The sequence below is a fragment of the Anaeromyxobacter soli genome (assembly GCF_022808855.1).
GTDB classification, from domain to species: Bacteria; Myxococcota; Myxococcia; order Myxococcales; family Anaeromyxobacteraceae; genus Anaeromyxobacter; species Anaeromyxobacter soli.
The window spans coordinates 1-55,800 of sequence record NZ_JAKZLF010000025.1 but is presented as its reverse complement, the minus strand read 5'-3'; the positions used below and the strand labels follow the sequence as shown (position 1 = coordinate 55,800).

Annotated in this window: 53 protein-coding genes (1 of these 53 only partly in view); 24 read left to right on the top strand and 29 right to left on the bottom strand. The window is 73.5% G+C overall.

Annotated elements, in window-relative coordinates; translation table 11 throughout:
- From MLV88_RS16605 to MLV88_RS24660, 4 genes are all read right to left on the bottom strand, one after another.
- On the bottom strand, positions 1-164 hold the 5' portion of the coding sequence (locus tag MLV88_RS16605) for an ExbD/TolR family protein (RefSeq protein ID WP_242338327.1). Its footprint begins 292 nt before the window's first position; 164 of the gene's 456 nt are visible here — the first part of the coding sequence; it begins with the start codon at positions 162-164; its stop codon lies off the left edge, out of view.
- A gap of 2 nt (positions 165-166) precedes the next feature.
- Positions 167-583, bottom strand: a complete 417-nt coding sequence (locus MLV88_RS16600; protein ID WP_242338329.1) for an ExbD/TolR family protein — start codon at positions 581-583, stop codon at positions 167-169.
- 43 nt (positions 584-626) lie between these two features.
- Positions 627-1,385 carry a MotA/TolQ/ExbB proton channel family protein gene (locus tag MLV88_RS16595; RefSeq protein WP_242338331.1) on the bottom strand — a complete coding sequence of 253 codons (759 nt, stop codon included), beginning with the start codon at positions 1,383-1,385 and terminating at the stop codon, positions 627-629.
- 65 nt (positions 1,386-1,450) lie between these two features.
- A complete protein-coding gene (locus tag MLV88_RS24660) occupies positions 1,451-2,194 on the bottom strand; it encodes an energy transducer TonB (RefSeq protein ID WP_242338333.1) in 744 nt (247 codons plus the stop codon).
- Between the two features lie 488 nt (positions 2,195-2,682).
- On the opposite strand from MLV88_RS24660, the gene MLV88_RS16585 reads away from it, so the two are divergent.
- Positions 2,683-6,099 carry a TonB-dependent receptor gene (locus tag MLV88_RS16585; protein ID WP_242338335.1) on the top strand — a complete coding sequence of 1,139 codons (3,417 nt, stop codon included), beginning with the start codon at positions 2,683-2,685 and terminating at the stop codon, positions 6,097-6,099.
- 22 nt (positions 6,100-6,121) lie between these two features.
- On the top strand, positions 6,122-6,676 hold the full coding sequence (locus tag MLV88_RS16580) for a hypothetical protein (RefSeq protein ID WP_242338337.1): 555 nt from the start codon (positions 6,122-6,124) through the stop codon (positions 6,674-6,676).
- A 279-nt stretch (positions 6,677-6,955) separates the two neighbouring features.
- On the opposite strand, the gene tsf is transcribed toward MLV88_RS16580, so the two are convergent.
- The 3 genes from tsf to MLV88_RS16565 form a co-directional block, all read right to left on the bottom strand.
- On the bottom strand, positions 6,956-7,615 hold the full coding sequence (gene tsf / locus MLV88_RS16575) for a translation elongation factor Ts (protein WP_242338339.1): 660 nt from the start codon (positions 7,613-7,615) through the stop codon (positions 6,956-6,958).
- An 83-nt stretch (positions 7,616-7,698) separates the two neighbouring features.
- Complete coding sequence (gene rpsB, locus MLV88_RS16570; RefSeq protein ID WP_242338411.1) at positions 7,699-8,652, bottom strand: 30S ribosomal protein S2; 954 nt, start codon at positions 8,650-8,652, stop codon at positions 7,699-7,701.
- 421 nt (positions 8,653-9,073) lie between these two features.
- Positions 9,074-10,093, bottom strand: a complete 1,020-nt coding sequence (locus MLV88_RS16565; protein WP_242338341.1) for a competence protein CoiA family protein — start codon at positions 10,091-10,093, stop codon at positions 9,074-9,076.
- 122 nt (positions 10,094-10,215) lie between these two features.
- On the opposite strand from MLV88_RS16565, the gene bcp reads away from it, so the two are divergent.
- From bcp to mutM, 3 genes are read left to right on the top strand one after another with little or no spacing between them, the layout of a single operon-like run.
- A complete protein-coding gene (gene bcp, locus MLV88_RS16560; RefSeq protein WP_242338343.1) occupies positions 10,216-10,671 on the top strand; it encodes a thioredoxin-dependent thiol peroxidase in 456 nt (151 codons plus the stop codon).
- A 44-nt stretch (positions 10,672-10,715) separates the two neighbouring features.
- A complete protein-coding gene (locus tag MLV88_RS16555) occupies positions 10,716-12,029 on the top strand; it encodes an RsmB/NOP family class I SAM-dependent RNA methyltransferase (protein WP_242338345.1) in 1,314 nt (437 codons plus the stop codon).
- Positions 12,030-12,082: 53 nt separating this feature from the next.
- Complete coding sequence (mutM, locus tag MLV88_RS16550) at positions 12,083-12,910, top strand: bifunctional DNA-formamidopyrimidine glycosylase/DNA-(apurinic or apyrimidinic site) lyase (protein WP_242338347.1); 828 nt, start codon at positions 12,083-12,085, stop codon at positions 12,908-12,910.
- 203 nt (positions 12,911-13,113) lie between these two features.
- Here mutM and MLV88_RS16545 read toward each other — a convergent pair whose 3' ends face one another.
- Positions 13,114-13,500 carry a GFA family protein gene (locus MLV88_RS16545; protein ID WP_255821299.1) on the bottom strand — a complete coding sequence of 129 codons (387 nt, stop codon included), beginning with the start codon at positions 13,498-13,500 and terminating at the stop codon, positions 13,114-13,116.
- Positions 13,501-13,665: 165 nt separating this feature from the next.
- Here MLV88_RS16545 and MLV88_RS16540 point away from each other — a divergent pair, with 165 nt between their 5' ends.
- From MLV88_RS16540 to MLV88_RS16495, 10 genes are all read left to right on the top strand, one after another.
- On the top strand, positions 13,666-14,103 hold the full coding sequence (locus MLV88_RS16540; RefSeq protein WP_242338351.1) for a VOC family protein: 438 nt from the start codon (positions 13,666-13,668) through the stop codon (positions 14,101-14,103).
- A 62-nt stretch (positions 14,104-14,165) separates the two neighbouring features.
- Positions 14,166-14,702: a dihydrofolate reductase family protein gene (locus tag MLV88_RS16535; RefSeq protein ID WP_243338014.1), complete on the top strand. Its 537-nt coding sequence runs from the start codon at positions 14,166-14,168 to the stop codon at positions 14,700-14,702.
- A complete protein-coding gene (locus MLV88_RS16530; protein WP_243338012.1) occupies positions 14,699-15,022 on the top strand; it encodes a cupin domain-containing protein in 324 nt (107 codons plus the stop codon). Before MLV88_RS16535 ends, MLV88_RS16530 begins: the two co-directional genes overlap by 4 nt.
- Before the next feature lie 121 nt (positions 15,023-15,143).
- Positions 15,144-15,353: a hypothetical protein gene (locus tag MLV88_RS16525; protein ID WP_242338357.1), complete on the top strand. Its 210-nt coding sequence runs from the start codon at positions 15,144-15,146 to the stop codon at positions 15,351-15,353.
- 215 nt (positions 15,354-15,568) lie between these two features.
- Entirely contained in the window at positions 15,569-15,772 is a 204-nt protein-coding gene (locus MLV88_RS16520) for a hypothetical protein (protein ID WP_242338359.1), read from the top strand.
- Positions 15,773-16,174: 402 nt separating this feature from the next.
- Positions 16,175-17,140 carry a ribonuclease HII gene (locus MLV88_RS16515; RefSeq protein WP_242338361.1) on the top strand — a complete coding sequence of 322 codons (966 nt, stop codon included), beginning with the start codon at positions 16,175-16,177 and terminating at the stop codon, positions 17,138-17,140.
- Between the two features lie 116 nt (positions 17,141-17,256).
- Positions 17,257-18,870 (top strand): CCA tRNA nucleotidyltransferase, encoded by a 1,614-nt coding sequence (locus MLV88_RS16510; RefSeq protein WP_242338364.1) that lies wholly within the window; start codon positions 17,257-17,259, stop codon positions 18,868-18,870.
- A gap of 90 nt (positions 18,871-18,960) precedes the next feature.
- Entirely contained in the window at positions 18,961-19,710 is a 750-nt protein-coding gene (gene pyrH / locus MLV88_RS16505; RefSeq protein ID WP_242338365.1) for a UMP kinase, read from the top strand.
- 18 nt (positions 19,711-19,728) lie between these two features.
- A complete protein-coding gene (frr, locus tag MLV88_RS16500) occupies positions 19,729-20,292 on the top strand; it encodes a ribosome recycling factor (protein ID WP_242338367.1) in 564 nt (187 codons plus the stop codon).
- Positions 20,289-20,498: a hypothetical protein gene (locus MLV88_RS16495; protein ID WP_242338368.1), complete on the top strand. Its 210-nt coding sequence runs from the start codon at positions 20,289-20,291 to the stop codon at positions 20,496-20,498. The genes frr and MLV88_RS16495 overlap by 4 nt, the downstream gene beginning before the upstream one ends.
- Positions 20,499-20,639: 141 nt before the next feature.
- Here MLV88_RS16495 and MLV88_RS16490 read toward each other — a convergent pair whose 3' ends face one another.
- The 3 genes from MLV88_RS16490 to MLV88_RS16480 form a co-directional block, all read right to left on the bottom strand.
- Positions 20,640-21,077 (bottom strand): hypothetical protein, encoded by a 438-nt coding sequence (locus MLV88_RS16490; RefSeq protein ID WP_242338370.1) that lies wholly within the window; start codon positions 21,075-21,077, stop codon positions 20,640-20,642.
- Between the two features lie 147 nt (positions 21,078-21,224).
- Positions 21,225-21,560, bottom strand: coding sequence for a hypothetical protein (locus MLV88_RS16485; protein WP_242338372.1), 336 nt, complete (start codon positions 21,558-21,560; stop codon positions 21,225-21,227).
- 92 nt (positions 21,561-21,652) lie between these two features.
- Positions 21,653-23,359, bottom strand: coding sequence for an NAD+ synthase (locus MLV88_RS16480; RefSeq protein ID WP_242338374.1), 1,707 nt, complete (start codon positions 23,357-23,359; stop codon positions 21,653-21,655).
- A gap of 69 nt (positions 23,360-23,428) precedes the next feature.
- Between MLV88_RS16480 and MLV88_RS16475 the strand changes: the two genes are divergently transcribed.
- The 3 genes from MLV88_RS16475 (at position 23,429) to MLV88_RS16465 (ending at position 26,562) form a co-directional block, all read left to right on the top strand.
- Positions 23,429-24,406: an ABC transporter substrate-binding protein gene (locus tag MLV88_RS16475; protein WP_242338376.1), complete on the top strand. Its 978-nt coding sequence runs from the start codon at positions 23,429-23,431 to the stop codon at positions 24,404-24,406.
- Between the two features lie 193 nt (positions 24,407-24,599).
- The gene (locus MLV88_RS16470) at positions 24,600-25,961 is read left to right on the top strand and encodes a S1 family peptidase (RefSeq protein ID WP_242338378.1); all 1,362 of its coding nucleotides are present in this window, start codon (positions 24,600-24,602) and stop codon (positions 25,959-25,961) included.
- Between the two features lie 259 nt (positions 25,962-26,220).
- Positions 26,221-26,562 carry a LuxR C-terminal-related transcriptional regulator gene (locus MLV88_RS16465; RefSeq protein WP_242338380.1) on the top strand — a complete coding sequence of 114 codons (342 nt, stop codon included), beginning with the start codon at positions 26,221-26,223 and terminating at the stop codon, positions 26,560-26,562.
- A gap of 169 nt (positions 26,563-26,731) precedes the next feature.
- Here MLV88_RS16465 and tkt read toward each other — a convergent pair whose 3' ends face one another.
- The 4 genes from tkt to MLV88_RS16445 all read right to left on the bottom strand — a co-directional run bounded on the left by tkt (position 26,732) and on the right by MLV88_RS16445 (position 33,990).
- On the bottom strand, positions 26,732-28,732 hold the full coding sequence (gene tkt, locus MLV88_RS16460) for a transketolase (protein ID WP_242338382.1): 2,001 nt from the start codon (positions 28,730-28,732) through the stop codon (positions 26,732-26,734).
- 112 nt (positions 28,733-28,844) lie between these two features.
- Positions 28,845-29,291 carry a SixA phosphatase family protein gene (locus tag MLV88_RS16455; RefSeq protein WP_242338384.1) on the bottom strand — a complete coding sequence of 149 codons (447 nt, stop codon included), beginning with the start codon at positions 29,289-29,291 and terminating at the stop codon, positions 28,845-28,847.
- A 3-nt stretch (positions 29,292-29,294) separates the two neighbouring features.
- The gene (locus MLV88_RS16450) at positions 29,295-32,351 is read right to left on the bottom strand and encodes a malto-oligosyltrehalose synthase (RefSeq protein WP_243338010.1); all 3,057 of its coding nucleotides are present in this window, start codon (positions 32,349-32,351) and stop codon (positions 29,295-29,297) included.
- Positions 32,335-33,990 carry a 4-alpha-glucanotransferase gene (locus MLV88_RS16445; RefSeq protein WP_255821296.1) on the bottom strand — a complete coding sequence of 552 codons (1,656 nt, stop codon included), beginning with the start codon at positions 33,988-33,990 and terminating at the stop codon, positions 32,335-32,337. Before MLV88_RS16445 ends, MLV88_RS16450 begins: the two co-directional genes overlap by 17 nt.
- Positions 33,991-34,097: 107 nt before the next feature.
- Between MLV88_RS16445 and gluQRS the strand changes: the two genes are divergently transcribed.
- Complete coding sequence (gene gluQRS / locus MLV88_RS16440; RefSeq protein ID WP_242338392.1) at positions 34,098-35,057, top strand: tRNA glutamyl-Q(34) synthetase GluQRS; 960 nt, start codon at positions 34,098-34,100, stop codon at positions 35,055-35,057.
- An 84-nt stretch (positions 35,058-35,141) separates the two neighbouring features.
- Here the strand turns inward: gluQRS and MLV88_RS16435 are convergent, their stop codons facing one another.
- Complete coding sequence (locus MLV88_RS16435; protein WP_242338393.1) at positions 35,142-35,672, bottom strand: hypothetical protein; 531 nt, start codon at positions 35,670-35,672, stop codon at positions 35,142-35,144.
- A gap of 123 nt (positions 35,673-35,795) precedes the next feature.
- Between MLV88_RS16435 and miaE the strand changes: the two genes are divergently transcribed.
- Together miaE and MLV88_RS16425 are read left to right on the top strand one after the other, a co-directional pair.
- Entirely contained in the window at positions 35,796-36,362 is a 567-nt protein-coding gene (miaE, locus tag MLV88_RS16430) for a tRNA-(ms[2]io[6]A)-hydroxylase (protein WP_242338395.1), read from the top strand.
- A gap of 277 nt (positions 36,363-36,639) precedes the next feature.
- Positions 36,640-37,680: a zinc-dependent alcohol dehydrogenase family protein gene (locus MLV88_RS16425; protein WP_242338397.1), complete on the top strand. Its 1,041-nt coding sequence runs from the start codon at positions 36,640-36,642 to the stop codon at positions 37,678-37,680.
- 65 nt (positions 37,681-37,745) lie between these two features.
- Here the strand turns inward: MLV88_RS16425 and MLV88_RS16420 are convergent, their stop codons facing one another.
- Positions 37,746-38,834: a pyridoxal phosphate-dependent aminotransferase gene (locus MLV88_RS16420; RefSeq protein ID WP_242355265.1), complete on the bottom strand. Its 1,089-nt coding sequence runs from the start codon at positions 38,832-38,834 to the stop codon at positions 37,746-37,748.
- Positions 38,835-38,972: 138 nt separating this feature from the next.
- Between MLV88_RS16420 and MLV88_RS16415 the strand changes: the two genes are divergently transcribed.
- Positions 38,973-39,287, top strand: a complete 315-nt coding sequence (locus MLV88_RS16415; protein WP_242338401.1) for a hypothetical protein — start codon at positions 38,973-38,975, stop codon at positions 39,285-39,287.
- 131 nt (positions 39,288-39,418) lie between these two features.
- Here the strand turns inward: MLV88_RS16415 and MLV88_RS16410 are convergent, their stop codons facing one another.
- From MLV88_RS16410 to queF, 5 genes are all read right to left on the bottom strand, one after another.
- Positions 39,419-40,525 (bottom strand): arginase family protein, encoded by a 1,107-nt coding sequence (locus MLV88_RS16410; RefSeq protein ID WP_242355263.1) that lies wholly within the window; start codon positions 40,523-40,525, stop codon positions 39,419-39,421.
- Between the two features lie 65 nt (positions 40,526-40,590).
- Positions 40,591-42,171: a leucyl aminopeptidase gene (locus MLV88_RS16405; RefSeq protein WP_242338406.1), complete on the bottom strand. Its 1,581-nt coding sequence runs from the start codon at positions 42,169-42,171 to the stop codon at positions 40,591-40,593.
- 122 nt (positions 42,172-42,293) lie between these two features.
- Complete coding sequence (locus tag MLV88_RS16400) at positions 42,294-44,141, bottom strand: serine/threonine-protein kinase (RefSeq protein ID WP_243338008.1); 1,848 nt, start codon at positions 44,139-44,141, stop codon at positions 42,294-42,296.
- Between the two features lie 152 nt (positions 44,142-44,293).
- Positions 44,294-45,460 carry a glycosyltransferase family 4 protein gene (locus MLV88_RS16395; protein WP_242340997.1) on the bottom strand — a complete coding sequence of 389 codons (1,167 nt, stop codon included), beginning with the start codon at positions 45,458-45,460 and terminating at the stop codon, positions 44,294-44,296.
- Positions 45,461-45,547: 87 nt separating this feature from the next.
- On the bottom strand, positions 45,548-45,916 hold the full coding sequence (queF, locus tag MLV88_RS16390; RefSeq protein WP_242340996.1) for a preQ(1) synthase: 369 nt from the start codon (positions 45,914-45,916) through the stop codon (positions 45,548-45,550).
- A 210-nt stretch (positions 45,917-46,126) separates the two neighbouring features.
- Here queF and MLV88_RS16385 point away from each other — a divergent pair, with 210 nt between their 5' ends.
- Positions 46,127-46,324, top strand: coding sequence for a hypothetical protein (locus MLV88_RS16385; protein ID WP_242340995.1), 198 nt, complete (start codon positions 46,127-46,129; stop codon positions 46,322-46,324).
- A 135-nt stretch (positions 46,325-46,459) separates the two neighbouring features.
- On the opposite strand, the gene MLV88_RS16380 is transcribed toward MLV88_RS16385, so the two are convergent.
- The 7 genes from MLV88_RS16380 to MLV88_RS16350 form a co-directional block, all read right to left on the bottom strand.
- Positions 46,460-48,214: an OPT/YSL family transporter gene (locus MLV88_RS16380; RefSeq protein WP_242340994.1), complete on the bottom strand. Its 1,755-nt coding sequence runs from the start codon at positions 48,212-48,214 to the stop codon at positions 46,460-46,462.
- A gap of 57 nt (positions 48,215-48,271) precedes the next feature.
- Complete coding sequence (locus MLV88_RS16375; protein WP_242340993.1) at positions 48,272-49,909, bottom strand: glycosyltransferase 87 family protein; 1,638 nt, start codon at positions 49,907-49,909, stop codon at positions 48,272-48,274.
- Between the two features lie 4 nt (positions 49,910-49,913).
- Entirely contained in the window at positions 49,914-51,389 is a 1,476-nt protein-coding gene (locus MLV88_RS16370) for a lipopolysaccharide biosynthesis protein (protein ID WP_243338005.1), read from the bottom strand.
- 381 nt (positions 51,390-51,770) lie between these two features.
- A complete protein-coding gene (locus MLV88_RS16365; protein ID WP_243338003.1) occupies positions 51,771-52,844 on the bottom strand; it encodes a pectinacetylesterase family protein in 1,074 nt (357 codons plus the stop codon).
- 139 nt (positions 52,845-52,983) lie between these two features.
- Entirely contained in the window at positions 52,984-53,970 is a 987-nt protein-coding gene (locus tag MLV88_RS16360; protein ID WP_243338001.1) for an NAD(P)H-quinone oxidoreductase, read from the bottom strand.
- The gene (locus MLV88_RS16355) at positions 53,967-54,398 is read right to left on the bottom strand and encodes a hypothetical protein (protein ID WP_242340989.1); all 432 of its coding nucleotides are present in this window, start codon (positions 54,396-54,398) and stop codon (positions 53,967-53,969) included. Before MLV88_RS16355 ends, MLV88_RS16360 begins: the two co-directional genes overlap by 4 nt.
- Positions 54,399-54,523: 125 nt before the next feature.
- Positions 54,524-55,345: an ATP-binding protein gene (locus tag MLV88_RS16350; RefSeq protein WP_242340988.1), complete on the bottom strand. Its 822-nt coding sequence runs from the start codon at positions 55,343-55,345 to the stop codon at positions 54,524-54,526.
- A gap of 169 nt (positions 55,346-55,514) precedes the next feature.
- Between MLV88_RS16350 and MLV88_RS16345 the strand changes: the two genes are divergently transcribed.
- On the top strand, positions 55,515-55,800 hold a 286-nt coding region (locus MLV88_RS16345), incomplete at its 3' end, for a J domain-containing protein (protein WP_243337999.1).

Sequence of the window (55,800 nt, the reverse complement as noted above, 5' to 3'; positions counted from 1 at the left end):
ACCGGCTGCATCTCCGGCTGGTAGTCGGGGACGCGGATGAACTTCTGCTTCTCGGCGAGCGGCGTCAGCACCATGAAGATGATGAGCAGCACCAGCACCACGTCGATGAGCGGCGTGACGTTGATGTCCGAGGCGGGCTTCTTCGTCCCGAGCGCCATCCCCATGGCTATCTCTTCTCCTTGATCTCGCTCGCGGCGAGGCTCACGCCGAGCAGGTGCGTCTTCGAGACCTCCAGGATGATCTCGCGGACGCGCTTGTAGTCGACGGCCTTGTCGCCCTTGATCATCACGGGCGAGCCGGGCGCCATCTGCATCGCCACGTTGAGCTCGGTGGAGAGCTCTTCGAGGGGCACCTCCGCCTTGTCGATCCAGGCCTTCCCATCGGCGGTGATGGAGAGGAGGACCGGGTCGCCGCCGCCCTTCAGGGCGGAGACGTGCTTCGCGTCGGGGAGCTGCACCGGCTTCCCGCGCTGGAGCATCGGGGTGATGACCATGAAGATGATGAGGAGCACCAGCACGACGTCGACGAGCGGCGTCACGTTGATGTCGCTCTTCACCGACTTGCTGCCGACATCCATCGACATCGCGTTCGGCTCCTGAGAGGCGTCCCGGAGGTGCGCGCGGCGGCTACTTCGCCTCGCGGCCTTCCTTCATGAAGAAGTCGACGAGCTCCGTGGCGGAGTCGGTGATGTCGACCTGCATGTCCTCGACGCGGTTCGTGAGGTAGTTGAACATCATGACGGCGGGGATCGCGACGAGGAGGCCGAAGGCGGTGTTGATGAGCGCCTCGGCGATCGCGCCGGACACCGTGCCGAGACCGCCGGAGCCGGTGGCCGCCATGTTCTGGAAGGCCTTGATGATGCCCCACACCGTGCCGAGGAGGCCGACGAACGGGGCCGTCGAGCCGATCGTCGCGAGCGAGCCGAGGCCGCGGCGGAGGTCGTTGACGGTGCGGAGCGAGCTGCGCTCGACCGCGCGGTTCACGGCCGCGATCACGTCGAAGTCGCCCACGTCGTGGGGACCCTTGGTGCGGACCGCGTCGACGCCGCGGCTGTACTCCTCGATCGCGAGGCCGAGCACCTTGGGCAGGTGGCCGCGCTTCAGCTTCTTGGAGAGCTCCACCGCGTCGCCGAACTTCCCGCCGGGGAGGAGGTCGCGCAGGCTCGCGGCGTACTGGCGGGAGGCCTTGTTGGCGCGGGAGTAGGTCACGAGCCGCTCGGCCATCACGCCGAGCGAGTAGATGCTCATGATGCCGAGGATCGCGGCGACCACGATGCCGAAGCCCTCGATCGACTTCACCATGTTGACGAGATCGAAGGTGCCCGGGGCGGCGCCGGCGGCCTGGGCCATGACGAGGTTGTTCAAGGAAGCGAGCGGCTGGAACATCGACATCTCCTGTGGGCTGAAACTACTTCTTCGAAAGGTGAACGCCTCGACGCGGGAACGAGCGCCTAGCCTGCGGTGAAGCGGATGGGGAGGATCACCCAGATGGACACCGGGCGGCCCTGGGCATCCGCGCCCGGCACCCAGCGGCACCCCTGGACCGCCTGCCAGATCGCGGTCGAGATGCGCTGGTCGGGGACGTTGGTCATCACCTCGAAGCGCGACGGCGAGCCGTCCGGCCGGATCGCGAACTTCACGGTGATCGGGCCGGAGATGTAGCCGGCGAGCTGCTGCGGGATGCGGACCGAGCGCTGGACGCAGCCCGGCTCGGCCATCTGCGGCTTGCGGTAGCCCGCAGTGGCGAACGCGGGTGCGTCCTCGATCTCGTTCGTGGGCCGGGCGCCGACGACACCGCCGACCACGCCCTCGCCCTCGGCCGCGTCGCCGTAGTCGTACTCCGGCTCGGGCGCCTCGTTGGGATCCGGCGCCTTCATCTCAGGCTGGATCTCCTGAGGCTGGATCAGCGCCTGGGGCGGCGGCGGCTTGGGCAGATCCGTCCGCGGCTTCGCGTCGGGCGGCCGCTTGCGGGCCGCGGGGGGCGGCGCAGGCGGCGGGGGAGGGGGCGGCGGCGGCGCGGTCTTGACGAACTTCACGTCCACGACCGGCTCGTCGATCACCTTCGCCTTGATGGCTGCGGAGGCGGTGATGATCGCCGCGATGAGAATGCCCTGGAAAAGCGTGGAACCGAAGACGTAGCCCGCGCGACGCGCAGCGGCCTTACCGCCTTCCTTCTTGGTGACTTCGTCGAACACGCGCCGGCGGCCTCGCTGCTGCTGCGGTTGACGGCAGAATCAGCCGGAAAAATTGAAGACGCTTCCTAGTCTCCGCGCCTGCACGTTGTCAACAGCGCTGGCGAAAATAGTGCGCATGGCGCGGAGGCGAAGGCAAACCGTTGCGCGTGCTCGATGTGCGCTGACCACGGCCGGCCGACCTTCCAGCCGCTCGGGATCCCCCGAGGGCGTGCGAGCAGCGTCCCTTCTGCGGTGCCCTCCACGCCCTAAGCGGAACGTCGCGACTTGCCGGGGCTTTCGGAAAAAGCACGTAAACTCGGAGTGTTACGTCCCGGGCGGGGTGTAAGAGACAAGCTCGGCTAACAGTCGGCGTCGTCTTGACATTCCTCATAACGACTGCCTACAAGGGCGCACTGACCCGTCGGTCGATCGCTATGTGTGCCGTGATGTGCCCACACGAGCGATCGCCCGCCTGGCTGCGGCTGAGTGCTCTCTCCCTGGAGGAAGTCATGAGGAAGAAGTTGCTTCGCCTCGCGCGCCTCGCGCCGCTCGCGTTGCTGTTCGCGAGTGTCGCCTCCGCGCAAACCACCGGCACCATTCTCGGTGTGGTAACCGATGCTTCGACCGGAAAGCCGGTCGCCGGCGCCGTCATCGTCGCCACGAGCCCTGCGCTTCAGGGTGAGCAGACGGCCGTCACGGACAACAACGGCAACTTCCGCTTCACCCTTCTCCCCTCCGGCGCTTACCGCCTCGCGGTGCAGCTCGAGGGCTACAAGTCCACCGAGCGCTCCGACGTCACGCTGCGCCCCGACAAGACCATCCGCGCGAACCTCGCCGTCGTCCCCGAGGCGGTGCAGATGGAGGAGCAGGTCGTCCGGACGGGGGCCGCACCCGCGGTGAACGTCGGCTCCGCCGAGGCGGGCGCCGTCGTCTCCAAGGAGTTCATGTCGAGCATCCCGGTCGGCCGCGGGTTCGACGCCATCGCCGTCGTCGCCCCGACCGCCAAGCTGGACGCCACGGGCGTCGGGTTCGCCGGCGCGCAGGGCGCCGAGAACCAGTACATCGTCGACGGCTTCAACACGACCGACCCCGCGTACGGTACGCGCGGCGGCAACGGCGGCTTCAACGCCCCGCCCTCGCTTCGCTCGAACTTCCTCCAGGAGATCGACGTCAAGACGAGCGGGTTCAACGCCGAGTACGGCCGCGCCACCGGCGGCATCATGAACGTCATCCTGAAGTCGGGCTCGAACGAGTTCCACGGGTCCGTCTTCTCCACCTTCACGCCCAGCATGCTCGTCGAGCCGACGGGCAAGACGACGGGCGGCCTCGGCGAGGCGCTCGCCTACCGCGCCAAGCCGGACGAGGGGTCCTACGGCCTCGACTTCGGCTTCGAGGTCGGCGGCCCGATCATGAAGGACAAGCTCTGGTTCTACGCCGGGTTCTCGCCCGTCACGAGCCGGACCATGTACCAGCGGTTCGCCCGCCAGAACGCCACCGAGCTCAACTCGGGCGGCACCTGCCCCGCCGGGACGACGCCGGACGGCGGTCACGGTGAGTGCGTGGACGCGCTCCTCAACCCGATCCAGACCACGATCCCCGGGACGGAGCGGAACCTCCGGACGAGCCGCACCACCTACCAGTGGGTCGGCAAGCTCACCTACCTGCTCGACGAGAACAACAACTTCACCGTCACGGGCTGGGGTGCGCCGTCCTCGCGCACGTCGCTCAACGCCGGCGGTCCGTTCTACGGCGCCTCGCCGGCCGCGGCGGCCCGGAGCCGCGAGCTCCTCCCGCTCGACGAGAACCAGCTGTCGGTGCTCGGTCGCTACGGCGGCAAGTTCCTGGACAAGAAGCTCATCACCGAGGTCTCGGGCGGCGTCTACCACTCGAAGACCTCTCCCCAGGACAAGACCGTCGGCGGCGTCGACCAGTTCAAGACCGCCGAGGTGGAGTGGGGCGGCACGGAGCTGAACCTGACCGACTTCGAGGCCCTTCCGGCCGGCGCCGTGGCGCAGGGCTTCTGCAGCAACCCCGCCGACACGGCGGCGTGCCCGCTCGACGCGTACACGACGGGTGGCCGTGGCACGGTCTTCGACAGCACGAGTGACCGCTTCAACGGCAGGGCGTCCGCGGCGTACCTCGCCGAGCTCGCCGGCCAGCACACCCTCAAGGGCGGCGTCGACCTCGAGCGCGTCCAGTACAAGGTCGACGGATATCACTCCGGCGGCGCGATCTGGTACTTCGCGCCAGCGACTTCTACCCTGCCGGATCGCTTCTACGCGTACCGGTCGTTCGGCACGATCGTGAACCCGGGCGGCGGTCCGCTTCCGACCAACGCCAGCACGGGTTTCCCCGGCCTGGAGCTGTCTGCTATCCAGGCCGCGGCCGCGGCTGGTACGCCGGTCGTCACGCGCACCACCCAGACCAACAAGTCCGAGACCGACAGCTTCGCGTACTTCCTCCAGGACTCGTGGCAGCCCGGGTTCTTCCCGAACCTGACCCTCAACGCGGGCCTCCGCCTCGAGACCCAGTCGATGAAGAACCTGTCCGTGAAGAACGGCAGCTCGTTCGACATCACCGACAACTGGGCGCCGCGCGTCCAGGCGATCTGGGACTTCACGGGGAACGGCCGCGGCAAGCTCGCCGGTGCGTGGGGCCGCTACTACTACGCGATGCCGCTCGACATGGGTAACCGGTCGTTCGGCGCCGAGGTCCAGCTCCAGTACTTCCTGAACGCGTCGAGCTGCGGCTTCGCCGGGAACTTCGGCTCGTTCGACCCGAAGAGCCTCGACTTCCCGTCGGCGCTCGGCAACGGGTTCAACTCGACCTCCTGCGCGATCCAGCCCCGCTCCGGTGGCAACAACGACGTGCGCCTGTACGGTGGTGCGACCCCGATCGACCCGAAGCTCAAGGGCTCGTACAACGACCAGTTCGGCGCTCAGGCCGAGTACGAGATCCTCCCCGATCTCGCCGTGGGCGTCGATTACCAGGGCCGCCGCCAGGGCGCCGTCATCGAGGACATGTCCTCCAACGACGGCGGTACGTTCTTCATCTCCAACCCCGGCGAGCGGAGCGGTGACATCACCGTGAACGGGGTGGTCGTCGGCAACGCGACGAACGTGCAGACCTACGATCCGATGACGAACAAGACGGTCACGACGAAGTTCCCGAAGCCGGAGCGTTCGTACGACGGCGTCACCTTCAAGGCGACGAAGCAGTTCTCGAACAGCTGGCTCGCCCAGGCGAGCTACACGTACTCGTCGCTGCGCGGCAACTACTCCGGCCCGTACTACCCTGAGTACGGCCAGCTCGACCCGGGCATCACCGCCGCGTACGACCTCGCGTCGCTCATGGCGAACACGACGGGCTACCTCCCGGGCGACACCACCCACCAGGTCAAGCTCTTCGGCGCGTACACCTACAGCTTCAGCCCCCGCCTGAGCGCGACCGCCTCGGGCGCCTACAACGGCATCTCCGGCACGCCGGTCAGCGCGATGGGCGCCCACCCGGAGTACGGCTCGAGCTCCGCGTTCATCATCCCGCGCGGCCAGGCCGGCCGCACGCCGTTCGTGAACACGATCGACGTCGGCGCCGGCATCGGCTACACGGTGAAGCCGCCGTACGCGCTCAACTTCCGCGTCGACGTGTTCAACGTGTTCAACGCGCAGGAGACCCTGGAGTACGACCAGGACTACACGTTCGACACGGTCACTCCGATGAACGGGCTGAACTGCGACTCGAAGAACTCGATCGGAAAGTCTGACCCGATCGGCGCGATCCAGAAGGACTGCCCGGGGCTCGCCTACCTCAAGAGCGTCGACGGCCGTCCCGTCACCGTCAACCCCAACTTCGGCCGTCCGAGCCGCGCCACCACCGCGTACCAGCTGCCGATCTCGCTGCGGCTGGGCGTGGCGCTCTCGTTCTAGCCCGGTCCAGGGAGGAAACGACATGAAGAACACCAAGTGGTTGTCCCTGGTGGCGGTGGCGGCGCTCGCCGTCGCCTGTGATCCGTACTCGGACGCGAAGAAGGGCTCGCCCCAGATCGTCGCCGTGACCGCGGCGAACCTGGCGGGCGGTGCAGACGCCGTCTCCGCAGACCGGACCGGCGAGGCGTGGAGCTCCGCGGGCACCTGCGGCGGGATCCTCGACAAGGATAAAGCTGTCGTGAATCCTGGCCAGTTCGACGCGACGACCATCTTCGTCACGTTCGATCGACAGGTCGACGGCGGCCTCGTGCAGACGTCGCTGACCGACTGCACGCCCGCGGCCGGCTGGCTCACCGTGACGCCCGCCGCTCCGGCGGGATCGGCCTGGTACTCGTGCTACTCGCCGTCGTCGCCCAGCGCGGCGGAGGGCGGGTCGGTCGTCGTGTACCTCGGCCCCGCCGCCGGCTCGGACGGCTGGGGGGACGCGGAGTTCATCGACGGCTCCGCTCCGGTCCACATCACCGGCACCGTCGCTGGCAGGGCCATCGACGTGACGCTGGGTGCCTGCGCGCCGTAAGCGTCGCGAGCACCACGTAAGACATGAGAGGGCCGGCCTCCGGGCCGGCCCTCTTCTATTTGCGGGTGACGCCAACAAGCCCGCCCCAGCCCCCCGCGCGACGCGACCGACCCGCGACCCCCGCGACCCGACCGAGAGTTCTCGCGTTCGTCCGGTGAGTCCGTCCCGCGGACGGTCGCGCTGCGGCGCCCGCTCCGTGGAAACCCGTGCCACGACAAAGCCCCGGCCCGCTTGCGCGGACCGGGGCTTCGGATGCTGCGAGGCTTCTGGAACCGCTGCCTACTTCTGCAGGCCGGCCGCCTTGGCGACCTCTTCGGCCAGGTTCTCCTGCTTCTTCTCGAGCCCCTCGCCGAGCACGAAGCGGGCGAACCGGCGGACCTGGATGTTCTCGCCGATCTTGGCGACCGCGTCCGTGAGGACCTCGGACATCTTCTTCTTGTCCTCCTTCACGAACGGCTGGTCGAGCAGGCAGAACTGCTCGTAGAACTTCTCGAGCTTGCCCTGGGCGATCTTCTCGAGGATCGCCTCGGGCTTCTTCTGATCGCGCATCTGCGCCTTCGCGATCTCGAGCTCCTTCGCGACGATCTCGGCGGGGACCTCCTCGCGGCGGACCCAGGTGGGCGACGCGGCGGCGATCTGCATCGCGATGTCCTTCACGAGCGCCTGGAAGCCGTCGGTGCGAGCCACGAAGTCGGTCTCGCAGTTCACCTCCACGAGGACGCCGATCTTGCCGCCCATGTGGATGTAGCTCGCGACCTGGCCCTCGGTGGCGGCGCGGGAGGACTTCTTGGCCGCGGCGGCGAGGCCCTTCTTGCGGAGCACCTCCTCCGCCTTCGCGAAGTCGCCGCCGGCCTCGGCGAGCGCCTTCTTGCAGTCCATCATCCCGGCCCCGGTCTTCTCCCGGAGCTCCTTCACCATGTTCGCGTTCACTTCGGCCACGGGTGTTCTCCTTCGTGCGTTGAAAAAGGATCGGGGGCGGACCCGCCGGGCCCGCCCCCGGAAAGCTCCGGGATGCGCCGGGTCTACCGGTTCGCGTCGCCGCCGGGCGCAGGCTGCGCCGGCGCCGCCGTCACGTCGCCCTTGCGGACGACCTCGACGTTCGCGCTCGCGGCGGCGCGGTCCTCGCGCGGCTCGCGGCGCTCGCGGTCACGGCCACCTCCGCGGCGGTCGCGGCGGTCGCGGCGATCCTTCTGCCCGCGCTCGCTCGACGCGTCGCGATCCTCCTCGCCCGGGCGCCGCTCCTCGCCGTGCTGCGCGGCCCAGGCGGAGTAGCGGGCGCGGCCCTCGATGCAGGCCTCGGCGACCTTGCCGGTGAAGAGGCGGATCGAGCGGATGGCGTCGTCGTTGCCCGGGATGACGTACTCGATGCCCTCGGGATCGCAGTTCGTGTCGACGACCGCGACGACCGGGATGCCGAGCCGGTTCGCCTCGTGCACCGCGATGTGCTCCTTCTTCGTGTCGATCACGAAGATCGCGGCGGGCAGGCGGCTCATCTCCTTGATGCCGCCGAGGTTCTTCTCGAGCTTCTCGCGCTCGCGCTCGAGCTGGGCGACCTCCTTCTTGGGGAGCCGCTCGTAGGTGCCGTCCGCCGCCATCTTCTCGATGGTCTTCAGCCGGTCGATGCCCTGCTTCACGGTCTTGAAGTTCGTGAGCGTGCCGCCGAGCCAGCGGTTCGTGACGTGGTACTGGCCGGAGCGGGAGGCCTCCTCGCGGATGGCGTCCTGCGCCTGCTTCTTCGTGCCGACGAAGAGGACCATGCCGCCCTTCGCGGTGGCGTCCGAGACGAAGCGGAGCGCGCCGCGGGCGAGGCCGACGGTCTTCTGGAGGTCGATGATGTAGATGCCGTTGCGGGCGCCGAAGATGTACGGCTTCATCTTCGGGTTCCAGCGCTTCGTCTGGTGGCCGAAGTGGACGCCCGCCTCGAGGAGCTGCTTCATCGTGATGGCGGTGCCCGTCGTCGTGAGGGCGCTCGCCATCGTGGGCTCCGCGGCCTGGGCGGCGGGGGCCGCCTCCGGCGCCTCGGGCGTCGGCGTGGGGGGAGCGATCGGGTCCTGCTGCTGCGGCTGCTGCTGGTTTTCCATGTGATCTCCGGTTTGTGTCCGCCACCTCGCCGGGACTGAAGACGCGCCTTTTGACCCACGGGACGGGCGAGAAGCCGCCGTCGCCGGGAGCACCGGAGCGCGCCGATGCGGGAGGTGTGTGAATTTGCTGCGCCACGCGTCCCAGGCTGCGGGTCGCGCCACCGCGAGCCACGAGGGCGCACGGGGGACCGTCCTCTAACACAACGGACTCCCCGTCGCAAGGCGACCCGACGTGGACGGCGAGTGGCGGAGGATGTCGAAAACCTCCGTGGTTGCCGCGGCTTGCGGGGGACTTTCCTGCGCCCTCCGTGAAGGGTCAGCGCCGCCACCAGGACAGCGCCACGACCGTGCCGTCGTAGCCCCGCCAGGCGACCGGCCGCGCGGTGCGATCGGGGCAGGCGTGGCGGGCGATGCGCGCTCCGAAGCCGAGCTCCCCGCCGCCGCACTCCGGGCAGCGGAAGCGCTCGGCGAGGTCCGCCCGATCAGCGTCGGAGAGCGGTGCGTCCCCCTTGGCCGCCGCGGGGGTGGCGGAGGCCAGCGCCGGCCGGGCGCCGAAGAAGCCGCGCGCCCGGTACGCCTCGAGCTCGGCGATCTCCGCGTGCTCGCCGCCGAGCGCCCGATCCGCATCCGCCCGCGCCTCCGCCGCGCAGGCGGGGCAGGGGCGAAACCCCAGGCTCCGGAGGCATGCGACGGAGATCCCCTCCGCGTCCTCTCCCTCCCACTCCTCTCGAGCGTCGATCTCGACCGCCGGGACGCCCGCCGCCGAGAGCGCCGCCTCCTTCTCCGCGTCCACCGCGTGCGTCACGACCACCTCGATCGCGAGCGCGGGACGCTCCCCGGCGAGGACGAGCACGTCCGCGCGGAGCGCGCCGACGGCGCCCTCGGTCAGGGCCCGATCGCCCTCGCGGGCGAGGTCCCGGGGCGCGGCGCGCCGGCACGAGGGGCAGCGCGCGAGGAGCGTCACGCGGCGGCGGCCGGCGAACGCGTCCTCGCAGAGCGCGAGCAGCCGCTCCTTCGCGTCGAGGTGGAGGGCGGTCTCGGGCGCGGTGAGCGGGCAGGCCGAGCCGGCCCGGTGGGCGAAGTGGCGCCTGCGCACCTTGCCGAGGTGCGGCACGAGCTCGTCGCCGCAGCCGAGGCAGGTGAACGGCGCGCGGCGGCGGCGGTCCGCGGGGTCGAGGCGGAGCGCGTGGACCTTCCTGCCGTCGCGGTCGCGCGCCCAGGCGAGGAGCACGTCGTCCGCGGCCCCCGGCGCGGTCGGACGGGCGCGGGGAGCCGCGGGCGAGGCTCCGGGCGGCGCGAGGGTAGGGCCGTGCCTGGGCTTCGAGCGGCGGCGCATCGGTCGGAGTGTAGCGCCGTCCCCGCCCGGGATCCTGCGCCCGCGCTCCGCGCCGGGTACGGGTACGCGGTCGCTTCCGACAGCCGGTCGTGACCGCGCCGGCGGGAGCCCGAGGAGGATCCATGGCGCTCGAGGTGGGCCAGAAGGCCCCGCAGTTCGCGCTGCCGGACGAGGAGGGGAACGAGGTGAAGCTCTCCGACTTCGCCGGGAAGCGCGTCGTCGTGTTCTTCTACCCGAAGGCCGACACCCCCGGTTGAACGCGGGAGGCCTGCGACTTCCGTGACGAAGTCGACGCGTTCAAGAGGAAGAAGGTCGCGGTGGTGGGGATCTCGAAGGACACCCCCGCCGCGCAGAAGAAGTTCAAGGAGAAGTACGACCTGCCGTTCCCGCTCCTCTCCGACCCGGGCGCCGAGGTGATGCAGGCCTGGGGCGTCTGGAAGGAGAAGAACATGTACGGGAAGAAGACGATGGGGACCGAGCGGACGACCGTGCTCGTCGGCCCGGACGGCAAGGTCGAGCACGTCTTCCCGAAGGTGAAGGTGGAGGGGCACGTGGCGGAGGTGCTCGAGAGCCTGTAAGGTCCGCGCGCCCGCCGGCCCCCGCCGGCGGGCCCCCGACTGCCATGCCGCGCAAACCGCTCCGACCCCGCCCGAACCGCCTCGACCTCGTGGACCCGCTCGTCCTGGAGGTCTACGGCCTCGTGCGCGACCAGGGCTGGCTCGCGGATCGCGCCCTGGAGCGCGCGCTCCGCCGCGACCCGAAGCTCTGGGCCTCCGAGCGGCGAGCGGTCGCCGAGTCGGTCTACGGGCTCATCCGCTGGCAGGCGCAGCTCGACTACCTGCTCGGCGGCGCGCCGGATCTCGCGACGCGCTACGCCGCTTGGCTCGTCCGCTTCGAGCACCTCGCCCCGGCGGACGCGGCGCGGCGGCTCGCGGTCTCCCCGGCGGCGCTCGCCCGGCTCGAGGGCGCCGAGGCGCGGATCGCCGCGATCGCGGACCCGATCGAGCGGCTCGCGCTCGAGGCCTCCTTGCCCCGCTGGATCGCCGAGCGCTTCGCGGGCGAGCTCGGCCTCGACGAGGCGCGCGTGCTCGCGGCCGCCATGAACGCGCGTGCGCCGCTCACGGTCCGCACGAACCTCCTCAAGGGCGACCGCGAGGAGCTGCGCGGCAAGCTCGGCTCGGAGGGCGTCGCCGCGGAGCCGACCCGCCACTCTCCATGGGGGCTCGTCCTCGACGGCCACCAGAACGCCTTCGCGCTCGGCTCGTTCCGCGAGGGCCGCTTCGAGATCCAGGACGAGGGCAGCCAGCTCATCGCGCTCGCGTGCGGCGCGCGGCCCGGCAAGATCGTGGTGGACGCCTGCGCGGGCGCGGGCGGCAAGTCGCTCGCGCTCGCGATGGAGATGCACAACAAGGGCTCGCTCCACGCCCTCGACACGGACGCGGACCGGCTCGAGGACGCGAAGAAGCGCGCCCGCCGCGCCGGCGTGCACAACCTCCGCGCCCGCGTCATCGCCGCAGGGCCCGAGGCCGAGGGGCAGCTCCAGGACCTCGCCGGTCAGGCCGACCTCGTGCTCGTGGACGCGCCGTGCAGCGGCCTCGGCACGCTGCGCCGCAAGCCCGACGCGCGCTGGCGCCTCACGCCCGAGGACCCGGTCCGCTTCGCCGGGATCCAGCGCACCCTCGTGCGGCGCTTCGCGGCGCTGCTCAAGCCGGGCGGGCGGCTCGTCTACGCGACCTGCTCGATCGGCCGGACCGAGAACGGTGAGGTGGCGGACTTCGCCGAGCGCGAGGTCGGGCTCGTGCCGGTCCCGCTCGCGCCCTTCCTCGGCGAGGAGCGGGCGAAGGTGCTCGGGGTGGACGGCGCGCGGCTCGAGCTCTTCCCGCACCGGCACGGGACGGACGGGTTCTTCGTGGCGGCGTTCGAGAAGCGGAAGTAGGGCGACGGCGGTCGCGGTGGGGATCGAGAGCGGGCTCGAAGCCGAGGTCACGCGTGCCTGAGCTTCCCGAGGTCGAGATCGCCGCGCGTAATCTCCGCCGCTGGACGAAGGGCCGGCGCATCGAGCGGATCGAGCCTGACCCGAAGGCGCGCTACGTCTTCCGGCCCGCGAGGCCGGCCGCGTTCGCGCGCGGCCTCGAGGGCGCGCGCTTCGGTTCGATCCGCCGGATCGGCAAGCAGCTCCTCGTCACGCTCGAGAAGGACGGCGCGCCGGTCGGCCTCCTCGCCCACCTCGGCATGACGGGCAAGTGGCTCCGCCGCGACGGCGACGGCGTCCCGACCCGCTTCTCCCGCGCGCGTTTCCACCTCGACGACGGCGCCGTGCTGCACTTCGACGACATGCGGCTCTTCGGCCGGCTGCGGGTCGTGCCGGGCGCGCGCTTCGAGGAGGTGCCCGAGATCGCCGAGCTCGGGCCCGATCCGCTGGAGCAGGGCATCGATCTCGAGCGGCTCGCGAACTCGCTCGGCCGCTCGAAGCTCCCCGTGAAGGTCCGCATCCTGGACCAGGCGCTCCTCCCCGGCGTCGGCAACATCCTCGCGAGCGAGTCGCTCTTCCGCGCGAAGATCGATCCACGCCGGCAGGCCCGCTCGCTCACGCGCGCCGAGGTTCGACGGCTCGCCGACGGGATCCTCGCGACAGTGAAGGAGACCATCGCGCGCGAGGAGGGCCCTGAGATCACCTACGTGGAGGAGGGGGCGGAGAACCCGTTCCTCGTCTACGCGCGCGAGGGCGAGCGCTGCCCGCGCTGCCGGCGGGCGGAGATCGTCCGCATCGTGCAGGCACAGCGCTCGACGTTCTACTGTCCGCGCTGCCAGCGGTGAGGGTCACGGCCGGCTTCGGGACGAGGAACCGCACCCGCGCGCCAGATTGCGATTTCGAATCGTTCTCCCGCGGACCTCGACCCGAATTCTCCGCCTCGCGACGTGAGCGCCACCGAGACGTGGGCGCTTGGCTCGCTACGGCGAGCCGGAAGGAGCGGGGCGATCAGCTCCCACGTGCCATCAGGAATGTTCCGGCCGTCGCTCTAGAGCGCCTTCCCGTTGATGACCTGGACTTCTAGGGAGAGAACATCGAGGTCATGAACGCAGCCGAGGTTGACCCGATAGTCCCCCAGCCTTGCGGGTCCTTGGTAGTCGGGTGGTACGGACGCCACCGTGCTGAACGGAGATATGCCGCAGGTGCGGCAGAAGAAGTGGTTCATGGCCTTGTCCCCGAACTGGTAGAGGGCCAAGTGCTCTTTACCTTCCACGTCGACATCCGATGGGCGGAAATAGTTCGAGGACATGACCGCCCCCTTGCGGATGCAGATGGAGCAGTTGCACCTTCGGCCGCTCGTGATCTCCTCGCACGTGAACGTGAAACGGACGGCACCACAATGGCAACTGGCGCTGTAGGTTCTCGGTGTTGTCATGTCATGCCTGATTAGCCGCTTAGCGCCGGCCACGAATTCGCGACATCCGAGCCACTCCGGCTCGCTACGCTGACCCGCGCGAGACCGTGCATCACGAGGCGTGACCTCCTAAGTCAACGGATGGCGAGCACGAGGCGGATACAGGTACTGGAAGGCATAGCGTCGATGACGGTCAAGCGCATGGACAACGTCGGGATCGTGGTGGAGTCGCTCGATACCGCGATCTCGTTCTTTGGTGAGCTGGGCCTGAAGCTCGAAGGACGAGCCACGATCGAAGGAGAGTGGGCGGGGCGCGTTACCGGGTTGCGCGACCAGCGCGTCGAGATCGCCATGATGCGCACGCCGGACGGCCACGGCCGGCTCGAGCTGTCTCGATTTCTCACGCCCCGTGTGGTCGCCGATCACCGGAACGCCCCAGTGAACGCTTTCGGTTACCTACGTGTCATGTTCGCCGTCGAGGACCTCGACGATACGATCACCCGGCTCCGCAAGCGCGGCGCAGAGCTCGTCGGCGACGTGGTCCAGTACGAAGACACGTATCGGCTCGCCTACATACGCGGGCCCGAAGGACTTCTCATCGGGCTCGCCGAAGAACTCGGCTGAGCGCTCGAGAGTGTATGCGATGCACGGACCCCGTGTGGCGGCCAGGTGATCCCCACAACGACATGAACATCGCCATCTACATCGCCACCTCGGCGAACGGCTTCATCTCAAATGCCCGCAACGTCCCCGACTGGCTGTCTCCAGAGTACGGTCGGGGGTTCTACGAGACCTGCCGGACGAAAGCCGTCATCATGGGCAGGAAGACGTACGACATCCTCGCGCCGGACCATCTTCCGCTGAGCGAGGGGAGCCTCGTGGTGGTGCTCACGAGCCACGCGGGCGCGGCCACCCCGAACCCGAGCGTCGTGTTCACGAGCGCCCGTCCCCACGAGATCGTCTCGATGCTCGAGGGGAAGGGGTTCTCGGAGGCGGTGATCGTCGGGGGCACGGTCACAATGAGCCAGTTCATCGATGCTGGGCTGGTGAACGACATCATCCTGGTGGTGGAGCCGGTGCTCTTTGGTGGCGAGGCCCTACCGCTGCTGAGAGGGGTCGCGCACGACCACAAGCTCCACCTGATCGACAGCGCAAAGCTGAATGACGACACGATTCGGCTGCACTATCGGGTCGCCGCGCGAAGCCGTAGCCACTCCACGTGAACGACGTGGCAGACCCGATCGACGACATCGTCAAGATCTCCCCGGAGATCCACGAGGTCATCTTCGAAAACGACCGGATCCGTGTGCTCAAGGTAACGGTCAAACCCGGCGACCGGGTGGCCATGCATAGGAACCCGGAGAACATCAACTACATCCTCAAGCCGGGTACGCTGCGCCTTACCAGCCTCGACGGCTCGGTCGTCGACGTGGCGCTCACCGACGGGCAGGTGATCCCTGCTCCCGTGGGCTCACACGCGGTCGAGAACGTCGGCGGCACGGTAGTGCAGACCATCTGCATCGAGCTCAAGAGCGGGGGATGACCGCGCCGTTCCCGCTGCTTGCCGTCTCGGATCCTCACCATCCAGATGTGGGTGCGCAGCAGCACGTTCCGGCGGTCGTCAGCCCGGGATCGTATTCTGGGTTCGAAGCTATGAAGCGATCGTGGCCATCTGGCTGAGAATCTCCACCGAGCGCCAGAAGATCGACTCGCAGAGGAATGCCGCCGAGCGTTACATAAGGGTTCCCGCTGCCGTCGAGCGAGCCTCCGAAAACCTCGAGCGGCTTGGAAAGACGGAGGCCGCGGCTGCGTTGGTAGCGATCGAGAAGGAGCAGGTGGAGAGGGATCGAGCCGAGCGAGAGGTGATCCGATGATGATAGGTCGATCCGGGAAGAAGCTGGCCTGGGCGCTCGCGCGTATGAAATGGACTGCAGTGGCCGCTGCTGTTCCGTTGTGGTGTGGGTGCTTCGGGCCGTGCGATGTGAAGGTGATTTCAGAGATGGTCGCACCATCGGGTCAACGTCGTGCGGTCGTGTTTCGGAGAAGTTGCGCGACTGTTAGCGATTCCGTGCAGGTATCCGTCCTGAGTGTGGGCGAGCGTCTGGGGGACAAGCCGGGGAACGCGTTCATCGCGGACGCCGGGGATACGGGCGCACGTTTGACGGTCGGAGTGCGCTGGGACTCCGACGACACCTTAAGGGTCAACTACGATTCGCGCCTGCGCCTGTTCCGGAACGAGGCGAAGGTCCGCCGCGTGGACGTGAAGTACGTTCCAGTCACGGGTACGCCGTGACGTCGTCGTGTGGCGCTGTTCTACGCATTTCCGATCCGGTCTTCCGGTGAGCTAGGTAACGCGCCATGACGGAGTGGCTGCAATCGGTGCCCGGCCTGGTCATTGGCATATTGTTGATACTGTTTCGCAGGCGCTTCGCCGACCACGTTGTCGACTCCCAAAATTGGGTGCTCGGGATTCGTTTAGGCGAAAGAGATCGGCAGGGGATTGTGCTTGTTAGTTGCAGCCGGGGGCTGCTTGATGATCGGCATGTCCATCTTTGGTCTCGCGGGGTGGTTACCCTGAGCAGGTAATGTCGCTGATCGGTCGAGCTCGTCGAGGTGAACGCCTTCGGCCCGTCGCTGCGGACCGCGGCGTGGTTCGCCCTTCGCGCCGCGACGAGGTGGCGCTAGACTCGCCCCGATGCGCCCCGAAGACCTCGCGCGGATGTCCGTGGCCGAGCTGCGCGAGCGGTTCCTCGACCGGAACCGCGCCCTCTCGCCCGAGTGCGAGGCGGCCCTCACGGTGGACCCGCGGGCGGGCGCGCGCGAGGTGCTCCGCCAGATCCTGAAGCGTCGGCACGCCAACCGCGCGGAAGGACAGCGCCTTCGGCATCTGCTGCGCTACGAGGGGGAACTCTGGGACAGGGGCGTCACGCTGGTCGCGGGCGTGGACGAGGCCGGCATGGCGCCGCTCGCGGGGCCGGTGGTGGCGGGCGCGTGCATCCTCCCGCGCGACTACCGGCCGCGCGGCATCGACGACTCGAAGCAGCTCGACCGGCGGGAGCGCGAGCGGCTCGCGGAGGACATCCGCGCGAACGCCATCTGCTGGGCCGTGGCGCGCGCCGAGGTCGAGGAGATCGACCGGCTCAACATCTACCGCGCCGGCTTGCTCGCCCTCACGCGCGCCGTGCAGGGGCTCGCGACCCTCCCCGGGCACGTGCTCATCGACGCCCGCAAGCTCCCCGAGCTCCCGCTCCCGCAGACGCCCATCATCCACGGCGACGCGCTCTCGCTCACCATCGCCGCGGCGAGCATCCTCGCGAAGACCGCGCGCGACGCGCTCATGACCGAGCTCGACGCCGTCCACCCGGGCTACGGGTTCTGCCGCCACAAGGGCTACCCGACCGCCGAGCACTTCGAGGCACTCAGGCGGCTCGGCGCCTGCCCGGTCCACCGGCGCTCCTTCCAGCCCGTGCGTGAGGCGCTCGGCCTCGAGCCGCTGCAGGGCGAGCTGTTCGCGCCGCCCGTGAGCGACGAGGACCTGCCTCCTGGCGAAGAAACACCGTGCGGCGTCGCCGAAATGGTTCCGGAGCAGGGGGACCCGGACGCGACCGCGGCCCTGGACGCGCGTGAGCCGCGCACCCCCGCGATCGCACGACGGGTTTGACCAAAGCCGCGCCGCTCGCTACAACGCCCCCAAGGACGAGCCCGACGGTGCAGGCGCGTTCCCGCGAGCCGGGGAGTTCACCTCGGCGCGGGACCGCCCCCCGATCCGGCGACTGCATGCACGACCGATCTCCGACCGATCCGTTTCCCGCAACGCCCGAAGAAGAAGTCGAAGAGAGCCGCCCGCACCGCCCGCCACCCGGCCTCGCGCTCGATCCTCCCGAGGAGCCGCCGCCGGAGCACCCGCCCGAGATCCCGCTCGATCGGCTCGACTCCGACGCGGTGAAGGTCATCGCGCGGCTCAGGCACATGCGCCACCGCGCGTACTTCGTCGGTGGCTGCGTGCGGGATCTGCTCCTCGGCGCCAAGCCCAAGGACTTCGACGTCGCGACCGACGCCCACCCGGGCGAGGTCCGCGCCATCTTCCGCAACTGCCGCCTCATCGGCCGGCGCTTCCGGCTCGCGCACGTCTACTTCCGCGGCGGGAAGGTGATCGAGGTCGCGACCTTCCGGAAGAACCCGGTGGACGTGGGCGAGGACGTCCCCGACGACAGCGACCTGCTCATCACCCGCGACAACGTCTTCGGCACCGCCGAGGAGGACTCCGTCCGCCGCGACTTCACGGTGAACGGCCTCTTCTACGACGTCTCGACCGGCGAGGTGATCGACTACGTCGGCGGGCGCGAGGACCTCGAGGCGCACCGGATCGCGACCATCGGCGACCCCGAGATCCGCATGCGCGAGGACCCGGTGCGGCTGCTCCGCGCCGTCCGCTTCGCGGCGCGCCTCGGCTTCACCATCTCGCCCGACACCTTCGAGGCCATGCGCCGCCACGCGGGCGAGCTCGCGCGCTGCGCGCCCGCCCGCGTGCTCGAGGAGATCTTCAAGATCCTCCGCTGCGGCGGGTCGGCGCGCGCGTTCGAGCTGCTCCGCGCGAGCGGCGCCTTGCCGGTCATCCTGCCGTCGCTCGCCGCGGCCCTCGAGGGCTGGGAAGAGCGCGGGCGACGCGCCTTCTTCGCGCACCTCTCCGCGCTCGACCGGCTCGTCCGCTCGGGCGAGGAGGTCTCCGACGCGGTCCTGCTCGGCGCGATCGTGATGCACCTCGGCGGCCCCGCGATCGCGGCGCCCGACTCGGACGCGACGGGCGACCACGCCGGCCCGGAGCGCGGCCACGACACGGCGGACGCGCTGCTCGCATCGCTCGTCCAGACCTCCCGCCTGCCGCGCAAGATCGCCGAGCGCACCCGCCTCGCGCTCCACGCCCTGCGGACGTTCCGCGAGCCGTCGAAGAAGCGGCGCCGCCGCGGGCGCGGGCTCGCGGGCCAGAGCTACTTCCAGGACGCCGTGCAGCTCCTCGAGATCTCCGTCGCCGCGACCGGCGAGGGGCAGGAGCTGCTCGAGCGCTGGCGCGCCTCCGCGGGCGGCCCGCCGCCTCGCGAGGAGCACGAGGAGCGCCGCCCGCGGCCGGAGCGCGGGCCGGAGCGCCGCCGCGGTCCTGCGGCCGCTCCCGCTCACGTCGAGGGGAGCACACGGGAGGTTGTCGCCGAGGCCGGACCGGGTGGCGCGACGGAGACCCCGTCGGTCGAGGTTACGGCCGGGGGCGAGAGCCCCCGTACGGGCGCCGAGGGCACTCCCGAGGCCGCCGAGGGCTCGCGCCGCCGCCGTCGGCACCGCGGCGGGAAGCGCCGTCGGCGTCGCGGCGCGGGGGCCCCGGCCCCGGCCGGATCATGATCCCGGCGCGCCGCCCGCGCGTCGGGTAGAATTCCGCACGAACCGCGCCGCCTTGACCGACTCGGCGGCCTTCTGTAGAACGCGCCGACCATGCCGAGCGACCGAGCCGCGACGCCCAAGCCCAGCTACAAGCGCATCCTCCTCAAGCTTTCGGGCGAGGCGCTCATGGGCGACGGCAAGTACGGCATCTCGCCGAAGACCCTCTCCGCCATCGCACAGGACGTGAAGGACTGCGTCGAGCTCGGCGTCGAGGTCGCGCTCACCATCGGCGGCGGCAACATCTTCCGCGGCGTGTCCGGCGCGACGGAGGGCATGGACCGCTCCTCCGCCGACTACATGGGCATGCTCGCGACGGTCATCAACGCGATGGCCCTCCAGGACGCGCTCGAGAAGATCGGCGTGAACACCCGCGTGCAGTCGGCGATCGAGATGCACCAGGTCGCCGAGCCCTACATCCGCCGCCGCGCGATCCGCCACCTCGAGAAGGGCCGCGTCGTCATCTTCGCGGCCGGCACCGGCAACCCCTACTTCACGACGGACACCGCCGCCTCGCTCCGCGCCATGGAGATCCACGCGGACGTGCTGCTCAAGGCGACCAAGGTCGACGGCGTCTACACCGACGACCCGAAGAAGAACCCGACCGCCACCAAGTTCAAGCAGCTCAGCTACATCGACGTCCTGAAGAAGAACCTGAAGGTGATGGACTCGACGGCGATCAGCCTCTGCATGGACAACGACCTGCCGATCATCGTGTTCGACTCGACGCTGCGCGGGAACGTGCGCAAGGTCGTGCTCGGCGAGGCGATCGGGACCACCGTCGGACGGCTCGACGAGAAGTAGGACGCGAGGAGAGGGGCCATGAGCGTCGCGGACGACATCCTGAACGACCTGCACGGCGGCATCGCGAAGACGCTGGACGACCTGCGGCGCGAGCTCTCCGCGGTGCGGACCGGGCGCGCGAGCCTGCACCTCCTCGACGGCGTCAAGGTCGACTACTACGGCACGCCCACGCCGCTCAACCAGGTGGCCACGCTCTCCGTCCCCGAGGCGCGGCTCATCATGGTGAAGCCGTGGGAGAAGAACATGATCCCGCCGATCGAGAAGGCGATCCGTGACGCCAACCTCGGCGTGAACCCCCAGTCCGACAAGGACCTCGTCCGCGTCCCGATCCCGCCGCTCACCGAGGAGCGCCGCAAGGAGATCGTGAAGCAGGTGAAGCACAAGGGCGAGGACCACAAGGTCGCCATCCGCAACCAGCGCCGCGACGCGAAGGAGCTCATCGAGGTCGCGGAGAAGGACGGCGACATCTCGGCGGACGACGCGAAGAAGGCCCTCGAGAAGATGCAGAAGGAGACCGACGAGGGCGTGAAGAAGGTCGACGAGATCACCGCCGCGAAGGAGAAGGAAGTGATGCAGGTGTGAGCCTCCCCCGCTCGCTCCCGTCGCTCCTCGTCGTCTTCGGTCCCCTGTTCCTGCTCGGCTTCGGCGCAGGCGCGCTGCGCGCGCTCGCGTCCCGCCCCGGCACCAACCACCGCCGGCGCCGCGCGCTCCAGGCCGCGTGGGTGCTGCTCCTGCTCGGCGGCACGCCGCTCTGGCTGTTCCTCGCGGCGGCGCTCGGGTTGTTCTGAGGTCCTGTCCGCGCCGCGGGCGCGACGGTCCGTGACCTCCCGTGGCTCGACGGGCGCACCGGGAGCAGACCGGCGTCGACGGTTCCCCAGGTGAAGGCCGCTCCCCCGAGCCTGTCGCAGGGCGAGCGGTCGCGTCACCGATCAGATGGGGAACACCATCGTCGCGAGCGCGATGAGCCAGAGCGTGTGGGCCATCCCGGACCACATCGCCATCCGCTTCACGGCAGGATCCGCGGGCGGGACGTCCTGGCCGCCCCCGAGCCGGGCGGCGATCGCGCGCCACGCCGGCCTGAGCCCGACGAGCACCACGACGATCCGGATCAGCGTGAGCGTGAAGCCGATCATGATGCCGGTGCGCGGGTGGACGCCCTGGAAGGCGAGCACGAGGAGCCCGGTGAGCACGGTCGCGACGCCCATGACGACGTCCAGCGTGATCGCGGGTGCGACGCGCGCCGCGAGGCCCGCCGGGTAGGGCCGCCCGAGCGCCAGCGTGCGCCGCACGTCGCCGGCGACCCAGAGCGTCGCGCCGAGCCAGGCCGAGGCGGAGAGGATGTGGAGGAACCGGAGCAGGTCGTTCAAGGTGTGTTCCCTCCGAGGAGTCGGGCGCCGCAGCGCCCGGGCGGAGCTTAACGGAGGCTCGCTGGCCGGCTCGTCACGCAGAGGTGCTGCGCAAGGTCGCACGCGTTCGCCATAGGTGCACGGCGGCCTCGCGCGGCCGGACGTTCGTCACCCACGCCGCAGCACCTCGTCGAGCCGGCCGGTGAGCTGGCCGCGGGTGAGCACCTCGTCGACCCCGGCCTCCTCGGCTGCCTCGATGAGGTCCGCCTGCAGGTGGCCGAGAAACCCGACCACGCGCGCGCCGGTGTCGCGCTTCAGCGCCGCGAGCTCACTCACGATGCCGGGCTGGTTGAGATCCGCGAGCACGCTCGCGCCCGGCGCTTCGCGGACGACGTCCGCGAGCGGCCGGTCGCGCGGCACGAGCACGATGGGCACCGCGAGCCGCTCGGCGGCGGAGGTGATCTTGGAGCGGAAGAGCAGATCCCGGACGGCGACGACGATCATGGGGTGGGCTTAATGGCGGCGGCGCGTGAAGGCGAGCCGCACCGCCGGAGAAGAGTCGGCGACCGTCCGGGGTGCGGCCGCGGCGCCTCTCCTCAGTACCGGTACCCGTGCGCGATCGGGAACCGCCGCCCCTCGCCGAACGCCTTCTCGCTCACCTTGAGCACCGGCGCCGCCTGGCGGCGCTTGTACTCGCTCGCGACGACCATGCGCAGCACGCGCCGCACGACCGGCTCCGCGTGGCCGCGCGCGACGATGGCGTCGAGCGGGAGCCGCTCCTCGACGTAGGCCTCGAGGATGTCGTCGAGGATCTCGTAGGGCGGCAGCGAGTCCTGGTCCACCTGGCCGGGCTTCAGCTCCGCGGAGGGCGGCTTCGTGAAGGTGCGCTCGGGGATGAGCGTGCGGCCCGCGCGCGCGTTCGCGGCGCGTGACACGCGGTAGACGAGCGTCTTCGGCACGTCGCCGATGACGGCGAGGCCGCCGGCCATGTCGCCGTAGAGCGTGCAGTAGCCGACCGCGAGCTCGCTCTTGTTGCCGGTCGAGAGCACGAGCCCGCCCGTGTCGTTCGAGATCGCCATCAGGATCTGCCCGCGGATGCGGGCCTGGACGTTCTGCTCGGCGAGGTCGCCGAGGGGCTTCCCCTCGGCGCGCTCGAGCTGCGCCATGAACGCGGCGTGCATCGGCTCGATCGAGATCTCCTTGAAAGGGAGACCCAGGTTCTCCGCGAGCGCGGCGGCGTCCTCCCGCGAGTGGCTCGAGCTGTAGCGGGACGGCATCGCCACGCCGAGGACGTTCTCCGGCCCGAGCGCGTCGGCGGCGAGGCAGGCGGTGAGCGCGGAGTCGATCCCGCCGGAGAGCCCGACGACCGCGCTCCTGAAGCCGCACTTGCGCACGTAGTCGCGGACGCCGAGCACGAGCGCGCAGTGGACCTCGTCCGCCTCGGGATCGGCGGCGCCCGCGGCGACGGCGACCTTCTCGCCGTCGAGCCGGATGGTCGCAGAGGCGCCCGTCGCGAGGTCGGCGACGAGGAGCACCTCCTCGAAGAGCGGGGCGCGCGCGAGGATCGCGCCGTCCCGGCCCACGAGCATCGACCCTCCGTCGAAGATGAGCGCGTCGTTGCCGCCCACCTGGTTCACGTAGGCGATGGGTGCGTGGTGGCCGGCCGCGCTCGCCGCGAGCATCCGCTCGCGCAGGGCGGGCTTGCCCATGGCGTAGGGCGAGGCGGAGATGTTCACGACGAGCCCCGCGCCGCCCGCCTTCACGAGCTCCGCGATGGGGTCGCGCGCGTAGCGCGGGTGCACCCAGAAGCGCTTGTCGTTCCAGACGTCCTCGCAGACGGACAGGCCGAGGCGGAGCCCCACGCCCCCCGCGTCGGCCGCCGTGGACGCCTCGGACGGCAGGAAGTAGCGCGTCTCGTCGAACACGTCGTAGGTGGGCAGGAGCGACTTGCGCCCGACCGCGACGACGCGGCCCTCCGAGATGAGCGCCGCGGAGTTGTAGACGCCCGGCGGCGGCGCGCCGGGGACGCCCTCCGGGAAGCCGACGACGACCGCGATGCCGCGGGACCACTCGGCCGGCGCGGCGAGCTCGGCGAGCGTGCGCGCCGCGCGCTCGAGGAACTCGGGGAGATCGAGGAAGTCGCGCGGCGGGTAGCCGCAGAGGGCGAGCTCGGGGAAGACCACGAGCGCCGCGCCGTCGGCGCGCGCGCGCTCCGTGACGGCGCGGATCTTCGCGGCGTTGCCGGCGAAGTCCCCGACCGTGGTGTTCACCTGCGCGAGGGCGATGCGTCCTTGGGGGGCCACGCGAGGATGTTACATTGCCGGGCGCGCGCCGCGCCCGCACTTCCGCGAGGCGCCTCGCCCGAGGCCGCCATGACCGCCATCGCGCGCCGCCGCGTCCTCGCCGTGCTCCCGCTCGCGCTCGCGCTCGCCTGCTCGCGCCCGGCGCGGACGCTCCCCGAGGTGAAGGTCTTCGTCGCGGCGGAGCTGCCCGCGGACGTCCTCGTCGAGGTCGCCGCCCACCGCGGGATCGCGCGCGTCGTCCGCGTCGCCCGCGCCGACGAGGCGGAGCTCGTCTGGGCCGGCGATCCGGCCCAGGCGCTCGCGCTCCGCGAGCGGCTCGACCCCGGCAGCGCCCCGGCCGCCGAGGACGTCCCGGCGCGCTGGCGGGACGCGCGGCGCCGCTTCGCGCCGCTCGGCGCCCGCGCGCGCGTGCTGCTCGTGTCGCCCCGCGCCCGGCTCCCGTTCGCGCCCTCGAACCTGCGCGACCTCGCCGACCGCCGCGCCCGCGGCAAGCTCGCGCTCGTCCCGCTCGGACAGGGCGCCGGTCCGGTGACGGTCGCCGCGCTCACCCTCGCGTACGGCGAGAAGAGCGCGGGCCGGTTCCTCGCGCTCGTCGCCGAGAACGCGCCGCAGCTCGCCGCCTCGGACGGCGAGGTCCGCGCGCGCGTCGCCTCGGGCGGGGCGGCGTTCGGGCTCGCCGGCTCGCTCGAGGGCGCGGCTGCCGCCGCCAGCGCGGCGCCGCTCGAGGTCGTCTACCCGGATCAGGTCGGCGCCGGCGCCGTCGCGCTCCCCACGGCGGTCGCGCTCCTCCGCGGCGCCTCCCACGGCGCGCGCGCCCTCGCGGGCTGGCTCGCCGGCCCCGAGGCGGAGCGGATCCTGGTCGCCCGCATCCCCGGGCTCCTGCCGCTGCGCCCCGAGGTGCCGGTCCCGGTCGGAGTCGAGCCGGCAGGGAACCTCGTGACGCTCTCGTTCGACTGGGACGCGCTCGCCGCAGAGACGGCGCGGCAGACGGCGCGGCTCGCGCGCTGGCCGGAGGGGTTCACGAAGGGGACGCCCGGCGCGAGGTGATGGGGAGGCGGCGAGCCGCCGCCTCTCGCGCCATCGAGGCGTAGAGCCCGGAGCCGGGGACCCGCAGCGCGCGCCAAAGGCACCTCCGCCGGGAGCCGCGCCGGAGCGGCGCCTGGCAGTGCGCCGGGGGACCGGCCGGGAGGACCCTTCGTCGCAGGCGCCGTCCGCTCGGCGGGCACCTAGCTTCCTCTCGATGCACGTCCGCGCCGCCCGTGCGCTCCTGCCCCTGGCCCTCGGCGTCGCCGCCGCGGCCCCCGCACCGGCCGCCGAGCGCGGCGCGCCGCGGGTGGAGTGCGCCGGGCGGTACGCGGACACCCTCTCGGCGATGAAGCCCGGCGCGCGCGCTCGCGAGGCGCGGCCCGCGGCGGACTACGTGTACTGCCTGCGCGCGACCGCGGTGTACGAGCAGCTCTCGTACGGCCGCGGGGGAAAGCTCCGCCGGCAGTACTACACGAAGGTCCGCCACGGCACCGGCTTCGCCTACCGGCTGCGCGGGGAGGAGGCGCTCCTCGCCACGAACCACCACGTGGTGGACTTCCCCGAGGTGACCGGCGACGGGGTCGAGCTCGAGGGCGTGCCGCCCGGCTCGCGGCGCGTGCGCGAGGAGATCCGGATCGTCGCGAACGAGGCGGAGCAGGACGCGCCGGCCCAGCTCGCGCTCACCCCGGTGGTGTCCGACCCGGCGCTCGACGTGGCGGTGCTCTCGGCCCCGGCGAAGCTCCGGACGATGCCGTACCGCACCGGCAGCGCGGAGGAGCTCCGCGTGGGCGACGCCGTCCTCGTGCGCGGCTTCCCGCTCGGCGCGTTCCCCGCGGCCAACGCGGGGCGCGTCATCGCGGTCGGCCAGCGCGACCTCGACCGGGGTTGGGACCACGAGGACTTCGCGGTGGACGCGCTCCTCAACCTCGGCAGCTCGGGGAGCCCGGTGCTCGCGGTCTCCTGCGCCACCGGCGAGCCCGAGCTCGTCGGCATCTACCACGCGGGCTACCGCGGGGCGCAGGGGCTGAACGTCGTCATCGGCATCGACCAGCTCCGCGGACTCCTCACGGAGCTGCGCCCCTCGCCGCGAGAGCTCGCCGGGCGCGAGCCCGGCGCCGATCCGGCCGCCGCGCGCGCGGCGCTCGCGAGAGGGCCCATCGTGATGCCCTTCGGCGGGCGCGCGGTGCGCGTCGAGGCGACGGGCGGCGGCGTGCGGTTCTCCCTGCTCGACGCGAGCTACCCGCTGTCGACGCGCGTCGAGCTCGCCGTCCTCGGCGGGGCGGGGGCGGGCTCGGGCGAGAGCGAGCTGCGCGACGCCCTCTGGGAGCAGCTCGCCCTCGTGCTTCGCTACCGGCGGGCCGAGGACGGCGGCGACGGCTCGGGCTCCGAGCTCGTGCGGGCGCGCGTGGCCGAGCGGATCCGCGAGCGCGAGGAGGAGCAGGCGGACCTCGTCGCGGCGACCCAGGCGGGCGCGGACGGGCTCGCGGTGATCCGGCCGCCGGGGCGGGAGCCGGCGAACGGCGGCACCGTCCGCGACGGCAGCGGGGCTCCGCTACCGAGAAACCGGGTCCCGTGAAGCGGGGATACAGCTGGGGGAGCAGACGGGCATCCGCCTCAGCCCCTGCCGGGACCACGAGCCATAATTGGGCCGTCGAAACGGGGGGTTAGAAAATAGTTGTGCCCGGGGGGTGGCAACCGTGTGGGGCGTTATTATCGTCCCCATCGCCGACGACGGGCGACCGAGCAGGGGTGCGGTGGGGCAGCAGTTGCTCGGCTGAGTCTCGATTTGGTCGGCGAAACGGCCCTACATTCAGGGCCCTTCCGGGGAAGAAACGATGGCTCAGATCGATATCGAGATCCTCACGCCGTTCGCCGCCAAGTTCATGGAGGGCACGACGCTCACGCCTGCGGAGCGCGCCGAGGTCCTCCGGATCGCCCAGGGCTTCGCCTGCAAGGACTCCGCGGCTGCGGCCGGCGTCTCGCCGGAGACCATCCGCGCGCGCCGCAAGCGCATCTACCGCAAGCTCGACGTCCCCGGCTCCGGCGAGCTCCTCGCGAGCCTCCTCGCCCTCTCGCTCAAGATGCTCGCGAAGGGTGAGCGGATCGAGCCGCGCCCCGTCGTCCCGGCGCAGCCGCAGCCTGCCGCGACGGCCTCCTCCGCCGTCGTAGCTCGCTAGCAGCACGCAGGTCGTCGCCCCACCGCCGAAGCGGCCGGGCGCAGTCACTCGATCGCGTATCGACGCCGCGCGCTTGCCGCGCGCCCCGTGGAGGGGTGCGGGGCGGGCGCGCGATGCGTTTTGAAGGTGCCGTGGCGCAGCGCCGCGAGGGAGCGGCGCGCGCCGAGGGTCACCGCGCCGCGAGCCAGGACTCGACGCGCGCCGCGACCTTCGCGGGCGTGAAGCCGAACTCCTCGGCGAGCGCCTTCTCCGGGGCGCTCGCCCCGAAGCGGTCGATCCCGAGGACGAGCCCGTCCTTGCCCACGAGCTTCCACCACTCGATCCCGCGCGCCGCCTCGAGCGCCACGGCCGGAAGCGCGGGCGGGAGCACCTCGTCCCGCCAGCCCTTCGGCTGCGCCTCGAAGCACGCGAGGCACGGCACCGAGACGAGCCGCCCGCGGAGCCCCTTCTGCGCGAGGAGCTCGAGGGCGGCCTGCGCGAGCGCCACCTCCGCGCCGGTCGCGAGGATCGCGAAGCGCGCGCCCTCCGGACCCGCGACGACGTAGGCGCCGCGGAGCGCCGCCTCTGCGTCGAACTCGGCGTCGCGCTTCACGGGCGCGATCTTCTGGCGCGAGAGGATGAGCGCGGTCGGGCCGTCGCGCCGGGTGAGCGCGTGCGCCCACGCGACCGCCACCTCGTCGCCGTCGCAGGGCCGGCAGACGTGGAGGTTCGGGATCGCGCGCAGCGCGGTGAGGTGCTCGATGGGCTGATGGGTCGGGCCGTCCTCGCCGAGGAAGATCGAGTCGTGCGTCCAGACGAAGATGTTCTGGAGGCCGGAGAGCGCGGCGAGGCGCACCGGCGGGCGCATGTAGTCGGCGAACTGCAGGAACGTGCCGGTGAACGGAACGTGGAGCCCGTCGTAGGCGAGGCCGTTCGCGATGGCGCCCATGGCGTGCTCGCGGATGCCGTAGTGGACGTTCCGGCCGGCCGGGTTCGCGGGCGAGAACGAGCCGCCGCCCTTGATGTCGGTGAGGTTCGACTCCGCGAGATCGGCGGAGCCGCCGACGAGGCACGGCACGAGCGCCGCGATCTTCTGGATCGTCGCGGCGGAGAGCTTGCGGGTCGCCTCCGCGCCGGCGGCGCCGTCGAGGACGCGCTCGAGGATCCGCTCCGGCACCCAGCGCTCGACGTGCACGTCGAGGAGCGCCGCCTTCTCGCCGTGGGCCTGCCGCCAGCCGCGCTCCTTCGCGCGCCAGGCCTCGACCTCGCGCGCCTTCTCGGCCTGCACCTCGCGCCAGAAGGCGCGGACCTCGTCCGGCACGAGGAAGCGCGGCTCCTCCGGCCAGCCGAGGTTCTTCTTGGTGGCGGCGAGCTCGGCCTCGCCGAGCGGCGCGCCGTGCGCGGACGACTTGCCTGCCTTGGCCGGCGAGCCGAAGCCGATGGTGGTGCGGACGCGGATGAGCGACGGCTTCCCCGTCTCCGCCTTGGCCGCCACGATGGCGCGGTCGATCGCCTCGTGATCGCGGCCCTCGACCTCCTGGACGTGCCAGCCGTAGCCCTCGAAGCGCTTCGTCACGTCCTCGCCGGTGAAGGCGATGGAGGTGTGGCCGTCGATGGTGATCTCGTTGTCGTCGTAGAGGTAGACGAGGCGGCCGAGCGCGTTGTGGCCGGCGAAGCTCGCCGCCTCGGCGGCGACGCCCTCCATGAGGTCGCCGTCGGAGACGATCGCGTAGACGAAGTGGTCCTCGAGCGGATTCCCCGGGCCGAGCTTCGCCGAGAGCATCGCCTGGCCGAGCGCGAAGCCGACGCCGTTCGCGAAGCCCTGGCCGAGCGGGCCGCTCGTGATCTCGACGCCCGGCAGGTAGCCGAACTCCGGGTGGCCGGGGGTGCGGGAGTGGATCTGCCGGAACTTCTTGAGATCCTCGATGGTGCAGTCGAAGCCGGCGAGGTGGAGGAGCGAGTAGAGCAGCATCGACCCGTGCCCGGCGGAGAGCACGAACCGGTCGCGGCCGAGCCAGCGGGGCTCCTTCGGGTCGAAGCGCAGGTGGCGCGTCCACAGGACGAAGGCCATGTCGGCCGCGCCCATGGGCATGCCGGGGTGGCCGCTGTTCGCCTGCTGCACGGCGTCCGCCGCCAGCATGCGGATCGTGTTGACCGCCTTCTCGACGAGATCTCTGCTCGCGCTCGGCACGGGGTTCCTCCGTAAATTCGCGGGCGCAACATCGCGCAGCGGGGGAGGGAGATCAAGGGGGACCGCCGCCGGGCGGCTGCCTGGCCGATCGCGCGGTGCCCCCGCGGCGCCCTCAGGCGCTCGGAGCCCGGAGCCAGGCGAGCGCGATCGCGCCGTCGGGCGCGAGCTCCAGCGCCGCCACCGCGCCGGGCGGCACGGCCAGCTCGCGGCCTGCGGCGAGCGCGACCGCCTCGGCGATCTCCGGGTTGTGGCCGACGAGCGCGGTCCCCGGGGACACCCGCCGGGCGAGGGCGAGGAGGGCGCGCCCGGTCGAGGCGCCGGAGGCGAGCGCAGGCTCCTCGTCGACCGGCGCGGCGGTCGCGGCGGCGAGCAGCGCGGCGGTCTCGCGGGCGCGCTCGAGGGGCGAGGTGAGCACGGCCGCGAGCCCGAGCGACGGCGCGAGCGCGCGCGCGTGCGCCTCGAAGCGCGTCCGGCCCGCGGGCGTGAGGGGCCGGGCCGCGTCGGTGGTCGTCCGCGGGGCGGCGTCCGCGTGACGGACGAGGTAGACGCGGCCGGCCACGGCTCACTCCGAGACGAGCAGCGCGACCGGGAAGTCGGAGAAGAGCGCCTCGAGGGGGAGCGCGTCGCCCTCGCGCACCGCGCCGGTCACGACGTCGCGCCAGCGGCGCGGCAGGCCGTGCGGCACGGGGATCGCCCCCTCCCAGCGGATCCGCCCGCCGCCCGCCTCGATGAGGCCGAGCACGAGGCGCGGCACCACGCAGAGCGCGGCGCGGCCGCCGTTCCCGGCGTGCGCCCGCGCGAACGCGAACACGCTCCGCGCGTGCGGCCCCTCGGCGAGCGCCGGCCGGTAGTCGCCGGCGAGGAAGAGCTCGCGGTGCTCCCGGCGTGCGTGCAGCGCCGCGTGGAGGAGGAGGAGCTTGGCGCGGCCGTCGGCGAGCGCCTCCGGCGCGGACACCTGCCGCGCGAGCGCGCGCCGCGCGTGGGGGCCGCGCGCGACCTCCGCGTAGAGCGCCTCGAGCGTGCGCGCGCGCAGCCCGTAATCCACGGGGCGCCGGTTGTCGGGATCGACGAGCGAGAGGTCCCAGAGCTCGCAGCCCTGGTACACGTCCGGCACGCCCGGCGCGGCGCACTTCACCGCCACCTGCGCGAGCGAGGACAGCCGCCCCGCCGCCGCCGTACGCCCCGCGAAGGCGGTGAGGTCGGCGAGGAAGGGGGTCGCGGAGAGGCACCGCTCGACGAAGGTCCGGACGCCGGACTCGTAGTCCTCGTTCGGGCTCGTCCAGCTCGTGTGCACCTTGGCCTCGCGGATGGCCTTCTCCATGTTGCCCGGGATGCGGCCCCGGACGTCGGCGGGGTGGGGGGGGCCCGGCTCGCCGCCGCCGTCCGGGAGCGCGCCGACGAGCGTCTGGTAGAGGAGGAGCTCGTCGGCGCGATCGGGGGCGCTGCCGTTCTCGCCCCCCACGTGCGGCCGGTTCATGCGGTGCCAGCGCAGGACCGCGCTCCGGAACTCGGCCGGGATCTCCGAGAGCGCGTCGATGCGGGTGCGCACGTCCTCGCTGCGCTTCGTGTCGTGCGTCGAGGTGGCCGAGAGCGAGCCGGGGAAGCGCGCCTGCCGCTCGGAGAGGAGCGCGTGGACCTCCTCCGGCGTCGAGCCGAAGTGGCGCGGCTCGCCCCCGACCTCGTTCAGGGACGCGAGCCGGACGTAGCTGTAGAAGGCGGTGTCCTCGACGGCCTTCGCCGTCACCGGCCCGGTGACCTGCTGCAGCTTCAGCGTGAACTCGAGCCACTCGTGCCGCTCGTCCTCGGTGAGCCCCTCCGGATAGCGCTGCAGCACGACGTCGCGCAGGAAGTCGTAGATGGACGGGTCCACCACCGGGCTCCGCCGCCGCGCCCGCGCGATGGTGCGCTCGACGAGCGCCCGGTCGCGATCGTCCACCTCGCCGCGGCGGGTCACGTAGGTGCGGTAGACCGGGAACAGCGCGACGAACTCCACGAGCGCGCGGGTGAGCTCGTTGAGGGTGAAGTCGCGCGTGCGCCGGTTCATCTCGCTGATGCGGTTCAGGCGGTGCGCGAGGGTGTTCACCTCGCCGGCCATCGAGGAGGACATCACGAGCCGCTTCTTGTCCACCACCACGTCGGCGAACTGCTCGCGGCGGCCGGAGAGGCGCGTCCACATCCCGTCGAAGGCGCGCTCCGCCTCCGGCTCCACGAAGAGCCCGTTCACGGCGGCGAGGAACTCGTAGCCCGTGGTGCCGTCCACGTCCCAGCCCTCCGGCATGCGCTCCGGCGCGACCAGGATCTTCTCGACCACCACGTAGAGCGGCCTCGCGGGGAGCCGGCCCGCCTCGAGCGCCTCGAAGATGCGCTCGAGCACGAGCGCCTCGGTGTCCGCGTCGAGCGGCGTGCCGCGCCGGGCCGCGAGCGCGCGCGTCCGCTCGACGAGGTAGGACGCCTGGAGCCGGCGGAAGTAGGCGGGCGGCGCGTACAGGCCGTCGGGGTGGTCGATGCGCAGGCCCGTGATGTGCCCGTCGCGCAGCAGCCCCAGCACGAGCCGGTGCGCCTCCCGGAAGACGCGCGGCTCCTCCATGCGGATCGCCGCGAGCGCGTTCACGTCGAAGAAGCGGCGGTAGTTGATCTCCTCGCCGGCGACCCGCCAGAAGGCGAGCCGGTAGGCCTGACCCTCGAGGAGCCGCTCGAGCAGATCGAAGCTGCTCCGGTCGCCCTTCCTGCCGTTGAAGACGCGGATGTTCTCGTCGACGAAGGCGCGCACGCGCGGGCTCGCGTCGCAGAGGGCCGCGAGCCGCCGCTTCGCCACCTCCTTCTCGCGCGCGCGGTCGGCCACGGCCTGGGGCGAGGTGTCGGTGCGCGGCGCCAGCTTCTCGAGCGAGACGCAGATGGACTCGAGCTCCTGGAAGTGGACGTCGCCTTCGCCGAGCTCGGCGCGCAGCTCGGGCAGGCGGTGGCGGAGGAGCTGCGGGACGGAGCGCGGCGCCACCGGGAACACGTGGTCCCAGTAGCGGACCTCGAGCGCGCCGCCCTCGCGCGCGAGCTTCAGCTCGCCGGCCTCGAGCACCTTGCCGAACTGATCGCCGAGCAGCGGGACGAGCACCTTGTGGCCGAGCTCGGTCTTGAGCGGGCGCCACTCGACGTCGAAGGCGGGGGCGTGGACCGACGACGGGCCGTTCTCGAGGACGTCCGTCCACCACGGGTTCCTCGCCCCGATGCCCATGTGGTTCGGGACGAAGTCGACGAGGATCCCCATGCCCCGCTCGGCGCACGCCGCGGCGAGCCCGAGGAAGGCCTCCTCGCCGCCCAGCTCCGGGTTGAGCCGCCCGTGGTTCACGACGTCGTAGCCGTGGCGCGAGCCGGGCGCGGCCTCGAGGATGGGCGAGAGGTAGAGGTCCGTGACGCCGAGCGCGTGGAGGTAGGGGACGACGCGCGCGGCGTCCTCGAAGTCGAAGTCGCCGTGGAGCTGAAGGCGGTAGGTCGAGGCGGGGCGGCGCGTCACGCCGGTGCCGTGCGAGAGCTCCTGCCCGAGCGCGAGGATGAGCTCCTCGGCGAGCGCCGCCCGCGCGATCTCCGCCGCCGGCTCGGTCCCCGTCTCAGTCGCGTCCGCCACCCGAGGTCCTCGCGATTCGCCCGCTCCGCTCGGAGAGCGCGCGCAGCCGGTCGCGCGCGGACAGGTCGGCGGCGAGCGCGCCGAGGTCGCGCGGCATCCGGTACGTCCAGTTCTCGTCGTTCACGGTCCCCGGCACGTTCACCCGCTCGCGCAGCCCGAACGCGTCCTGGAAGGGCAGGAGGAGGAGGTCCGACCCGGCGCCGTAGACGAGGGCGAGCAGCGCGTCGCGCACGCCGTCGTCGAAGGGGACCTGGCCGCGCGCCCGCAGCGGGGCGAGCTCGGGGAGGGCGAGGAAGGCGGCGCGCTCGTCGCCGGGCATGCCGTCCCACCAGTCCGCGAGCGCGTCCGTGTCGTGCGTTCCGGTGGTGGCCACGGACAGGGCGGGCCACGCGCGCGGGTCGCGGAACGGCTGGCCGGGCGCGTTCCACTCCCGCTCCCAGCGCAGCACGCGGTAGCCCGGCACGGCGATCCGCTGCAGCGAGGCGCGCACGAAGTCCGGGACCGTCCCGAGGTCCTCCGCGATGACGCGCGCGCCGGAGGAGAACAGCCCGAGCACGCGCTCGCCGTTCTGGATCTGCGCCGCCTCGCCCTCGGGGATGAAGGCCGGCGGGCTGCCGTCGTTCGGGAAGAAGTAGGTCCGGTAGAGGCCGACCACGTGATCGACGCGGTAGAGGCCGTAGAGGTCCGCCATGCGGCGGGCGCGCTCGGAGAGCCAGGGGTACCCCTCGCGCTCCATCACGTCCCAGCGGTAGACGGGCAGCCCCCAGTCCTGCCCGGTCGCGCTGAACGCGTCGGGCGGCACGCCGACGCGGGCGTCGAGCCGGAAGTCGTCGCGCCGCGCCCAGACGTCGGCGGAGTCGGTCGCGACCATGAACGGCAGGTCGCCGGCGAGCTCGACGCCGGCGCCGTTCGCGGCGTGCCGGGCGGCGCGCCACTGCTCCTCGAGCTGCCACTGGAGCCACGCGTAGAACAGGATCGCGCGGGAGTGGCGGGCGCGCGCGTCGGCGAGCGCCTCCGGGGCGCGGTCGCGCAGCGGCTCGGGCCACTCCATCCAGGCGCGGCCGCCGAGCGCGTCGTCGTGGATGGCGACGAAGAGCGCGTAGTCCTCGAGCCACGCGGCCTCCTCGCGCCGGAACGCCTCGAGCGCCCGGGCGCGCGCCGTGCCGCGGGACCACTCGTCCCGCTCGAAGCGCGCGAAGGCGAGCTCGAGCGCGCGCCGCTTGAGGGCGCGCACCTCTTCCCAGCGCACCGCCGGCGCCGCCCGCACGCGCGCGAGCCGCTCGCGATCCTCGGCGGAGAGCGCGCCCTCGCCCCCCGCCGCCTCGAAGTCCTCGAGCCCGCCGAGGGCCAGGTAGACCGGGTCCACCGCGAACGCGCTGAGGGCGGCGTAGGGGCTGCTCTGCCCGCGCGAGGCCTCGTTCACCGGCAGCACCTGCACGATGGAGAAGCCCGCGCCCGCGCACCAGCGGGCGAACGGGACGAGGTCCGGGATCTCCCCGACGCCCCAGTCACGGGCGGAGCGCATGGAGAAGAGCGGGAGGAGGACGCCGGCCTGTCGGGGCATGGAGGAGCGGGCTCGTGAGCGGGCCCTTCGGCCGCGCTCGAAAGGTTTGGGCTTGTGGCGATCGGGGGCAGGCATTATCAGGAGGCGCGCCCATCCGGCACCTGAAAAGCGGGGCGATACGCCACCGGCGCGCGGCCGAATCCCCGCATCCAGGCCGCGCGCGCGGCCACGCAAGGCACGCCTTGATCCGCGGCCGCTTCGCACCGTCCCCCACCGGTCCGCTCCACCTCGGCAACGCCCGGACGGCGCTCCTCTCCTGGCTCGCCGCGCGGGCGCCCGGCGGCCTCTACGCCCTGCGCGTCGAGGACCTCGACGGCCCGCGCGTCCGCCCCGGCCTGGAGGCGCGCATCCTCGACGAGCTCGCCTGGCTCGGGCTCGACTGGGACGAGGGGCCCGACGTGGGGGGGCCCTCCGGACCTTACCGCCAGTCCGAGCGGCTCCCGCGCTACGCCGCCGCGCTCGAGCGGCTGCGCGCGGACGACCGCGTCTACCCCTGCTTCTGCTCGCGCGCCGAGGTCGCCGCCGCGGCGCAGGCGCCCCACGGGCCGTCCGACGAGGGCCCGCGCTACCCGGGCACCTGCCGCGGACTCTCCAGGGCCGAGCGCGCCCTCCGCGCGCGCACCCGCGCGCCGGCGTGGCGGCTCCGCAGCGAGCCGGGCCTCGTCGCGTTCGAGGACGGGGTGCACGGGCCGCAGGCCTTCGACGTGGAGGGCTCGGTGGGGGACTTCGTCGTGGCGCGCGCGGACGGCCTCCCGGCCTACCAGCTCGCGGTCGTCGTCGACGACGCGGCGATGGAGGTGACGGACGTCGTGCGCGGCGACGACCTCCTCCCCTCGACCGCGCGCCAGCTCCAGCTCTACCGCGCGCTCGGCCTCGCGGCGCCGCGGTTCGCCCACGTCCCGCTCGTCGTGGGCGAGGACGGAGAGCGGCTCGCGAAGCGGCACGGCGCGCTCTCGCTCGCCGAGCTGCGCGAGCGCGGCGTGGCGCCCGGGGCGGTGGTGGGGCTCCTCGCCGAGCTGTCCGGGCTCGCCTTGCCGGGCGCGCGCTGCCGTCCCGCGGAGCTCGTCGGAGGCTTCACGCTCGGGCGGATCCCGCGCCGGCCGGTGACGCTCGGCGCGGCGCGGGTGGCGGCGCTCGGCTGAGGTGATCGCGGAGCCCGTGCGCCGGGCGCGGGCGGCCTCGCCGGCCGCGCGGTGGTGCCCCGGGGGCGCCCGCCGCCGGTCGCTCTAGAAATCCACCCCGACGCGCCCCAGCATCCCGAGGGCCGGCTCGTGAGAGTCCATGCCGGGCAGCCCCCAGCGCGCGAGCCCCCACACGCCGAGCCGGAGCGGGAACACCGGGAGCTTCAGCGAGACGCCCGGGCGCACGCCGTAGAACGTGGACCAGTTGCCCGCGACGGCCTCGCCGAGGTCCGAGCGCGTGCGAAGGTTCGCGGCACCGACCTCGCCGAGGAGCTCGATCCGCAGGAGGGGCAGGACGTCGAAGGAGAGCCCCGCGAGGCCGCTCGCGTCGTACCGCTCGAGCTGCGAGCGGTGGAAGTAGCCGCCGGCCGCGGCGCCCAGCGCGAGCGTGCCGACGCGCAGGAGCACCGTGCCGCCCAGCTGTCCCATGGGCAGGAGCGCCTCGTTGGAGAGCGGCGCGCGCTCCACCCCGAGCTTCTCCGCGCCGATGGTCGCCTCGACGCCCAGCGACACGCCGGCCCGCGCGACCCCAGCGCCTGCGAGCAACGCCACCGCCACCACCGTCCGAACGCGCATGCGCTCTCCCCCCCGCTCGAGTTCCAGCCTTCACTCGAAAGTGCGCACGCGCGCATCCCCGTCCGAGCCCATCCCGGGGGGGCGGACGAGCGGGGGAGGGGCACGGCAGCTACAACCCCGGCCGTGTCGCTCCTCCGCTCTCGCACCGATCCCCGCTGGCTCGAGGTCGCGCTCGCCGACCTGCCGTCGATCCTCGCCGACCACGCGCACTGCGAGAAGAAGGCGGCCGCGAGCGCGGTGAAGCTCGTCGCCGAGCACCCCGACCGCCCGGAGCTCGTGCGGGCGGTGGCGCGGCTCGCGCAGGAGGAGCTGCAGCACTTCCTCGCGGTGCTCGCCGAGATGGGCCGCCTCGGCGTCGCGCTCACGCCCGACGGGGGCGATCCATACGCGCAGGCGCTCCTGCGGCGCGTGCGCGGCGGCGAAGGTCGGCTCGTGGACCGCCTGCTCGCGGCGGCGCTCATCGAGGCGCGGAGCTGCGAGCGCCTCGCGCTCCTCGCCGGCGCGCTCGAGGAGCCGCGGCTGCGCGAGCTGTACGCCCGGCTCGCGCAGTCCGAGGCGGGGCACGAGCGGCTCTTCGTCGAGCTCGCCCGGCGGCACGGGGCGGGGGACGTGGACGCACGCCTCGCCGAGCTCGCGGCGGAGGAGGCGCGGATCGTCGCGGGCCTGCCGCTCCTGCCCAGGATTCACTGACAGCGCGGTGAACACCTGCGCGCGCCCAGCGCGGGAGCCCGCGGCGGGACGCGGACGAGCGCTCGAGGCCGGCGGCCGGGCGCGGGCGGAGATCGCGCCCGCCGCGCCGGCCTCGGTGCGCGGGCTCGGCCGCTCCACTTCGGAGGGACCCCGGGGCTCCGGAAAAGCGGCGGGGCTCCGTCGTGGTCCTGCCATTTCGGCCGTGGTCTGGGAGGCTGCGGGAGGTGCGGCGCGTTCGCTCCGCGCTCCAGGCGCTCCACGAAAGGAGGAGGTTGCGATGAAGGCGCTCGTCTATCACGGCCCCGGGAAGAAGGCGTGGGAGGAGAAGCCGAAGCCGACGATCAAGGAACCGACCGACGCGATCGTGAAGGTGGTGAAGACCACGATCTGCGGCACCGACCTCCACATCCTGAAGGGCGACGTCCCGGCGGTCACCGACGGCCGGATCCTCGGGCACGAGGGGGTCGGCGTCGTCGAGGAGGCGGGCGCGGGCGTCACGACCTTCAAGAAGGGCGACCGGGTCCTCATCTCCTGCATCACCGCCGACGGCAAGTGCGAGGCGTGCAAGAAGGGGATGTACTCGCACTGCGCGAACGGGGGCTGGATCCTGGGTCACCTCATCGACGGGACGCAGGCCGAGTACGTCCGGATCCCGTACGCCGACACGAGCCTCTACGCGGTGCCCCCGGGCGTGGACGAGGGCGCGCTCGTCATGCTGAGCGACATCCTCCCCACCGGCTTCGAGGTCGGCGTCCGCAACGGCGCCGTGAAGCCGGGCGACACGGTGGCCATCGTCGGCGGCGGGCCGGTGGGCCTCGCCGCGCTCCTGACCGCGCAGTTCTACTCTCCGGCCGAGCTCATCATGGTGGACCTCGACGACAACCGCCTCCAGGTCGCGAAGAGCCTCGGCGCGACCCAGACCGTCAACAGCGGAGACGGGAAGGCGGTCGAGAAGGTCATGGCGCTCACCGGCGGCAAGGGCGTGGACGTGGCCATCGAGGCGGTGGGGATCCCGGCCACCTTCGACGTCTGCCAGGAGATCGTCGCGGCGGGCGGGCACGTCGCGAACGTCGGCGTGCACGGCAAGAGCGTCTCCCTGAAGCTCGAGAAGCTCTGGATCCGCAACGTCACGATCACGACGGGGCTCGTGGACACGAACACGACCCCGATGCTCCTCAAGAACGTCGTCGCGGGGCGGCTCGCGCCGCGCAAGCTCATCACCCACGAGTTCGCGCTCCACGACGTCGTGAAGGCCTACGACACGTTCGCCAACGCCGCGAAGGAGCGGGCGCTGAAGGTCATCCTGCGAGCGGAGTGACGGCCCGGCGGGCGCGAACCCGCCTCGCGTGCCCGCGAGGCCGGTTCGCGCGCCGTACGCGTCACCTAGAGCTTGGCCGCCGCCGCGAGCAGCGCGTCGTTCTCCTCGGGCGTCCCCACCGAGATGCGGATGCACCCCTCGAGCCCGGCGTAGTGATCCTGCCGGCGCACGAGGATCCCCTTCGCGACGAGCGCGTCGAACGCCGCCTTCGCGTCCGGCGTGCGCACGAGCACGTAGTTCGCGGCGCTCGGGTAGGGCTTCCAGGTCGGGTGCGCGGCGAGGCCGGCGAGGAGCCTCGCGCGCTCCGCGCGGATCCGGGCATGGATCGGCGCGAAGGCGCCCGGCGCCTCGAGCGCGGTCAGCAGGATCGCGCCGGTGTGCGCGGGGATGCAGAACGGCGGCACGAGCGCCCGCACGATCGAGGCGACGCGCGGCGCGGCGAGCAGGTAGCCCGCGCGGATGCCGCCGAGGCACCACGCCTTCGAGAAGGTGCGCAGGATCGCGACGTTCGCGTTCGCGCGCGCGAGCGGGCGCGAGTCGGTGCCCGCGAAGGCGTGGTACGCCTCGTCCACGACGAGGAGCCAGTCGCGCTCGCGCGCCCGCGCCGCGAGCCGCTCCACCTCCGCCGTCTCGAACAGCCGCCCGGTGGGCGCGTGCGGGTTCGGCAGGAACAGGACGCCGGGAGGGCCCTCCATGGCGGCGAGGAGCGCGTCCACGGGGAGCGCGAAGCCTTCGCCGAGGGGGATGGAGCGGTACGGGGTGCCGGCCGCCGTCGCGCCCCCCTTGTAGTAAGGGAAGGCCGGGGCGGTATCGAGCACGGAGCGCGCACCCTGCGCGAGGGCGAGGACGAGCAGGTTCGAGCCCGGGGCGACGACGATCCCCTCCTCGGGCCACTCCTCGTGGCGCGACAGCGCCGCGCGGACGTCCTCGGCGTGCAGCTCCGGGTAACGGTTCCAGGGCAGCGCCTCGAGGCGCGCCAGGGCGCGGGCCTTGAGCTCCGGCGGGAAGTCCTCGGGGCTCTCGTTCTGGTCGAGCTTCACGCGCGCGTCGACCTTCGCGTACGGATAATCGGCGACTGCGACAAGGTGCGGCTTGAAGGCGTTCACGGGGTGAGGGTAGCACCACCCGGGCGGCACCGCGCTGTCGGGCGGCATGGCGGGCGCGTCGGGAATCCCCGACACGGCCGCGTGGAAGCCCGCGGAACGAGACGCGAACGAGCTGGCAGGCGAGATGCACATTGGCGAGGGTGGGTGGCCGGACGGACGGCCCCGGGACGAAAAGGAGAAACGGTCATGACGAAGAACTCGAAGGTTCCTGCTCTCGTTGGCGCCGGCGTCGGTCTCGCCCTCTTCCTCGCGGTCGCGCTCCTGCCCGCGCTCCTCTACGGCGGCTACGCGGGCGTGATGCTCGCCGGGGGCATCTTCGGCACGCCGGTCACCGCCTCCTTCGCTGCCCGGGCGCTCATCGTCTTCGGCATGGTCCTCGGCGTCACCGCCATCGGCTCGCTCTTCGCCGTCGGCGGCGCGGCCGCGGGCGCGGCCATCGGCGCCATCATCGGGCTCACGCCCGCGACGCCCAAGAAGGCCGCCGAGAAGGCGAAGGCGTAACGACCCGACGAGCGACCCGCTCGATCCCGTCCGAACACCCGAGGCCCCGGATCCGACGGATCCGGGGCTCTTCTTTTGCGCGGCCGCGCCTTTTCCCGGCCGCGCGCCGGACCCCGCCGGGCGGCGCGCCCCTAGCTCCCGAGCCCCGCGTCGATCGTCTCGCGCAGGTACCGCGCCGCGAGCGCGACGGTGCGCGGCCCGCCCCCGGCGCTGCGGGCGACGTTTGGAGCGACCTCCATCACGTCGCCGCCCGCGAGCCCGACCTCCCGCCCGAGCCGCGCGACGAGCGCGGACACGAAGTCCGGCGCGAGCCCGTCCGGCTCGGGCGTGCCCGTCGCGTCCGCGAAGGCCGCGTCGGTGCCGTCGATGTCGTTCGAGAAGTAGACCTCCCGCACGCCGGACGCCCTGACGTGGGCTAGGATCGCGTCGAGCGCCGCCGCGGGATCGCGGCGCACCTCCGCGGCCCAGAACTGCCGGACCCCGAGCGTCGACTCCCAGTGCTTCCGATCGCGCCCGGACGCCCGCGTGCCGACCTGGACGAGCCGGCCGCGGCGGCCGAGGAGCTCGTTCGCGTGGAACGACCAGGTCGCGAAGCAGTAGCGGACGCCGAGCCGCTCGGCGAGGAGGTCGGTGTGCGCGTCGATCTGGACGATGCCGAGGCCGGGGCGGGCCGCGGCGAGCGCCTTGACGACGGGCCAGGCGGTGGAGTGATCGCCCCCGAGGGCGAAGACCCGCGCGCGCGGGTTGGCGGCGAGGACGAGCCCGAGGGCGCGCTCGGCGATCGACAGGGGCGAGACCGGCCAGGTCCGGCGCTCGGCGTCGGCGAGGTCGGGGTAGAGCGCGCGGGCGCTCGCCTCGCGCTGCGCCTCCGAGAGCATGGCGTCCTCGAGGAGCTGCGGGACGACGAACACGTCGCCGAGATCGACGAGCCCGGCCTCGCGGGCCCGCTCGGCCCACCGGGAGTCGTCCTCCAGCAGCTGCGCGCGGATCGCGCCCGGCCCGAGGTTCGCGCCGCGCTGCACGCCGCCGCCGGAGTCCGACGGGATCCCGAGGAGCACCGCGCGCGCCCCCGCGGCGCGGCCGAGCGCCTCGCGCCAGCGGGCGCGGACCGCGTCCTGGTCCGCCGCGCCGTAGAGCCGGCGCTGCAGCTCGAGCTGCTCCGCCCTGCCGGTCGAGACGAGGTGGACCCCGCCGCCGGCGGGCCGCAGCATCCGGACGAGCGCGTCGATCGCGTTCACGGGAGAAGGTTACCCCGGCGGCGGGGGCGCCGCAGCGCCCCTCGCGCGGCCCGGGGCGGGCGCGCTCACCGGCCGAAGCCGCGCACGAACTCGACGAGCGTCCGCACCGCGAACCCGGTGCCGCCCTTCGCGACGTAGCCGCGCTCCTTCGGCGCGTGCGACGGGCCGGCGATGTCGAGGTGCGCCCAGGGCACGTCCTTCGCGAAGGCGTGGAGGAAGTGCGCCGCGCTGATGGCGCCGCCCCAGCGCTCGCCGGTGTTCTTGAGATCCGCGCGGTCGCTCTCGAGCTGCTCCTTCAGCGACTCCGTCATGGGGAGCCGCCAGATCTCCTCGCCCGACGCGCGCGCCGCGGCGAGCACCCCGTCCACCGTCGCGCCGTCCGGGCCGAACAGGCCGGCGGTGGTGTGGCCGAGCGCCACCACGCAGGCGCCGGTGAGGGTCGCGACGTCGATCATCGCCGCGGGCCTCAGCGTCTCGGCCGCCCAGGCGAGCACGTCGCCGAGGACGAGCCGCCCCTCCGCGTCGGTGTTGGTGATCTCGACGCTCTTGCCCGCGTACGAGACGAGCACGTCCGAGGGCTTGTAGGCCTTGCCGCCCGGCATGTTCTCGCAGGCGCCCAGCACCGCGTGGACCGGGAACGGCGGCGCGAGGTGGGCGACGACGCGCATCGCGCCGAGCACGGCCGCCGAGCCCGCCATGTCGGTGTTCATCGTCACCATGCTCTCGGTGGGCTTGAGCGACAGGCCGCCCGAGTCGAAGGTGATCGCCTTCCCGACGAGCACGACCGGGGGCTTCTTCGCCGCCGCGCCCTTCGGCACGTAGCTCACCGTCACGAGCCGCGGCGGCTCGGACGAGCCGCGCGTCACGCCGAGGAACATGCCCATCTTCAGGGCCGCGATCTCCCTCGGGCCGCGCACCTCGACGGCGAGCCTCGCCTCGCGCGCGAGCGCCTCCGCCTGCTCGGCGAGGAGCGCCGGCGTGCAGTCCGCCGGGCCGAGGTTCACGAGGTCGCGCGCCCAGGCGACCGCGAGGGCCACCTCGCGCGCGAGCTCGAGCGCGGCCTTCACCTCGGGGAGCTTCTCCGCGCCCGCCGGGACCGCGACGGTGAGCTCGGCGAGCGGCGCGCGCTTCGGCGCCTCGCTCTTGTAGCGCCGGAACCCGTAGCCGCCGAGGAGCGCGCCCTCCGCCAGCGCGCGCGCCGCGGCGGCGACGTCGCCCAACCCGTCCTCGGGCGGCGCGATCGCGAGGGAGCGCGCGCCGGCCTTGCCGGCCGCGCGGGCGGCCTTGCCGGCGGCGACGCGCAGCGGCTCGAAGCCCGCGGCGGCGAAGGCGCTCGCCTTCGCGCGCGGTCCCACGCCGACGAGCAGCACGCGGCCCGCGGGCGCGCGACCGAGGGTCGGGAGCGCCAGCTCCTGACCGGGCTTTCCCTCGAACCGCTCGGCCTTCGCGGCCGCCGCGAGGCCGCCGCCGAGCATCGCGTCGAGCCCCTTCAGGCGCCCGCGCAGTCCGCCCTTGACGTCCTCCTCGTACACCGGCAGCGCGAGCGCGTCCGCCGCGAGCTCCGCGGCCGGGGTGCCCGACGCCTTCACCGCGGCGGGCTTCGCCCCCGCCGCCGCCTTCGCTGCCGTCGCCTTCGTCCGCGCCATCCGGTCTCCTCGCGAGCCCGTCCGCCCCGCCGGAGCGGAGGGAGGGGAATGGAGTGCGGGCGTCGTTTAGCACGGCCGCGGGCGTCGCGCAGGGCTCCGCGCGGCGCTGGCCTGTTGGGCGCTCAGGGCGCGCGGACCGCCGCCTCGACACGCCGGGCGGCCGCCGCGGCCTCGGCCGCGCCGCAGGCCGGGGCCTGGCGCGAGATGCCGAAGATCCCCTTCGTCTCGACCCGGGCGGCCGCGGCCCGCCGGAGCGCGGGGAGCGCGGCGGGATCGCCGACCTCGCCCAGGCGCTCCGCGGCGGCGCGGCGGACGTCGCAGTCGGGCGCGTCGAGGAGCGCGCCGTACGCGGCGGGCCGATCGAGCCGCTCCTCCACGCCCATGTCGCGCGCGAGCTCGAGCGCGCGGAGCCGCTGGGCGGGCGCCCCCTCCCGCGCGCCGCGGAGCACGAAGGGGACCGCCGCCTCCCCCTCGTCGAGGAGCAGCCGGTGGGCGCGGTCCGCGACGGGCCGCTCCGCGGCGAGCGCCTCGACGAGGTCCGCCCGGGCGGCGTCGTCGAGCGGCGCCCGGGTGCGCGCCGTGGCGAAGGCGGTGACCGCCGGACCCGCGGCGCCGAGGCGGTGCAGCGCCCGCGCCCGGAGCAGGAGGAGCTCCGAGTCCTCGGGGCGCGACGAGAGCGCGCGATCGAGGAGCGCGAGCGCCGGGCCGGGCCGCTGCGCCGCGAGGAGGGCGCGCGCATCGGCGGCCGCCTTGCCCCGGCTCGATCCCACGACGGCGGCGACCACGAGCGCGGCGACGAGCGCGAGCGCGCAGGCGACGGCGACCGGCGGGTGGGCGCGCAGCCAGGCCAGGCCCGTGCGCGCACGCCGGGCGCCGCGCTCGGCGGTGGCCCGCGCGCGTGCGGCGAGGCGGGCGGCGGCGGGCGGGAGCCGCCACCCGGGCGCGGGCGCGGGGACGACGGGGGCGAGCGCAGGCCGCGTCTCGACGCCGCCCGCCGGCTCCGCCGGCGATGCCGAGAGCTGCGCGCCGGAGAGCGACAGCGCGGGCGAGGGCGTCGCGTTCGGCGGCAGGACGAACGCCGGTCCGAGCGCCCCCGCGAGGTCCGCGCGCAGCGCGCTCGCGCAGGGGTGGCGCGCGTCGGCCTCCTTCGCGCACGCGCGCGCGATCGCCGCGACGAGCCCGGGGTAGGCGCCGAGGTCCGGGCGCGGGTCGGTGAGCGGCGGCACCGGGCGCGTCGCCTGCATCATGAGGAGGGCGCGCGGCTCGTCGGCCTTGAACGGGTGGCGGCCGGCGAGCATCCGCCAGGCGATGAGGCCGACCGCGTAGAGGTCGGCGCGCGCGTCCACCTCGCCCCCGAGCGCCTGCTCCGGCGCGAGGTACTCGGGCGTGCCGACCACGACGCCGGCCTGCGTGGCGCTGCCGCTCGCGGGATCGGCGATCTTCGCGATGCCGAAGTCGAGGAGCTTCGTGACCTCGCGCCCGCTCGCGGTCCTGGCGAGGAACACGTTCTCCGGCTTGAGGTCGCGGTGCACGACGCCGAGCGCGTGCGCCGCCTCGAGCCCGGCGCACACCTGCCAGAGCACGGGGACGGCCTCCTCGGGCGACAGGAACCCCTCGCGCCGGAGCCGGTCGAAGAGGCTCTCGCCGGAGAGGAGCTCCATGACGAGGAAGAGCCAGCCGTCCGGGCAACGGCCGAAGTCGGTGACGCGCACGATGTTGTCGTGCTCGAGCGCGCTCGCGATCTCGGCCTCGCGCCGGAACCGCTCGACGAGGTCGGCCGACGCGGAGAGATCCGGGCGGAGGACCTTCACCGCCACGTCCTTGCGCAGGTGGACGTGGCGGGCCCGGAACACCGCGCCCATGCCGCCCGTGGCGAGGTGCGCGACGAGCTCGTACCGTCCGTCGAGGACGGAGCCGAGGAGCGACGCGGGCTCGAACCGGGCCACCTGCGGCTGTGCGGGATCGGACACCTGGGGCGGAATTCTACCCCACCGCTCCTTTTCCCGGCTCCGCGGCCGTGTCGGGTATCCGAGGGGCGAGGGCGTTGGGGGCGCCGCGCGCCACCTACACCGGCGTCCGGCGCGCTCGCCCGGCGCCGCGGCGCGCCGCGTCGCGGACGGCGTCAGGCGGCCTTCCCGCGGGGCGAGACCGCGGAGAGGAGGGCGCGCTCCAGGCGGGCCGCGACGTGGCTCCAGAGGAAGCGGGCCGCGACGCGGGCGCGGCCGCGCGCGCCCATGGCGCGGGCGCGCACGGGATCCGCGAGGAGGCGCTCGAGGGCGTGCGCGAGCGCGCCGGCGTCGCCCGGCGGGACGAGGAGCCCGGTCTCGCCCTCGCTCACGATCTCGGGCACCGCCTCGTGGTCGGGGCCGACGCAGGGCACGGCGCAGGCCATCGCGTCGAGGAACGCGAGGCCGAACGGCTCGCGCAGCGAGGGCATGGCGAAGACGGTCGCCTGCGCGAAGAGGGCGGGCAGCTCGTCGAGCTCCACGGGGCCGAGCCAGTGTCCCCCCTCGGGCAGCTTCGGCGGCGTGGGCGGGCCGGCCACGAGCAGCCGCGCGCGCGGCTCGAGCCGCCGCAGCCGCGCGAACGCCTCCGCGAGCACCGGGCCGCCCTTGCGGGCGAAGTCGCGCCCGACGAACAGGATCGTCCGGCCGTCGTCCTGGCGGGGCGCGTTTCCCGGGAAGGTGTTCGCGCCGGCGCCCACCACGCGGACGCGCGCCGGATCGACGCCGTAGTCGTCGGCGAGGGAGCGCGCGACGTTCTCGCTGAAGGTCGCGACGAGGCGGGCTCGACGGTAGAGCGCCGTCTCTCGCGCGCGCCAGGCCTCGCCGTAGTCCACCGGCGCGGCGAGCCCGGCCACCGGCCAGGCTGGGCTCCTCATCGCGAGCGCCCGCGTGTGATCGAGGAGGAGCGCGTACGGGTACGGGGCCGGGAGGCCCGGGGCGAAGAGCGCGCCGTTCTGCAGCACGACCTGGGGCGGCGGGTCGAGCGCCCGCAGCGCCTCGCCGGCGCGGAGCGCGTGGTGGTCGAACGCGTACGGCGTGTTCCAGCGGTGGTCGAGCGCGCTGCGCCCGAGGCCGAAGCGGGCGGCCGCGACGGCGAGGTTCAGGGCGAACGCGGGCGCGGGTCGGAGCCTTCGGCTCACCGGGTCGCGCGGCTCGAGATCCCCCGTCGCCTCGACGAGCCGGACGTCGTGCCCGCGCGCCTCGAGCGCGCGCGCCACCTGGTCGGTGACGCCGCTCTGCGCGCCGTAGTGGACGTACGCGATGGACAGCCGGCCCGTGCGCAACGCGCTCCCCCCGGGGGGAAAGCTGGGCCGCGAGGGAGGGGAGGGGAACCCGGCGCGGCCGGGGCGCGCCGGGGCCTTTCCGGGCGACTACACGCCGGCCGGGCGCTCGCCCTGGCGCGCCGTAACCACCGTGTGGATGCCGCCCCGGACGGCGAAGTCGCCCACGACCTCGATCCAGCGGGGCTGGATCGCCCGGACGATGTCGTCGCAGATCCGGTTCGTCACGGCCTCGTGGAACGTCCCCTCGTCGCGAAAGCTCCACAGGTAGAGCTTCAGGCTCTTCAGCTCCACGCAACGCTCCGCCGGGACGTAGCGAAGCCGGATGGTGGCGAAGTCGGGCTGCCCGGTCATCGGGCACACGCAGGTGAATTCCGGGCACTCCATCGAGATCTCGAACGGGCGCTCGGGCTTCGGGTTGGGGAAGGTGTCCAGCTCTCGGGAGGGCTTCGTCGGCATGGCGGCGTGGTTCTTTCGGGCGATGGAAGCCCGGATACGTCCTTCGTGTGGACTGTCGGGATTTCGAGGTAGGCACTGGAAAGTCTACCGGTGCCGGGGCCCCTGGATCGAGCCAAGCCCCTGTAACCCCGACCGTCGGGGCGAGGCAAGCGGATTGCTAGTGAGGAGAGGACGAGCACGCCACGCCGAATCGCCCCCACCGGAGGGACCATGAAGGCCAACCGCCGCCGTCGTTCCGAGAAGAGCACCGCTACCCGCCGGCTCGTCACTACCCTCGGTGAGCTGATCTCCGCCGCGTACGAGTCCGTTCCGGGGATGGGCGATCAGCGCCTGGAGCGCGCGCTCGAGCTTCTGACGCGCTCACCCCTCGCCCGTCACATGAACCCTCACGTGGAGTTCGTCCGCTAGCCGTCCACCCCCTGCGCGGCGCCACGCTCCGCCTGCGACCGGAGCCCTGCGCCGCGGACGGCCGCCGGCGAGACTTCACACCGACCGGGCCTGGCGCCACGCGCCGGGCCCGGCGCCTTTTCGGGATCCCTCGAGCTAGAACGCCGCGGCGAACGCGAGGACGAGCAGCACGAGCGCCTCGCCGGTGATGAAGCCCGACGCGAGCGGCGTCGCGTAGACCTCCTCCGTGCGCGGGCTGAGGCGCCGCCACAGATCCTGGCCGATCCCGCCGATCACCATCGGCACGACCGCGAAGCCCGGGATGAGCGCGCCGAGGCCGATGGCGGTCGGCGAGGGCACGTAGCGCCCGAAGCGCGGGTTCGACTCGAGGACCGTGAGCACCACCCCGACGACGAGGGCGATGACGAGCGCCACGAGCGCGCTCGTGGGGAGCGCGCCGAAGCCCTTCGAGAGGAGCTCGGCGAAGCCGGCCCACTTCACGGAGATGGGGGAGGTGAGCCCGCCCTCCCCGCCGATGCCGTACTTGGCCCGCACCGCCGGATAGGCGAACGCCACCGCCGCGGCGCCGACCGGGACGCCGATGAGCTGCAGGTAGGTGAGGTGGCGGTTCGTGGAGCCGACGATCCGGCCGGCCCGGTAGTCCTGCATGAGGTGCTCGCCGTTGGCGGCGACCGCGCCGCTCATCCCGGAGCCGATCATGTTGATCGGCACGTGCCCGGGCGCGAGCACCGCGAACACCGCCTGCATCACGTTCGCCATGGCCGAGATGGGCGCCCAGTTCGTCTCGCCGAGCACGCGGATGCCGACGAGCATGAGGATCATCGAGAGGAGCACCGACACCGCGGAGAGCCAGAGCGGGAAGCCGAGCGAGATCTTCTGCACGGCGGCGAGGACCACCCCGCAGGCGAGCGCGCCCCACACCACCCAGCGCATCGGGAAGTCGCCGCCCGCGTCCGCCTCCTTCCCGGAGAGGCCCTGGAACGTCTTCGCGATGACCTTCCACTTCAGGGCGAGGGCGGTGAGGCCGCCCGACACCATGAGGCCGGTCGCCGGCCACATGATCCAGCGCTGCAGCACCGCGTTGAAGGTGAGCTCCGGGACGAGGCCGCGCGCGAGGAGCGGCTCGGGCGCGACGATCCAGGCGAGCACCATGCCGAGCGCCATGGAGAGCGTGACGCGCAACCCGACGAGGATGCCCGCGCCGAGCGACAGCACGCCGAGCTCGGTTCCGACCCGCAGCGACTCGGCGTGCGGCGTGAGGAAGCGGAAGGCGAAGGTCTCCGGGATCCAGCCGAGCGACTGGCGGAGGAGGGTGAGGCCGGCCGAGACCGCGCCGCCTAACCCGAGCGCGGCGACCCGCGGGCCGGCCTGCTTCGGCCCCTCGTCGAGGACGAGCAGCGTCTCGCCGGCGGCGGTGCCGTCCGCGAAGGGGAGGTTCTCCTGGTCGATGTAGTGCTTGCGCAGCGGCACCGCGAGGAGCACGCCCAGGAGGCCGGAGGGCGCGAGCCAGGCGAAGATCTGCAGGCTCGAGAGGTGCAGGTTCATGAGCCCGCGCTGGTTCAGCATGTCGATGGCGGCGAGGACCACCGCCATGAAGCCGACGCCCGAGCCGGCGGCGGTCCCGGCGGTCTGGACGAGGTTGTTCTCCCAGCGCGTGCCGCGGCGGCGGGTGATCACGCCGATGATCGAGATGAGGATGAAGCCCAGGAAGGCGCTCACCACCGAGATGTTCGGCCCGTAGCCGATGCGCAGCACCACGGTCGGCTCCGCCGCGCCCATGAGCGCGGCGACGAGGACGGCGATGGCGATGGCGCGGGCGGTCAGCTCGCGCTTCGCCACGGCGGGCGGCAGGACGGGGGTGGCCGGAGTCGAGGCGGAGGGCTCGCGCATGCGGGGCGAGACTCTATCCCCGACCCGCCGGGCGGGCCATGGAGACCGCCGGGCCCGTCAGGGCGTGGCCCGCGCGCCGAGCGCCGCGGAGGAGGCCGGGATCCCCGTGGAGCGAGGCGGGACCGGCCCCTGACTCCTCCGCGTCCGTGCCGGGGGCGCGACCGCCACCGGCGCGTCCGTCGGGGCGGCCCGGGCCGGCAGGTACAGGTGGTAACGCCCGTACGTCTCGGCGAGCCGGTAGTGGCGCGCGACCTCCCCCACCACGTCGAGGCCGAGGTTCCCGCGGTCGTACCAGCGCCGCGAGCCGGGCAGGTCGAGATCCTGGAAGAGGACGACCGCCGCGAACTCGTCGCGCCGGAGCTCGTCGAGGAGCGGGCGCGCGAGGTCGGGATCGCGCTCGGAGGCGAGGCGGAGCATCCAGGTGTCGAGCACGAACGGCCGCTGGCCCGCGACGAGCGGCAGGAGCGGGTCCTCGGAGAGGACGGTGCCGGGCGGGAGCGCGGCGGCGAGGGCGCGCAGCTCGCCGAGGCGCGAGCGGCCGAGGTCCTCCCGCGCCATCCCGGCGACCACGACGAGGCCCAGCGCGCAGGCCACCGGCGCGAGGCCCCGCGCGATGCTCCCGGCGGTGCCGCGCGCGCGCCAGGCGGTGCCGAGCGAGAGCGCCGCGGCGACCTCCACCTCGACGAGGTGGTTCACGCCGGTGCCGGGCGACGCGTACACCACCACCACCGCGGCGAGCGCCGCCCCGAGCCAGAGCACGGGCAGCAGGGCCGCGCGAGGGGTGCCGCGGCGAGAGGAACGCACGTGACCCCGGAGCCCGGCCAGCGCGGCGGCGAGGGAGGCGCCGAGCAGGCCGATCGCCGCCGGATCCTCGACGGCGATCTCGTGGGCGAGCCGGACCGGCGCGACGAGGAGATCGCGCGCCGAGCCGCCGCCCACGGCGGTCGCCTCCAGGAGCTCGAAGAAGCGGCCGGCCGAGAACGCGTTGGTGAGCCCGACCACCGCCACCATGCCGGCCGCGACGCCCGCCCCCAGGATGACCGCGGCCCGGCGCTCGCGCCGGAGGAGCAGCCAGGCCATCGCCGCCGCCGGGGCGGTGAGCGCGGTGGGCTTCGCGGCGAACCCGAGCGCGAAGAGGACCGCCGCCGCCGCGAGCGCTCGGCCTGACGGTCCGCGCGCGACGGCCGCGAGGCCGAGCGCGCCGAGCCCGACGGGCAGGAGGTCGTAGCGGCTGGAGGACAGCGAGTACTGGGTGGCGAAGGTACCGAGCGTGAGCGCCGCGAACGCCGCCGCCGGCGCGCGCGGGGTGCCCACGCGGCGGAGCAGGACGTACGCGGCGGCGACGGAGAGCAGCCCGGTCGCGAGCGACAGCGCGTAGCCGGCGACGATGAGATCGAGCCCGGCCCGCCGCAGCCCCGCGTGCGCCGCGAAGGCGAGCGGGAACCAGCGCGTCCCGCCGTAGCCGAGCTCGGGGTCGACCATCGGCCGGTAGAACCGGCCGTGCGCGAGGTCGTCGGCGAGCGCCATCCACGCTCCCGAGACGTGGTTGAGCGCGTTGCCGCTCTCCCACGCGGCGGGGAGGCGTGCGGCGGTGGCGAGGCCAAGCGCAGCAGCGGCGAGGAGGAGGATCCAGGGGTTCCCGCGGCGCATCACCTCGACGGTGCGCGCTCGGCGCTCCTGCGACGAGCCCGGCACGGGGTCATGGCTCCGACGGAGCCGCGACCGTGCGGGCGCGGCGCGTGGCGAAGAGGGAGATCCAGCCGGCGGGCAGCCAGCCGCGCGCCCAGGAGAGCCCGAGGTACGCCGCGGCGAAGGCGAGGCACGCGGCCGCGACGCGCAGCACGAGCGGCGCGTCGAGCCCGCGCACCACCAGCCAGGCAGGCGCCATCCCGACGCCCGTCGCCGCGAGCTGGCGAGCGAGCGCACGCACCGGCAGGATGCGGGCGAGCGGCACCTCGAACAGCCGGGCCGCGCGGTGCAGCATGAGCGCGCGGGCGAGCGCCTCGGCGACGATCCAGCCGCCGAGCGCGCCGATGGGCCCGGCGGCGCGCAGCCCGCCGACGACGAGCGGGACCGTGGCGGCGAGCTTCGCCGCCGAGAGCGCGACCATGTAGCCCGTCTGGGCGCGCGCGCGCATCACGCCGTCGAGCGGCAGCGCGGCGAGCGCCACGGAGAGGATGCCGAGCCGGAAGATCGGAACCGCCTCGAGGTAGCGGGCCGAGAAGAGGAGCTCGATGAGCGCCGGGGCGATGACGCCGAGGAGGCCCATGAGCGGCAGGAACGCGAACGCGAGCTGCTGCACCGCCTCGTGGAAGAGCGGCAGCCCGGCGCGCGGCGGCCGACCGGCGCCCTCGACCTCGGCGAGCCCGATCTGGAGCAGCTCCGAGACGGGCGTGTACAGGATGTCGACGACCGGGAGCTGGAACGTGCCCACGCTGTAGACGGCGAACGCCGCCGCCGAGACCGCCCCCGCGACGACGTAGTGGTGGAGCTGCTGCTGCGGGACGATGAGCAGGAAGGCGGCGCCGAACGGCAGCGCGTAGGCGGCCTGGCGGCGGAGGGCGGGCAGGGAGAGGCGGAGCCCGTGCGCGCGCCCGAGCGCGGCGAAGGTCCAGGCCGCGCGGAGCAGGTGGGCGGCGGTGATCCCGACGAACACCGCCTCGACGGAGCCGCCGACGAGGGCGGCGGCGAGGATCGCCGCCCCGCGCGCGACCTCGGTGAGGAGCCGCGCCACCGCCGCCGCCCCGATGCGGCCGGAGGCGTTCCAGGCGATGTCGAGCGGCGCCCCGATGATCTGCAGGCCCGTGAAGGCGGCCACCCAGCGCAGGTTCCGCGAGAGCTCCGGGTTGTGGAACTGCCGGTCCACGAGCGGCGCGCACAGGAGGAGGAGCGCCGCCGCCGCGATCCCGAGGACGAGGTGGAACCAGAGCGCCTGCGCGACGTGCGCGTCGCGCTCGCCCGGCTCGCGCGGGACGAAGTAGTAGAGGCTCATCGTCATGCCCATCGGCAGCACGAGCGCGACGGTCTGGGCGAGGAGCCAGGCCTGCTTGAACGTGCCGTAGGACGCCGGCACGAGCACGCGCGCGAGCACCATCGGGACGGCGAGCGTGAGGAGCGCGCCGGCGAGCCGCGCGACGAGCAGCGGCCTTGCGCGGGTGAGGATCGACTCGGACAAGAAGGTGGCCTTCTCTCCGCCGCGAGACGAGGCGCAGTCGGGTCCGGGCGGGAGGACCCCGTCGCGGCGCGCGCCCGCGTCCTCGCGGGTGCGCAGGCCGCGAGCGGCTGCGCGAGGCGCCGGCCTTTGGCAGGCGCATTCCGCCATATCGTGCGCAGCCCGCCACGCCGCGGCGCGTGCCCGTTGGAAGGGCTTTCGCCGCGCGGGCGGCGAACCGTCGAGCCGCCGAGCCGTCCTTCACCGAGCGGTCGTCCACCCGGCGTGCGGCCAGAACGGCTGCTCGCACGGCTGTTGGGCGGGCCTCGGCGGCCGCCGACCCGCCCGCGCCGCGCCCGACCCGCTTGCCCGACCTGACCCAGAGTTCCGAGTTCCCCCCACGTCTCACGGCCCCACGGATACCCAGGCCGGATCGTCCTCCACCTCCTCGCGCAGCCACTCCATGAGCGGCACGCCGCCCGCGCTGAACGCGGCGGGGTCGCCCACGAGCGTGTGGGTCGCCCCGGGCACGAGGAACGTGCGCGCGTTCGGGAGCGGCGCGATGACCTCCGTCGCGAGCCGGCGGATGGCCGCCTCGAAGCGGGCGGGCTCGAGGAAGGCGAAGGTGCGGATGACCGAGTCGCGGGTGGAGGAGAGGAGCGCGAGGCGATCTCCCGGGTAGCGCGCGGAGAGCGTGGGGAAGATCTGCGACAGGTCCTCCGCGCAGCGCGTCCCGCACAGCGGCAGGAGGACCTCGTCGAGGCGCCAGCTCACGAACCAGGCGGCGCGCACCGCGGTAGAGAAGTCGTCCCCGACGAGCGGCGGGCCGGAGTCGTCCACGAGATAGCCGCGCGTCGCCGGCCAGCGGCGGCGGAAGCTGTCGAAGGCGAGCAGGGCGCCGAAGCCGCCTGCGGATGCGCCGCTCACCACCACCTTCGGCGGCGCCCCCAGGTGCGCGTCGAGCCAGTCGAGGGCGAGCGCGACGTTGATGCGGCCCTTGTGGAACCAGCGGCGCGGCGATCCGGGGTAGCGCTGGATCTCGTCCCCGGCGTGCACGTCGCCCGTGCAGTACGGCACGAACACGAGCGTGTAGCGCGCGAACGGGTTCCCCGGGGCCGAGCGGTCGAGGATCGTGCCCGGAACGTCGGCTGAGCGCGCCGCGAACTCCGGGGCCGCGAAGGGGCCAGGCTTCGCGAGCCCGAGCGTGAAGCAGGTGAGCGCATCCCAGCACGCGCCGCCGCCGTCCAGGAAGACGAGGAGGTCGTCGCCGTCGCCGCGGTTCACCGCGATGCCGGTCGGCGATCCGTCGCTGCACGACGTCCCCGGCAGATCGATCCACCGCCACTCGTTTCGGGGGAGCTCCTCCGCCCGTGCCGCCGCGCCGCTGCTCCCGCTGCCGCCACCGCACGCGGCGAGGAGGCCGAGCGCGGTGGCGACGGCCGCCGGGCGCAGCCGGCGGACGAGCCAAAGTCGGGCCATGCAGGGAACGTTGGGCGCGGGACCCTCGCGCGCAACGCGGCGCGGCACGGAGCCGCGGCGGCCGGTCTCCACGTGAAGGTGACGCGGCCCCCCGCGCTCGCGTGGGAGTCGAGGAGAGCCTGCTCCGGCGTCGCGACGCTCAGAACTTCAGCACGAGCTTGCCGAAGCTCTCGTTGCGCTCCATCCGCTCGTGCGCCTCGCGGGCGCGCTCCGCCGGGATCACCGCGTCCACGATGGGCTTCACTCTGCCCGAGGCGACGAGCGGGAGGACGTCGCGCGCGAACGCCAGGGTGGCGGCGATCTTCTCCTCGAGCGGGCGGGGCCGGAGCACCGTGCCGACGAAGGTGGCGCGCGTGCGCATGAGGAGCCCCAGGTCGAGCTGGGCCTTCGGGCCGCCCATCGTGCCGATGACGACCACACGCCCGCCGCTGGCGAGGGCCGCGAGGTTCTCCGCCGCGTACGGGGCCCCCACGAAGTCGAGCACGAGCGGCACGCCCCGCTTTCCGGTGAGGCGCCGCACCTCGTCCGCGAAGCGCGGCTCGTCCTTCGAGACGAGGAGGCCGTGGTCGAGGCCGAGCGCGCGCGCCCGCTCGAGCTTGTCGGCCGTGCGGGAGGTGCCGATGACCGTCGCGCCGGCCGCCTTCGCGATCTGCAGCGCCGCGGTGGAGACCCCGGAGCCGATGGCGTGGATGAGCACCGGCCAGCCCGGCCGCAGGCCGCCGAGGGTGAAGAGCGCGTCGTGCGAGGTGACGCAGGCCTCGGGGATCGCCGCCGCGTCCTCGAAGGAGAGCGCGTCCGGGATCCGCACGAGCATCCGCTCGTGCACGACGGCGAGCTCCGCCTGCCCCTCGCCCGAGGCGATGGCCATCACCCGGTCGCCGGGCTTCCAGGCGGTGACGCCCGCGCCGACCGCGGCGACCTCGCCCGCGAGCTCGAGGCCGGGGATGTCCTCACGCGTGCCGGGCGGGGGCGGATAGAGGCCGCGGCGCTGGAGGAGGTCGGCGCGGTTCAGCGCGGCGGCGCGCACGCGCACGAGCACCTCGCCGCGCACCGGCGCGGGATCGGAGGTCTCGGCGAAGCGCACGATCTCGGGACCGCCCTTGCCGTCGAACAGGACCGCCTTCATGGAATCCTCCTCATGCCGGGCGCGCCGAAGTGACCGCTGGGCGCGCCGAAAGGTGCCTCGAAGCTCGCGCCGTCCGCGTCGCGCGCCACGACGGCGCGCCCCGGCTCGAGGTGCGCGAGAGGATAGCGGTCGGCGCGTGGAACGGCGACCCGGTCGTCGTCCGGCGGGCAGGCCGGCGCCACGTCGAGGGCCGCGAGCGCCTCCGGCGGCTCGACGGCCACCGCGAGGAAGTAGCCGTTGTACGTGCCGTCCCACCACATCGAGAGCTCGGCCTCGGCGGTGGCCGCGCGGGCGGCGAGCTCGAGGAGCGCGGCGCGGAAGGCGCGGAAGGGCGCGGTGTCCGTGCGCGGATCGACGCCCGCCGCGGAGGGGTCGGCGTAGCGCGCGCGGAGGTCCTCGAGGGCGAAGCGCAGGATGCGGGCGGGCACGCCGCGAGGATGCCGCGGACATCGGCGGCGCGCAGGGGAAAGTGCGGGTCGGCCTCGCGCACGGGGGTCGAGGTCGGTCGCGGTTCAGGGCACCCGGCGGTCAGCGGGGCGGGTCCCCCGCGCGCTCACCTCAGCGCGCCGTCGACCCCCACCACCACGTCCCTGAGCGGCAGCGCCTTCCCGGACGCCGCCACGGCGTGCCGGGCCGACATCGCGATGCCGCCGCAGCACGGCACCTCCATGCGCGCGACCGTGACGCTCCGGATGTCGGAGCACGTGAGGATCTCGGTGAGCTTCTCGGCGTAGAAGCGGTTGTCGTCGAGCTTCGGGCAGCCGACGACGAGGGCCTTGCCGGCGAGGAGCTCGTCGTGGAAGCCGGCGTACGCGAACGGCACGCAGTCGGCGGCGACGAGCAGGTCCGCGCCCTGGAAGTACGGGGCGGTCACGGGCACGAGGTGGAGCTGGACCGGCCACTGGCCGAGCCGGCTCTGGGCGGGGCCCGCGCCGGACCCGGCGCGGGAGGGCAGGGGCACGGGCACGGGGCGCGGCGAGAGCGTGCGCGGCCGCGACCCGGGACAGCCGGCGCCTGCGGCGGGGCCCGGGTCCGAGACGATCGACAGCCGCGGCCTCGGGCGCGGCGGAGGCGCGCTCGCGGCGGGTTGCGCCGGGTGAGCCGGGGCGTGGGCGTGCGCGTGACCCGGCGCGCCGGTCTTCTCGAGGTGCGTCTTCACCGCCGCCTCGTCGAACGCCGCCGCCTCGCGCTCGATCACGGTGATGGCGCCCTGCGGGCACTCGCCGAGGCACGCGCCGAGGCCGTCGCAGAGGACGTCGGCCGAGAGCCGCGCCTTCCCGTTCACGAGCGCGATGGCGCCCTCGGCGCAGGACGGGATGCACTGGCCGCAGCCGTCGCAGCGCGCCTCGTCGATCTGAACGATCTTCCGGATCATGCGGTCGCTTATCCCATGTCGGGCGCCCGGCCGGTAGTCAGCGGACGCTTCGGGCCGAGGCCGCCCGCGCAGCCCGTGCGCGCCCCGGACGCCGGGCGACCGCCCGCTCGCCTGGCCGAAAACTGGCCGGCGGCGCGGGCCAGGGCTACCCATCGAGCGGGCGATATCGGTGACCACGGCGACGGCGGAGATCACGGTCGAGGCGCTCGCGCACGCGGGGCGCGTGCTGTTCGGCCCGTCGTTCGCGCCGCACGCGAGCGCTTGGCGCGGCGCGCTGCGCGAGGCCTACCGGCGCCGCGCGCTCGAGACGCATCCGGACCGGGCGCGCGCGCTCGGCCGCCCCGAGGCGGAGCTCGCGCGGGAGTTCCGGGCGGTGGCGGAGGCCTATCGCGTGCTCTCGGCGGCGGCGCGGGCGCCGGCTGCGCGCGTCGTCCGGTCCGGCGCGCCCGCCCGCC

Coding starts and splice junctions, on each gene's coding strand:
- MLV88_RS16600 (WP_242338329.1), bottom strand. CDS start 583: ATGTCGATGGATGTCGGCAGCAAGTCGGTGAAGAGCGACATCAACGTG.
- MLV88_RS16595 (WP_242338331.1), bottom strand. CDS start 1,385: ATGTTCCAGCCGCTCGCTTCCTTGAACAACCTCGTCATGGCCCAGGCC.
- MLV88_RS16585 (WP_242338335.1), top strand. CDS start 2,683: ATGAGGAAGAAGTTGCTTCGCCTCGCGCGCCTCGCGCCGCTCGCGTTG.
- MLV88_RS16580 (WP_242338337.1), top strand. CDS start 6,122: ATGAAGAACACCAAGTGGTTGTCCCTGGTGGCGGTGGCGGCGCTCGCC.
- rpsB (WP_242338411.1), bottom strand. CDS start 8,652: ATGGCGAGCGCCCTCACGACGACGGGCACCGCCATCACGATGAAGCAG.
- MLV88_RS16565 (WP_242338341.1), bottom strand. CDS start 10,093: ATGCGCCGCCGCTCGAAGCCCAGGCACGGCCCTACCCTCGCGCCGCCC.
- MLV88_RS16555 (WP_242338345.1), top strand. CDS start 10,716: ATGCCGCGCAAACCGCTCCGACCCCGCCCGAACCGCCTCGACCTCGTG.
- MLV88_RS16545 (WP_255821299.1), bottom strand. CDS start 13,500: ATGACAACACCGAGAACCTACAGCGCCAGTTGCCATTGTGGTGCCGTC.
- MLV88_RS16540 (WP_242338351.1), top strand. CDS start 13,666: ATGACGGTCAAGCGCATGGACAACGTCGGGATCGTGGTGGAGTCGCTC.
- MLV88_RS16535 (WP_243338014.1), top strand. CDS start 14,166: ATGAACATCGCCATCTACATCGCCACCTCGGCGAACGGCTTCATCTCA.
- MLV88_RS16515 (WP_242338361.1), top strand. CDS start 16,175: ATGCGCCCCGAAGACCTCGCGCGGATGTCCGTGGCCGAGCTGCGCGAG.
- MLV88_RS16510 (WP_242338364.1), top strand. CDS start 17,257: ATGCACGACCGATCTCCGACCGATCCGTTTCCCGCAACGCCCGAAGAA.
- pyrH (WP_242338365.1), top strand. CDS start 18,961: ATGCCGAGCGACCGAGCCGCGACGCCCAAGCCCAGCTACAAGCGCATC.
- frr (WP_242338367.1), top strand. CDS start 19,729: ATGAGCGTCGCGGACGACATCCTGAACGACCTGCACGGCGGCATCGCG.
- MLV88_RS16485 (WP_242338372.1), bottom strand. CDS start 21,560: ATGATCGTCGTCGCCGTCCGGGATCTGCTCTTCCGCTCCAAGATCACC.
- MLV88_RS16475 (WP_242338376.1), top strand. CDS start 23,429: ATGACCGCCATCGCGCGCCGCCGCGTCCTCGCCGTGCTCCCGCTCGCG.
- MLV88_RS16470 (WP_242338378.1), top strand. CDS start 24,600: ATGCACGTCCGCGCCGCCCGTGCGCTCCTGCCCCTGGCCCTCGGCGTC.
- MLV88_RS16465 (WP_242338380.1), top strand. CDS start 26,221: ATGGCTCAGATCGATATCGAGATCCTCACGCCGTTCGCCGCCAAGTTC.
- MLV88_RS16445 (WP_255821296.1), bottom strand. CDS start 33,990: ATGCCTGCCCCCGATCGCCACAAGCCCAAACCTTTCGAGCGCGGCCGA.
- MLV88_RS16435 (WP_242338393.1), bottom strand. CDS start 35,672: ATGCGCGTTCGGACGGTGGTGGCGGTGGCGTTGCTCGCAGGCGCTGGG.
- MLV88_RS16425 (WP_242338397.1), top strand. CDS start 36,640: ATGAAGGCGCTCGTCTATCACGGCCCCGGGAAGAAGGCGTGGGAGGAG.
- MLV88_RS16420 (WP_242355265.1), bottom strand. CDS start 38,834: ATGCCGCCCGACAGCGCGGTGCCGCCCGGGTGGTGCTACCCTCACCCC.
- MLV88_RS16415 (WP_242338401.1), top strand. CDS start 38,973: ATGACGAAGAACTCGAAGGTTCCTGCTCTCGTTGGCGCCGGCGTCGGT.
- MLV88_RS16405 (WP_242338406.1), bottom strand. CDS start 42,171: ATGGCGCGGACGAAGGCGACGGCAGCGAAGGCGGCGGCGGGGGCGAAG.
- queF (WP_242340996.1), bottom strand. CDS start 45,916: ATGCCGACGAAGCCCTCCCGAGAGCTGGACACCTTCCCCAACCCGAAG.
- MLV88_RS16385 (WP_242340995.1), top strand. CDS start 46,127: ATGAAGGCCAACCGCCGCCGTCGTTCCGAGAAGAGCACCGCTACCCGC.
- MLV88_RS16380 (WP_242340994.1), bottom strand. CDS start 48,214: ATGCGCGAGCCCTCCGCCTCGACTCCGGCCACCCCCGTCCTGCCGCCC.
- MLV88_RS16365 (WP_243338003.1), bottom strand. CDS start 52,844: ATGGCCCGACTTTGGCTCGTCCGCCGGCTGCGCCCGGCGGCCGTCGCC.
- MLV88_RS16360 (WP_243338001.1), bottom strand. CDS start 53,970: ATGAAGGCGGTCCTGTTCGACGGCAAGGGCGGTCCCGAGATCGTGCGC.
- MLV88_RS16350 (WP_242340988.1), bottom strand. CDS start 55,345: ATGATCCGGAAGATCGTTCAGATCGACGAGGCGCGCTGCGACGGCTGC.